Origin of the sequence: Auritidibacter sp. NML120636, from assembly GCF_003185945.1 — a bacterium.
Taxonomy (GTDB): Bacteria; Actinomycetota; Actinomycetes; order Actinomycetales; family Micrococcaceae; genus Auritidibacter; species Auritidibacter ignavus.
Genome location: NZ_QHLO01000014.1, coordinates 1 through 51,316 on the forward strand (window position 1 = coordinate 1; position 51,316 = coordinate 51,316).

General features: G+C 59.6%; 50 protein-coding genes. 18 read left to right on the top strand and 32 right to left on the bottom strand.

The features are described 5' to 3' along the window. Nucleotides 1-177 precede the first annotated feature (177 nt). The 4 genes from DCC25_RS10120 to DCC25_RS10135 form a co-directional block, all read right to left on the bottom strand. Complete coding sequence (locus DCC25_RS10120) at nucleotides 178-2,097, bottom strand: M13 family metallopeptidase (RefSeq protein ID WP_110101588.1); 1,920 nt, start codon at nucleotides 2,095-2,097, stop codon at nucleotides 178-180. After that, the gene (panC, locus tag DCC25_RS10125; RefSeq protein ID WP_110101589.1) at nucleotides 2,090-2,980 is read right to left on the bottom strand and encodes a pantoate--beta-alanine ligase; all 891 of its coding nucleotides are present in this window, start codon (nucleotides 2,978-2,980) and stop codon (nucleotides 2,090-2,092) included. Before panC ends, DCC25_RS10120 begins: the two co-directional genes overlap by 8 nt. Before the next feature lie 8 nt (nucleotides 2,981-2,988). Then, nucleotides 2,989-4,338 (bottom strand): MFS transporter, encoded by a 1,350-nt coding sequence (locus tag DCC25_RS10130; protein WP_233488073.1) that lies wholly within the window; start codon nucleotides 4,336-4,338, stop codon nucleotides 2,989-2,991. Between the two features lie 85 nt (nucleotides 4,339-4,423). Next, nucleotides 4,424-5,602 carry a PucR family transcriptional regulator gene (locus DCC25_RS10135; RefSeq protein ID WP_158524779.1) on the bottom strand — a complete coding sequence of 393 codons (1,179 nt, stop codon included), beginning with the start codon at nucleotides 5,600-5,602 and terminating at the stop codon, nucleotides 4,424-4,426. A gap of 106 nt (nucleotides 5,603-5,708) precedes the next feature. On the opposite strand from DCC25_RS10135, the gene DCC25_RS10140 reads away from it, so the two are divergent. After that, nucleotides 5,709-7,340: an amidohydrolase gene (locus tag DCC25_RS10140; protein ID WP_110101591.1), complete on the top strand. Its 1,632-nt coding sequence runs from the start codon at nucleotides 5,709-5,711 to the stop codon at nucleotides 7,338-7,340. Further along, complete coding sequence (locus DCC25_RS10145; protein ID WP_110101592.1) at nucleotides 7,337-8,581, top strand: M20 family metallo-hydrolase; 1,245 nt, start codon at nucleotides 7,337-7,339, stop codon at nucleotides 8,579-8,581. The genes DCC25_RS10140 and DCC25_RS10145 overlap by 4 nt, the downstream gene beginning before the upstream one ends. 197 nt (nucleotides 8,582-8,778) lie before the next feature. Here DCC25_RS10145 and DCC25_RS10150 read toward each other — a convergent pair whose 3' ends face one another. The 14 genes from DCC25_RS10150 to DCC25_RS10215 form a co-directional block, all read right to left on the bottom strand. Then, nucleotides 8,779-10,209, bottom strand: a complete 1,431-nt coding sequence (locus tag DCC25_RS10150) for an APC family permease (protein ID WP_110101593.1) — start codon at nucleotides 10,207-10,209, stop codon at nucleotides 8,779-8,781. Nucleotides 10,210-10,307: 98 nt separating this feature from the next. Beyond that, nucleotides 10,308-11,228, bottom strand: a complete 921-nt coding sequence (locus DCC25_RS10155; RefSeq protein WP_110101594.1) for a Rossmann-like and DUF2520 domain-containing protein — start codon at nucleotides 11,226-11,228, stop codon at nucleotides 10,308-10,310. Continuing rightward, nucleotides 11,225-12,784 (bottom strand): PH domain-containing protein, encoded by a 1,560-nt coding sequence (locus DCC25_RS10160; RefSeq protein WP_146206455.1) that lies wholly within the window; start codon nucleotides 12,782-12,784, stop codon nucleotides 11,225-11,227. Before DCC25_RS10160 ends, DCC25_RS10155 begins: the two co-directional genes overlap by 4 nt. 7 nt (nucleotides 12,785-12,791) lie before the next feature. Next, nucleotides 12,792-13,559: a PH domain-containing protein gene (locus DCC25_RS10165; RefSeq protein ID WP_110101596.1), complete on the bottom strand. Its 768-nt coding sequence runs from the start codon at nucleotides 13,557-13,559 to the stop codon at nucleotides 12,792-12,794. A gap of 63 nt (nucleotides 13,560-13,622) precedes the next feature. Next, nucleotides 13,623-14,129 carry a DUF3180 domain-containing protein gene (locus DCC25_RS10170; protein ID WP_110099268.1) on the bottom strand — a complete coding sequence of 169 codons (507 nt, stop codon included), beginning with the start codon at nucleotides 14,127-14,129 and terminating at the stop codon, nucleotides 13,623-13,625. Beyond that, entirely contained in the window at nucleotides 14,126-14,608 is a 483-nt protein-coding gene (gene folK / locus DCC25_RS10175) for a 2-amino-4-hydroxy-6-hydroxymethyldihydropteridine diphosphokinase (RefSeq protein WP_110101597.1), read from the bottom strand. The genes DCC25_RS10170 and folK overlap by 4 nt, the downstream gene beginning before the upstream one ends. After that, nucleotides 14,596-14,988 carry a dihydroneopterin aldolase gene (folB, locus tag DCC25_RS10180; protein ID WP_110099266.1) on the bottom strand — a complete coding sequence of 131 codons (393 nt, stop codon included), beginning with the start codon at nucleotides 14,986-14,988 and terminating at the stop codon, nucleotides 14,596-14,598. The genes folK and folB overlap by 13 nt, the downstream gene beginning before the upstream one ends. Then, on the bottom strand, nucleotides 14,985-15,893 hold the full coding sequence (gene folP, locus DCC25_RS10185; protein WP_110101598.1) for a dihydropteroate synthase: 909 nt from the start codon (nucleotides 15,891-15,893) through the stop codon (nucleotides 14,985-14,987). Before folP ends, folB begins: the two co-directional genes overlap by 4 nt. A 28-nt stretch (nucleotides 15,894-15,921) precedes the next feature. Further along, nucleotides 15,922-16,482 carry a GTP cyclohydrolase I FolE gene (gene folE / locus DCC25_RS10190; protein WP_110101599.1) on the bottom strand — a complete coding sequence of 187 codons (561 nt, stop codon included), beginning with the start codon at nucleotides 16,480-16,482 and terminating at the stop codon, nucleotides 15,922-15,924. Then, on the bottom strand, nucleotides 16,482-18,509 hold the full coding sequence (ftsH, locus tag DCC25_RS10195; RefSeq protein WP_199445917.1) for an ATP-dependent zinc metalloprotease FtsH: 2,028 nt from the start codon (nucleotides 18,507-18,509) through the stop codon (nucleotides 16,482-16,484). The genes folE and ftsH overlap by 1 nt, the downstream gene beginning before the upstream one ends. A gap of 130 nt (nucleotides 18,510-18,639) precedes the next feature. Next, nucleotides 18,640-19,191 (bottom strand): hypoxanthine phosphoribosyltransferase, encoded by a 552-nt coding sequence (gene hpt / locus DCC25_RS10200; RefSeq protein ID WP_110099263.1) that lies wholly within the window; start codon nucleotides 19,189-19,191, stop codon nucleotides 18,640-18,642. Between the two features lies 1 nt (nucleotide 19,192). Continuing rightward, nucleotides 19,193-20,284 (bottom strand): tRNA lysidine(34) synthetase TilS, encoded by a 1,092-nt coding sequence (tilS, locus tag DCC25_RS10205; protein WP_233488074.1) that lies wholly within the window; start codon nucleotides 20,282-20,284, stop codon nucleotides 19,193-19,195. Next, the gene (locus DCC25_RS10210) at nucleotides 20,281-21,258 is read right to left on the bottom strand and encodes a zinc-dependent metalloprotease (protein WP_158524780.1); all 978 of its coding nucleotides are present in this window, start codon (nucleotides 21,256-21,258) and stop codon (nucleotides 20,281-20,283) included. Before DCC25_RS10210 ends, tilS begins: the two co-directional genes overlap by 4 nt. A 37-nt stretch (nucleotides 21,259-21,295) precedes the next feature. Then, nucleotides 21,296-22,681, bottom strand: coding sequence for a D-alanyl-D-alanine carboxypeptidase/D-alanyl-D-alanine-endopeptidase (locus tag DCC25_RS10215; protein ID WP_110101601.1), 1,386 nt, complete (start codon nucleotides 22,679-22,681; stop codon nucleotides 21,296-21,298). A gap of 103 nt (nucleotides 22,682-22,784) precedes the next feature. On the opposite strand from DCC25_RS10215, the gene DCC25_RS10220 reads away from it, so the two are divergent. Both DCC25_RS10220 and DCC25_RS10225 read left to right on the top strand, forming a co-directional pair. Beyond that, nucleotides 22,785-23,264, top strand: coding sequence for an inorganic diphosphatase (locus tag DCC25_RS10220; RefSeq protein ID WP_110101602.1), 480 nt, complete (start codon nucleotides 22,785-22,787; stop codon nucleotides 23,262-23,264). Nucleotides 23,265-23,439: 175 nt separating this feature from the next. Continuing rightward, a complete protein-coding gene (locus DCC25_RS10225; RefSeq protein WP_110101603.1) occupies nucleotides 23,440-24,102 on the top strand; it encodes a hypothetical protein in 663 nt (220 codons plus the stop codon). Here DCC25_RS10225 and DCC25_RS10230 read toward each other — a convergent pair. Together DCC25_RS10230 and serS are read right to left on the bottom strand one after the other, a co-directional pair. Further along, nucleotides 24,099-24,899 carry an HAD family hydrolase gene (locus DCC25_RS10230; RefSeq protein WP_233242883.1) on the bottom strand — a complete coding sequence of 267 codons (801 nt, stop codon included), beginning with the start codon at nucleotides 24,897-24,899 and terminating at the stop codon, nucleotides 24,099-24,101. The two genes, DCC25_RS10225 and DCC25_RS10230, sit on opposite strands and share 4 nt — an antisense overlap. 77 nt (nucleotides 24,900-24,976) lie before the next feature. Next, complete coding sequence (gene serS / locus DCC25_RS10235; RefSeq protein ID WP_110099288.1) at nucleotides 24,977-26,260, bottom strand: serine--tRNA ligase; 1,284 nt, start codon at nucleotides 26,258-26,260, stop codon at nucleotides 24,977-24,979. Between the two features lie 65 nt (nucleotides 26,261-26,325). On the opposite strand from serS, the gene DCC25_RS10240 reads away from it, so the two are divergent. Continuing rightward, nucleotides 26,326-27,405 carry a diacylglycerol kinase family protein gene (locus DCC25_RS10240; protein ID WP_158278504.1) on the top strand — a complete coding sequence of 360 codons (1,080 nt, stop codon included), beginning with the start codon at nucleotides 26,326-26,328 and terminating at the stop codon, nucleotides 27,403-27,405. On the opposite strand, the gene pheA is transcribed toward DCC25_RS10240, so the two are convergent. Both pheA and DCC25_RS10250 read right to left on the bottom strand, forming a co-directional pair. Next, a complete protein-coding gene (gene pheA, locus DCC25_RS10245; RefSeq protein ID WP_110101605.1) occupies nucleotides 27,385-28,305 on the bottom strand; it encodes a prephenate dehydratase in 921 nt (306 codons plus the stop codon). The two genes, DCC25_RS10240 and pheA, sit on opposite strands and share 21 nt — an antisense overlap. Before the next feature lie 6 nt (nucleotides 28,306-28,311). Beyond that, nucleotides 28,312-28,638: a rhodanese-like domain-containing protein gene (locus DCC25_RS10250; RefSeq protein WP_110101606.1), complete on the bottom strand. Its 327-nt coding sequence runs from the start codon at nucleotides 28,636-28,638 to the stop codon at nucleotides 28,312-28,314. A 44-nt stretch (nucleotides 28,639-28,682) separates the two neighbouring features. Between DCC25_RS10250 and DCC25_RS10255 the strand changes: the two genes are divergently transcribed. Further along, nucleotides 28,683-30,065, top strand: coding sequence for an amidase (locus tag DCC25_RS10255; RefSeq protein ID WP_110101607.1), 1,383 nt, complete (start codon nucleotides 28,683-28,685; stop codon nucleotides 30,063-30,065). On the opposite strand, the gene DCC25_RS11250 is transcribed toward DCC25_RS10255, so the two are convergent. Further along, on the bottom strand, nucleotides 29,981-30,382 hold the full coding sequence (locus tag DCC25_RS11250; protein WP_146206456.1) for a hypothetical protein: 402 nt from the start codon (nucleotides 30,380-30,382) through the stop codon (nucleotides 29,981-29,983). The genes DCC25_RS10255 and DCC25_RS11250 overlap by 85 nt on opposite strands. Nucleotides 30,383-30,384: 2 nt before the next feature. Further along, nucleotides 30,385-31,779: an aldehyde dehydrogenase family protein gene (locus tag DCC25_RS10260; RefSeq protein WP_233488075.1), complete on the bottom strand. Its 1,395-nt coding sequence runs from the start codon at nucleotides 31,777-31,779 to the stop codon at nucleotides 30,385-30,387. Nucleotides 31,780-32,003: 224 nt separating this feature from the next. Between DCC25_RS10260 and DCC25_RS10265 the strand changes: the two genes are divergently transcribed. The 11 genes from DCC25_RS10265 to DCC25_RS10315 all read left to right on the top strand — a co-directional run bounded on the left by DCC25_RS10265 (nucleotide 32,004) and on the right by DCC25_RS10315 (nucleotide 42,839). Beyond that, nucleotides 32,004-33,239, top strand: a complete 1,236-nt coding sequence (locus DCC25_RS10265) for an ABC transporter substrate-binding protein (RefSeq protein ID WP_158524781.1) — start codon at nucleotides 32,004-32,006, stop codon at nucleotides 33,237-33,239. A 37-nt stretch (nucleotides 33,240-33,276) separates the two neighbouring features. Continuing rightward, a complete protein-coding gene (locus DCC25_RS10270; protein WP_110101610.1) occupies nucleotides 33,277-34,143 on the top strand; it encodes a branched-chain amino acid ABC transporter permease in 867 nt (288 codons plus the stop codon). Then, nucleotides 34,140-35,159 (top strand): branched-chain amino acid ABC transporter permease, encoded by a 1,020-nt coding sequence (locus DCC25_RS10275; protein ID WP_110101611.1) that lies wholly within the window; start codon nucleotides 34,140-34,142, stop codon nucleotides 35,157-35,159. The genes DCC25_RS10270 and DCC25_RS10275 overlap by 4 nt, the downstream gene beginning before the upstream one ends. Next, nucleotides 35,153-35,953, top strand: coding sequence for an ABC transporter ATP-binding protein (locus DCC25_RS10280; protein WP_110101612.1), 801 nt, complete (start codon nucleotides 35,153-35,155; stop codon nucleotides 35,951-35,953). The genes DCC25_RS10275 and DCC25_RS10280 overlap by 7 nt, the downstream gene beginning before the upstream one ends. A gap of 6 nt (nucleotides 35,954-35,959) precedes the next feature. Next, the gene (locus tag DCC25_RS10285) at nucleotides 35,960-36,667 is read left to right on the top strand and encodes an ABC transporter ATP-binding protein (protein WP_110101613.1); all 708 of its coding nucleotides are present in this window, start codon (nucleotides 35,960-35,962) and stop codon (nucleotides 36,665-36,667) included. Nucleotides 36,668-36,747: 80 nt separating this feature from the next. After that, complete coding sequence (locus tag DCC25_RS10290) at nucleotides 36,748-37,593, top strand: hypothetical protein (RefSeq protein ID WP_110101614.1); 846 nt, start codon at nucleotides 36,748-36,750, stop codon at nucleotides 37,591-37,593. A 105-nt stretch (nucleotides 37,594-37,698) separates the two neighbouring features. Next, complete coding sequence (locus DCC25_RS10295) at nucleotides 37,699-38,703, top strand: NADP-dependent oxidoreductase (protein ID WP_199223149.1); 1,005 nt, start codon at nucleotides 37,699-37,701, stop codon at nucleotides 38,701-38,703. A 24-nt stretch (nucleotides 38,704-38,727) separates the two neighbouring features. Continuing rightward, nucleotides 38,728-39,933 (top strand): acetyl-CoA C-acyltransferase, encoded by a 1,206-nt coding sequence (locus DCC25_RS10300; RefSeq protein WP_110099246.1) that lies wholly within the window; start codon nucleotides 38,728-38,730, stop codon nucleotides 39,931-39,933. Further along, a complete protein-coding gene (locus DCC25_RS10305) occupies nucleotides 39,930-40,748 on the top strand; it encodes an enoyl-CoA hydratase-related protein (protein WP_110099245.1) in 819 nt (272 codons plus the stop codon). The genes DCC25_RS10300 and DCC25_RS10305 overlap by 4 nt, the downstream gene beginning before the upstream one ends. Then, nucleotides 40,748-41,587, top strand: a complete 840-nt coding sequence (locus DCC25_RS10310) for an SDR family oxidoreductase (protein ID WP_110101615.1) — start codon at nucleotides 40,748-40,750, stop codon at nucleotides 41,585-41,587. The genes DCC25_RS10305 and DCC25_RS10310 overlap by 1 nt, the downstream gene beginning before the upstream one ends. A 22-nt stretch (nucleotides 41,588-41,609) precedes the next feature. Next, entirely contained in the window at nucleotides 41,610-42,839 is a 1,230-nt protein-coding gene (locus DCC25_RS10315) for an acyl-CoA dehydrogenase family protein (RefSeq protein WP_110099243.1), read from the top strand. Nucleotides 42,840-42,987: 148 nt separating this feature from the next. Here the strand turns inward: DCC25_RS10315 and DCC25_RS10320 are convergent, their stop codons facing one another. The 4 genes from DCC25_RS10320 to DCC25_RS10335 form a co-directional block, all read right to left on the bottom strand. Next, entirely contained in the window at nucleotides 42,988-43,617 is a 630-nt protein-coding gene (locus DCC25_RS10320; RefSeq protein ID WP_110099242.1) for a TetR/AcrR family transcriptional regulator, read from the bottom strand. 72 nt (nucleotides 43,618-43,689) lie between these two features. Further along, the gene (locus DCC25_RS10325; protein ID WP_110101616.1) at nucleotides 43,690-44,760 is read right to left on the bottom strand and encodes an acyl-CoA dehydrogenase family protein; all 1,071 of its coding nucleotides are present in this window, start codon (nucleotides 44,758-44,760) and stop codon (nucleotides 43,690-43,692) included. Further along, a complete protein-coding gene (locus DCC25_RS10330; protein WP_110101617.1) occupies nucleotides 44,757-45,932 on the bottom strand; it encodes an acyl-CoA dehydrogenase family protein in 1,176 nt (391 codons plus the stop codon). The genes DCC25_RS10325 and DCC25_RS10330 overlap by 4 nt, the downstream gene beginning before the upstream one ends. A 73-nt stretch (nucleotides 45,933-46,005) precedes the next feature. Next, nucleotides 46,006-47,556 carry a class I adenylate-forming enzyme family protein gene (locus DCC25_RS10335; protein ID WP_110101618.1) on the bottom strand — a complete coding sequence of 517 codons (1,551 nt, stop codon included), beginning with the start codon at nucleotides 47,554-47,556 and terminating at the stop codon, nucleotides 46,006-46,008. A gap of 168 nt (nucleotides 47,557-47,724) precedes the next feature. Here DCC25_RS10335 and DCC25_RS10340 point away from each other — a divergent pair, with 168 nt between their 5' ends. Beyond that, the gene (locus DCC25_RS10340; protein WP_110101619.1) at nucleotides 47,725-48,189 is read left to right on the top strand and encodes a MaoC family dehydratase; all 465 of its coding nucleotides are present in this window, start codon (nucleotides 47,725-47,727) and stop codon (nucleotides 48,187-48,189) included. Here the strand turns inward: DCC25_RS10340 and DCC25_RS10345 are convergent. From DCC25_RS10345 to DCC25_RS10360, 4 genes are read right to left on the bottom strand one after another with little or no spacing between them, the layout of a single operon-like run. Then, on the bottom strand, nucleotides 48,177-48,842 hold the full coding sequence (locus DCC25_RS10345) for an HAD family phosphatase (RefSeq protein WP_199445918.1): 666 nt from the start codon (nucleotides 48,840-48,842) through the stop codon (nucleotides 48,177-48,179). The genes DCC25_RS10340 and DCC25_RS10345 overlap by 13 nt on opposite strands. After that, nucleotides 48,835-49,596, bottom strand: a complete 762-nt coding sequence (gene fabG, locus DCC25_RS10350) for a 3-oxoacyl-ACP reductase FabG (protein ID WP_110101621.1) — start codon at nucleotides 49,594-49,596, stop codon at nucleotides 48,835-48,837. The genes DCC25_RS10345 and fabG overlap by 8 nt, the downstream gene beginning before the upstream one ends. 51 nt (nucleotides 49,597-49,647) lie before the next feature. Beyond that, on the bottom strand, nucleotides 49,648-50,169 hold the full coding sequence (locus DCC25_RS10355; RefSeq protein ID WP_110101622.1) for a thioesterase family protein: 522 nt from the start codon (nucleotides 50,167-50,169) through the stop codon (nucleotides 49,648-49,650). Next, the gene (locus DCC25_RS10360; protein WP_110101623.1) at nucleotides 50,166-51,128 is read right to left on the bottom strand and encodes an NADPH:quinone oxidoreductase family protein; all 963 of its coding nucleotides are present in this window, start codon (nucleotides 51,126-51,128) and stop codon (nucleotides 50,166-50,168) included. The genes DCC25_RS10355 and DCC25_RS10360 overlap by 4 nt, the downstream gene beginning before the upstream one ends. Nucleotides 51,129-51,316: the final 188 nt, after the last annotated feature.

Sequence of the window (51,316 nt, forward strand, 5' to 3'; positions counted from 1 at the left end):
CTTGGTGACTTCAATCCGAGCACTCATCGAGACAATGTCCTTATCCATGCGTTCACACTATGGCTTCGCGCTCACGATACGTGAGGCACGACCTGAGCTACGCGCTCAATATCAATAAGGTACGTCGGCGGGTTTCGAAGCTGAGCTGAAGAGATTAGGATTCACTCATCTAGAGCACTACCAGATGCTCACGCGCTGGTCCTCGTCCAGCCACATGTCATCCCCGGGTTGGGTTCCGAAGGCCCGGTGGAAACTGTCGAGGTTTTTCACCACCTGGTTGCACCGGAATTCATTGGGCGAGTGTGGGTCGGCGCTGATCCGGGTGATCATGGTTTCCCGTCGGGTCAGTTGCCGCCACACGGTGGCCCAGGCGATGAAGAATTCGCGATCGATCTCTTCGGTGGTCTCGCCCAGGTAGAGTTCCAGGGCCTGGTGGGCGATGCCCAGTCCACCCAGATCGCCAATGTTCTCGCCCAGGGTCAGCTCGCCGTTGACCTGGTAGTCGGGGGCTTCGGCCGGGTGGAGCTGATTGTACTGGTCGACCAGCTGTCCGGTGCGTTGTTGGAAGGCTTCCCGGTCGGTTTCGGTCCACCAGTCGTGCAGTGACCCGTCACCGGCGTAACGGGATCCCTGATCGTCAAATCCGTGGCCGATTTCGTGACCGATCACCGCACCAATGCCACCGAAGTTTTCGGCTGCCGAGGCCTGCGGGTCGAAAAACGGCGGTTGCAGGATGGCGGCGGGAAACACGATGGCGTTTTCCACCGGAGAGTAGTAGGCGTTGACCGTTTGCGGGGTCATGTGCCACTCCTCGGGGTCGGGTCCTTCCTCGATCTTGGCCAGGTCACGATCGAAGTGGAAGGCCGAGGCTGAACGCACCGAGCGCATCAGGTCGTCGTGGAAGACCTCCATGGCCGAGTAATCCTCCCACTTCACCGGGTAGCCGACCATCGGGTTGAACTGCTCAAGTTTTTCCAGAGCCCGCTGGCGAGTTTCGGAGCTCATCCAGTCCAGGGAGCTAATGGAGTTGCGGTAGGCCTTCAGCAGGGTGGCCACCAACTCGTCGATGGCTTCTTTATGACCGGCCGGGAAGTGTTTGGCCACATACAGCTGGGCGACATCTTCACCCACGGCACCGTTGACGAAGGAGACCGCACGCTTCCACCGGGCCTTGACCTCTTGGGTGCCGGCCAGCTTCCGGCCGTAGAAATCGAAGTCTTCATTCACCAGGTCGTCACTCAAATACGGCGCCGAAGAAGAGATGACTTGGAATTGGAGCCACAGTTTCCAGGTGTCCAGTGGCTCATCGTGGAGGAGCTGGTTGATGCCGGTGAGAAAGTCCGGTTGCCAGGCCACCACTTCGGAGAAGTCATCGGCACCCAGGGCGGCCAGATAGGTGTTGGCCAGTCCGAAAACCTCGGTCAGATCCTCCCGGGTGAGCAGGTTGTAACGTTTCACCGCATCGCGCACGGCCACCACATCCCAGTGGTAGCCGGCGATCTTTTTCTCCAGATCGACCACGGCCGCGGCTGCGTCGCCGGTTTGGAGGTTGTCTCCCCCGATTCCGGTCAGGGAGAACATCGCGGCAATGTGGTCCTGATAAGCCTGCAGGATCTCGGCGAATTTCTCATCGCGGTAATAGGACTCATCGGGAAGGCCGATCCCGCCCTGGATCAGGTGGAGCAACATCCGTCGCGGGTCCCCGGCGTCCTGCATCGACCCGGCCGCGATCAGCCCCGAGATGCCCTGGCGCTGCAGCTGGGCCGAGAGGGCCACAAACTCTTCGGGGGTGGAGACGTTTTCGATCTGGCCCAGTTCGCCGGCAATGGGTTCCAGCCCCCGGGCTTCAATGGCCTCGGTGTCCATAAAGGCCCGGTACAGCGCTGCGATGCGGGCGGTGGGTTGATCAGCGGGGAACCGGGTGGCACTGGTGTCCAGCTCGGCGTCTTTCAGGATCTCGTGCACGGCCTCTTCGGCCTCGTCGCGCAGTTCCATAAAGGCCCCGTAGGCACCCTGGTCGGCAGGGATCTCGTAGGTGTTCAGCCAATCACCGTTGACGTGGCGGTAGAGGTCTTGGCGGGCGGATATCTCAGTCACGGGGTCTCCTTTGCGGGGGTTCTAACATCATGTTGTCGATCAAGCGCACCGGTGGCACCCAGGCGGCCACCAGGGCCAGGGCCGGGGTGGCCAGGGGTGCGGAGAGGTCTTCGAGGGGTTGTAGCGTGGCCGGGTCAACGACCTCGAGGTAGTCGAGGGTGACCTGTTCCTCGGCAGCCACTAACTCACGAGCGCGGTCCAGATCCAGGCGGTGGCCGGCTTCGGCTTGCTCGCGCAGAAAATTCAGTCCCTGGGAGAGTCCGCGAGCACGTTCGCGACCTGATTCATCCAGGCGTTGGTTGCGCGAGGACAGCGCCAACCCGGAGGGCGCCCGCACCAGATCCACGGGCACGATCTCGACCGGGATATTCAGTTCCTCGGCCATCCGGGTGAGAATCGCTAGTTGTTGGGCGTCTTTGCGACCGAAATAGCTACGGAAGGCGGTGCCGGGCTCGGGGCGGAGGATATTCCACAGTTTGGTCACCACGGTGCAGACTCCGTCGAAGTGTCCCGGTCGGGAGGCACCTTCGAAAATCCGTCCCATCTCTCCGGCTGAGACGCTGACCATCGGTGGCAGGATCGGATACATCTCCTCCACCGACGGCGCAAACATCACATCGGCCCCGTAGCGGGTGACCAGCTCAGCGTCACCGGCTAGATCGCGGGGATAGTTCTGGTAGTCCTCATCCCGGTCAAACTGCAATGGGTTGACGAAATTCGAGACCACTACCAGCTCGTTCTCGGCCCGGGCGCGTTCGAGCAGGGCCCCGTGGCCATCGTGCAACGCGCCCATAGTGGGCACCAGACCCACCGAGGCCACGCCGGTGATGGCGGCGCGAGCCTGGTCAATAGTCTTCACAACAGTGACACTCACGCCTACCATGCTAGTGGTTAGTGCGACTCCCTCACGGTGACGTCGTCAGTCACACGCAGTTTCTCGCCCACAAAACCACCAATTGCCGTGATGAGGGAAACTACCGCAAGGATAATAATTGCGGGCATGCTACCTGGCTCTTCCTGCAGTGTGGTCATCCAGGAAGCAATGAACGGCAGGAATCCAGACAAAGCTCCGGCCAGGTTATATCCCAGAGCAACACCGGAATAACGGACATCGGCAGGGAACAGTTCGGCTAGCAACGATCCGGTGACTGCGTAGGTGATCGTCACCAAGCCGATGCCGATAGAGATAGCGACGGCGATTGCCCACATACTGCCCGTGTCGATCAAGATGAACAGCGGCCAGGCAGCGGCAGCCGTGAGCAAACCACCAATGAAGGTGACTCGACCCGGTCCCCATTTCTCGGCAACAGGACCAAAGATGAGCACTACGATGATCTGCACGACTGCAGCAACCAAAGTGGCATTGACGACGGATTGTCTCTCAACACCCAAGTTCGTAGTGGCGTACGAAATGACGTAGGTGTTGAGCACATAGAATCCGCCTACCCCGAGGAACGCGGCCATGATGGCGATGAGCAGTCGGCCCCACGCTTTCTGGAATACCGCAAAAGCAGAGGTCTTGGGTCGATCGTCCATGGCAGTGAGCTCTTCATAAACCGGCGACTCTTCAACCTTGAGGCGAATCCACAGTGCAATGGCCAGGAGTGGGAAGGCTGCCCAGAAGGCCAGCCTCCAACCCCACGAATCGACAGCCTCTGCGGGAAGCATCAAAATCAAAGCAAAGACACCCGAAGACAAGAGGGTACCTACCGGAGAGCCCAGTTGCACCATAGCGGCGTAGCGACCACGTTTTTCTGGTGGCGCATGTTCAATTGCGATAGTGGTAGCACCACCCCATTCACCACCCACGGCAAGGCCTTGGAACAGGCGCAAGATGACGAGCAAAGTCGGCGCCCAGAGCCCTGCTGTTTCGTAGGTAGGCAAGAAGCCAATAATTCCTGTGGCCACACCGATCAAAACGATCGAAAGAATCAGGGTCGGTCGACGACCGAAGCGGTCACCCAGGTAGCCGAAAACAAAGGCACCAATCGGACGCGCGGCAAAGCCCACGCCGAAAGTAGCCAACGAAGCCATAGCCCCCGCAGCGGGATTCAAATCTGTGAAAATCAGATGGTTAAAGACGATTGCAGCAGCTGTCCCGAAAAGGAAATAGTCATACCACTCCAGGGCTGTACCCGCGAAGGCAGCCCAGGCGATTTTGGAGACGTCTTTCGAATCCACCTGTAGTTCAGCATCATGTGGCTCAGGCTGAGACTGTTTATCGACCGGTGTATAAGACACGCTGGAACCTCCAGAAATAACAAAGTGTGTGGCCTACATCATGCGAAAGAAGTTCCACACACAACAATGGGAGCGTGCACTATTTCTAGCTATCCTCATTGTGCATTTGTCGCTTTAGGGCGTGAATCGAGGGCATGAGAATGTGGACTAACGCCGCATCTTGGGGCACCTTCACGTCCAAACCTGTGAGCTCACGAAAGAGATTGAGTCGATTAATCACAGTATTGCGGTGCTTTCCCGTTTCTTGAGCCGTGTCTTTGATGGATCCAGTAGCCATGAAAGAGGACACGGACTCCACCAAATGATCCAGTTCCGCAAGCCTGAGATCACCGAGCCCAGAGATATAGCGTTCGGGAAAGTCGGGCAAGACGGCAGACAAGTGTTGGGCAACAGCTTCGGGCCAGAGAAAGTGAGACGACACCATCGATGTCACTGAGGTCTGATGCGAAACCAAATGATGGAGCCCACGAATAACCGCCGGGACTTTACCAAGACCGACAATATTGCGGTGCCACGCACAAGGAATCTTGTGTATCGCGTCAAAGGTGGACCGACGGACTAGAGATCTCTGATATAACAGCACATAACAATCGCGATACATGTGACCGAAGATGGTACCCCGCGTCAGATCCTGGGTTACCGCGTGCTGTAGTTGCTGAGCTGAGTCAGGCGTAGAGATCACGAGATCAAAGACTTCTTCACGATCCACATCGAGACCAGCCGCAATAGCGTTCAGCATCTCTGAACTCAGCTGTTCGGCATTGAAGAGTCGGGATAGGTGGCGCTCCGTTGCAAAACGAGCATCCTGAGCAAGGTGAGCAGTCTCTTTCAGAAACTCAATCTGAACTGTAACTACGTAGTTTTCGACAGTCCTCAAGATCAACTCGGTGTGATCAACCAAAATTGCGTATTGAGGTTCCGGAATGATCTGTTTCAGACGTCGCCAAATGACCAAGAAATCTTGCCACACAGCTGCGATCAGAGCATCAATTTCAACACCTTGTTGAGCACGACGGACAGCAAGACGGGAGGGGGCGGATTGGTGGTGAACATCCAGAGGCTTATCCGCCAGGTTATTGAGTAACACGGTGAAAGTCTCATGAGCTGTGTGACGAAGATCTGCGACCGACACTTCTCCTGCTTCGTATATCGAGTTTCGTTGAAGGACCTCAAGAAAGTCGTCGACAAGATCGGGAATATGGTGGCTCAGCCGGTCGAGAGCAGCAAGCCAGGTCTCGTGGTCTCTAGAGTCATTATTGGGCACATGCATAATTCTAGGCAGTTTTTATTTCGCATTGACCTATTGCGAAGTGGATCACAGCGGAGTTCAATGGCCAACAATCACATACGCAAAGCACACGGGAGGAAAAGTGGTTCCAGATCTCATCTTGACTAACGCCACGATCTTGACGCAGGATCCGTCAAGACCTCGCGCCACTAGCGTCGGTATCTGGAACGGCCTCATCTGCGGACTGGATGATGAACTCGATTTCTCTGGCGCCGAGAAAATTGTTGATCTCCACGGCGCAACGATAACCCCGGGTTTCAACGACGCCCATGCACACAGCGTCTGGTTTGGCCAGACACTCATCGAAGTCGACCTGTCCGATGCTAAGTCTGAGTCCGATATTCTTCAGGCCATAAGTTCGAAAGCACAGTCTCTCCCCCAACACGAATGGGTGGTGTGCTCGAACTACAACCCCCTGGCGCTCACTACAGCCCCTCCCACGCTTGATGCGATGGATCAGGCGACTCAAGGTCGTCCTTTACTCATCAAACATGCCTCGGGCCACGCATACACAGTCAATGGCATAGCCCTTCAGCAAGCTGGAATCCCAGAGTACCCGGATCACCAGCCAGAGGGTGGCAAGATCGTCACCGATGAGAATGGTCGAGCTACTGGACTACTTGACGAGAACGCAATGCGCGCCGTTCAAGACCTTTTGCAACCCGAAGCGCTCAGCGAACTCGAAACGGCTCTCGAAGCTGCTTCTAGCCACTATGCTTCCGAAGGACTCACTTCCGTAACTGATGCAGGCATTGCAGGAGGGTGGATCGGCCACTCTCCTCGCGAATTCGCGGCTTATCAGCGCGTGAGAGATCGGGGACTACTTAAGCACCGCGCCCAGACGATGATCACCTTGGATGCCTTACATGAATTGCCCGGGCATACTCAGGATCCACAAGCTCTTGGCCTGGATGCCGGAATCAGAAGCGGAATTGGTGACAACGTACTTTCTATTGGCCCCGTCAAAGTTTTCACTGACGGATCGCTCTTGGGCGCTACCGCAGCAATGACTGAGGCATACGCACATTGCCAGCACAACCACGGATACTTACAGCAAGATCCCGCCGTCATGCGCGAAAAGGTATTACAAGCCGCGGCTGGTGGCTGGGCTCTAGCTCTCCATGCCATTGGCGACGCGGCCGTGGAATTCGCTATAGACACGATCAAGATGGCTCGTCAGCATGTTGGACCGGGGCCACTGCCCGACCGCATTGAACACGGCGGGGTGGCGAGTCCATCTCAAATAGGCGCGATGGCGAAGGCAGGGATAGCCTTGGTTCCCCAACCCTATTTCATTGCTGCCTTCGGCGACGGAATGATCAAGAATCTTGGTGCAGACCGGACTCACCGTTCCTATCCCGCGGCATCATTACTCCAATCAGGCATGGTCCTACCTGGAAGTTCTGACCGTCCGGTCACACATGGTGCTCCTCTGGCAGTGATGCAAGCTTTCGTCCAGCGTCTGACAGAGTCCGGTCAAAGCTACGCCCCCGATGAACGAATTAGCATCGAGCAAGCGCTCTACGCATACACCGCCGGATCCGCACAAGTGACTGGTCGGACTAATACGGGTGTCTTAGCGCCAGGAAAGCTCGCAGACCTTGTGGTTCTCGGTCAGAACCCCCTTAAGGTACCCACCTCAGAAATCAATAACATCGAGATCCGAGCCACCCTGATGGGCGGAACTCAAACCTTCGGTCAGGAGTTGTCATGAGCGAACAACGCGATTTTCTCCGGGATTTTCACACCATGTCATCCTTTGGCGCCACTGCGGGAGGCGGCGTGGATCGACAAGCCGGAACCAGTGAGGATCTCGAAACACGGTCGTGGTTGCGTCAAGTCTTCGCTGAAACGGGACTGACCGAAGTACAGGATCAGATCGGGAACCAATTCGGGGTCGCTGAGTTGATCCCGGGAGCGCCTTACCTACTGGTGGGATCACACCTGGACTCGCAGCCACTGGCCGGTCGGCTCGATGGCGCCTACGGTGTGCTTTGCGCAGTGCACGCAGTGCACAACACCTTGAACCGCCTACGTGCTGAAGGGAAAACCCCTGCAATGAACCTGGCGGTAGTGAACTGGTTCAACGAAGAGGGGTCCCGCTTCACGCCGTCGATGATGGGGTCTTCGGTGTATACCGGGAAGATGGACCTCAGCGATGCCCTGGCCACCAGCGACCGGAACCAGGTCACGGTCAGCGAGGCGCTACAAGACGAAAAGGTTCAACGTGTCGAGCAGGGCCCCGAGGCAGCAGCCTATGCAGAGATCCACATCGAACAGGGCCGCAACTTGGAGAACTCCGGCAACACTATCGGGCTGGTTCATGCGACCTGGGGTGCTAAGAAGTTCCAGGTAACCCTCACGGGCGAGCAGGGCCACACTGGATCTACCCTGATGGCAGACCGTCAGGATGCACTCTATGGGGCTGCGCTGATGATCACCGCAGCCCACGACGTGACGGAACAGTTCGACGAAGGACTGTTGCATTCTTCGGTAGCTCAGCTCAGCCTAGAACCGAATTCGCCGGTCACCTTAGCTCGTGAAGTGGTAATGAACCTCGACCTGCGCTCACCTGATAGCACCGTCCTGGAGCAGGCTCAGCACTATCTCGAAGAACAGCGCTCAACGATTGAACGGCGTGCCCGGGTCGAGATTGCCATGGAACTGACTCACTCCTGGGATCTCAACCCCTACCCGTCTCAGGGCGTTGAGCTAGCGCGTGAGGTTGCTGAAGGCCTTGAGCTATCACACCAAGAAGTCATGACCGTGGCCGGACACGACTCCACCAACATGAAGGATTCCGTGCCGACCGTGATGCTCTTCGTCCCCAGCATTGAGGGCATTTCGCACAACGAAAAGGAATCCACCACGGATGAGGACATGGTTGCCGGTGCGCAGATGCTTTCCGAAGTGGTGTATCAGATGGTCACCGGTTCGCTTGCATCCGACGCTTAAGTCCTAAACAAAGCCGATCATGGCGCCGAAACCCAGCGCCAGCGCCTCGACGTTGGTCAGGGTTTTGGCCAGTGACACCTCATCCTGCTGTGAGCTCATCCGTCCTCCAGAGTGTGTGTGATCCACTACACTCTAGGCGACGGTTCTGACTTTCGGGAAGTGTGACGCTGACTAGTTCCGGAGTCTAGTTCCGCAGTCTAGTTGCGAAGTGAGGCAAGCAGGCGCTCTTCGGCGTCGAGGCCGGGTTTGATCCCTCCGGGTACTCGGACGAAGAAGACGAGACCGATCACCCACCAGATACCGAAGATCAGCCACGGTTGCCAGTCCAGTGCCGAGGGCATGCCGGGCAAATAGACGGTGAACAGCGCGCCGGTGAGCACGATGGAGGTCCACCCAATGACTTCGCCTTTCCAGCCACGGCCGATGTTCAATGGCCGGTCCATGGTGGGTTCTTTACGGCGTAGGAGAACGAAAATCACCGAGACCAAGAAATAGGCGATGATGATTGAGGGCCCACCCGAGTCGACCAACCAGTTCAGCATGATTTCCCCGAAGAATGGCGCCAGGAGCGACAGTCCGCCAATAAAATACAATGCATTGGCGGGCGTCTGGTACTTCGGGTGCAACTTCCCAAACCACGCCGGCAGCATCCCGGTGCGCGATAGCGAGTACACCAAGCGTGAAGCACCCATCAGCAGCGAATTCCACGAGGTGAGGATACCGGCGATACCTCCGGCGATCAGAATATTGGCCAGGATTTGGGAATTGAACAGGGTGCCAAAGGCGTCAGCGACGGCGATGTCTGCAAGAACAAGATCGTTAACGTTCATGGCTGAGGAGGTGGTCAAGACCACCATGGCATACCACGCCGTCGCCATCAGCACGGAAATCACGACGAGCCAACCGATGCGCCGAGGAGGCACATTAACTTCTTCGGCGGTCTGCGGGATGACATCAAAGCCGATGAAAAGAAATGGCATCGCGATCAGAACTGCAAATATCCCTGCAATTCCAGGCGTAAATAGTGGTTCCATGTTTTCGGCAGATCCACGGGTGACCGACCCGAAGATCATCAGCACGCCCACGGCAACCAGAAAGATCACCGTGAAGTTCTGGGCGATAGAAGCCGGTTTAACTCCTCGCACGTTCAACCAGGTAATGATGATCGCAGCGACAACCCCTAGTAGCGCCCATGATAGATGTACTTTGTCACCGGCGACGTCCCACAGAGGAATCTGAGAGATCTCTGGGATTATATATGCGACGGTCCGGGGAAAGGCGACGGCTTCAAAGGCGACTACGGTCACATATCCTCCGGCAAGCGCCCAGGAAGCGATGAATGCTCCGCGTGGGCCCAAAGCACGTAACCCGTAGTTGTGGATCCCACCGGCTTTAGGCATTGCGCTGGTTAGTTCAGAGTAAACAAGACCTACCACAGCCATAATGGCGCCACCGATCAGCACTGCGATGATCGCGCCCATCGTGCCCGCTTGATCTAACCAACCGCCGGTCAGCACCACCCACCCGAAGCCGATCATGGCGCCGAAGCCCAGGGCTAACGCGTCGAGATTGGTCAGAGTTTTTGCCAGCGATACATCACCGGTTCGTTGCGAGCCCGATCCGGACATCATGCCTCTTTCAGATAAACACCCTCCATGCTAATAGTGACCTATATTACACAGTTGCTCGAATATGTGTGACCGTATTCATATATTGAACGTCCTAGCTACCCCAGGATCTGCTGCAGTGCGGTGAAGGTCTCGGTGCTGATGGCCCCACGGGCGTGGGCACGGCGGGCAGTGGCCAGCGACAGTGAACGGTAGCTGGTTAACACCTCAGCGAGCTCGGGGTGGGCTTCGGCGACGGCACTCAGGGCGTTCACGTGGTCGGCTACGGTGCCCACGTCACCGCGGGCGACCGGGCCGGTGAGCGCCTGATCGCCAGAGCTCAGCGCATTATCCAGAGTGGCGTTCATCAGTTGCCCCAGGACCGCCGAGGTGTCCTCGATACCGATGGATTCCAGGATCTGGGCGGCTTCGGCGGTGAGGGTCACCAAGTGGTTGGAGGCGTGGGAGAGCGCGGCGTGGTAGGTGGCCCGGTGCTGTTCAGGCACCACCACCGGGGTGCCACCGAGTTCGGTCACCAAGGCTTGGGCAATCGGCAGGGTAATGGGATCGGCGGTGATGCCGAAGGCCGTGCGGTGCAGTCGGGCCAGATCCAGGCTGAGTCCGGTGAAGGTCATCGCCGGGTGGATCGCCATCGGGATCGCGCCCTGGCTTCTGATCGGCTCGAGGACCGCTAAGCCGTGACGGCCGGAGGTGTGGACCATCAGGTGTCCGGTTTGCACGTGGCCGGCGGTGACCAGCCCGGCGACCAGCTCCCCTAGCACGTCGTCGGGGACGGCCAAGAGCACCATTTCGGAACGGCGCAGAATATCGGGAATATCGAGGATGGGAACCTCGGGCAACAGTGATTCGGCGCGGGTTCGGGAGGCGTCGGATACGGCGTGTACGCCGGTGATGGCATGGCCGAGGTCGCGCAGGGCTGCCCCGAGCACCGCACCGACTTTTCCGGCGCTGATCACCCCGATGCCGAGTCGGCCCGGTGCGCCCGCGCTGATCCCCGAGGCTGGCTCGTCGACGGTCACTGAGCGTTCTCCAGGGTTTTCTCGGCTTGGTCGGTGGCGTTGTCGAACCGTTGCAGTTCGGTGTCATCCATCCACCGGTCGCGGTCGGAGTAGCGTCGGGCGATGGCGGCCACGGATTCTTCGAAGTGGGCCAATTGCACCCCGACGGCCAGGTCCATATGCTTCAGGCCGACATCCACCGGCCCGGAGGCGGTCGGGAAGGAAACGGAGACCAGCGAGCACCACCGGGCGCGGATGCCCTGAGCCAGCGAGATGGACTGGATGCGGTCGTGCGGTAGCAGCGTGAGCGCGCGGTTGAATCGCCCAGAGCGTAGCAACAGCAACGACGGTGTCAGCGCAAAACCGTGCCGACGGAACTGGAAGGGCATCAGCCACCAGGATCGGCGGGGCGCGTTGATGAAACCGCCACGGTTGCCCTTGGAGTCTTTCAAGCCCGCGATCACGACCTGGTCCATTCGATCAACACCGGGGTCCGGGGCCAGGATGGACAGTACCCGGAACACATCGTCCAGACTGCCGACCGGTAGCACTGTGGATTTGACCGAATCACCCGCGGCTAAACCGTAGCCGGCGGTATTGATTTTCAGCTCGTACCAGCCAAAGATGCGCCACAGTAGAGGTTGCCGGATCCCGACGGCCTGCACACGCCCGGGAGGCACGGTCTGGTTGACGGTCTGGACCAGACCGTAGGTGATTTTCAGGCCGTTGACACCGCGCCACACCGTGTAACCGTAGTAGGTGATGGCCGGAGCGATGCCACCGACCGCGGCGAGAAACACGGACAGTGGCAGCAGACTGATCCCGATGACGGTAATGATCCCCAAGATCGCGGGGTCGGTACCGAAGATCACCAGCGCGACAATCATGGCGAGCGCATAGAGGACCACGACCGCGAGGGGGAAGACCAGCGATGCCATGAGCGACGATCCGAAGAGCCTAACGGTGCTGATCCGTAGCATCGGTACCAGATGTTCGTCGTCCAGCATCGGTGCCACCGGTTGACCGGGGTCTGCTGGTTGTCCGCTAGAGGGCTGTGCGGAAGGACTCGAGCCATGCTGGGCGCCAGAGGCTTTGCGCAGAATTTCAGAACGGAGTTGAGTGGCCTCGTCGTTCTTAATGAATTGCAGGGTCAGAGCCGTGGCATCACCATCGGCAGCTTCCACGGTCAGCTCGGCCAGCCCGAAAATCCGTGCCAACAATGGTCGACGAATTTCGACAGCCTGAATCCGGTCCAGCCGCATCCGCCGGCGGGAGACAAAAAGCCATCCCTTGACTCGTTCTACCGCGTCATCGGTAATCCGAAACTTGTGGAACCGCCAGGACAGGTAGGGGAAGATGATCAAGGCGGCGATCGCCAGCACGATGATCCCCAAGATGATGAACACACCACCCTCCATGTCGCCAACCTCCTGCAAGAACGTCAACACCTGCAAGCCGAGATTGACGATGATGAAGAAGAAAACCACCAGGATAATCGATCCGGCCGAGGCGATCGGTGTCAACGGGTGCATGCGACGCCATGGTGGCTCGGCCCCCGAATGGTGCTGCTGCGACATGGTCACCTCACAATCCAGCCAGGCGGGCCTGGCCACGGGCGGTGAGTTCTTCGCGCAGTCGTTCTGCTTCCTCCAGGGGAACCCCCTCAAGGACGGAGCTCGAGGCCGCGGTGGTCAGGGTCAGGTCGCAAATGTTGAAGTGGCGTTGCAGTGGTCCACTGTTGATGTCCACGTACTGCAGGCGACCGTAGGGGACCGCCATCACCCGACGAATCCATAGTCCGCGCTTGGTCACCAAATCGTCCTCACGTTCGGCGTAGCCAATGGCCCGCACCTGACGTGGGATCAGGAAAAACTTGACGATATAGCAGATCAGCACCCCGGCGGGAAGGACCCAGAACAGTGCGAACCAAGACCCGACGTCCTCGAATTCAGCGAGGACAAAGGTCGCCACCACCGCCATGGTCCCGGTAATCGCCAACCAGGCCAGCAGGGAAAAGATCGAGTGGATGTAGCGAACCGTGATCAGCTTGGATGAGACGGGAGTGAAGTCCACCCCGAAATCGAGTTTTTTCTGCCCGGATCGGTCAGCCCGGTCGGGGTCCGAGAATCTCGGTGGTGGGGATTGGGCGAGAACGTGAGCCACCGAGGATTTGGGCGCTTGGGCTACCGGCTGTTTTCGCGCAGGCGCGGGCTGCTGGCGCTGATCGTCGGGCGGGGGCGACGACTGGCCCCCAGGCCGGGGTGGGTACTGTTGGTAGTGTTCGGGCGAGGATGGCGGTGGCGTTTTCGGCCGTTGCGGTGGACGGGGCGGATACTGCTGACGATCAGCCATACTGGTCCGTTCTTTCCGTTCGGTTCTTGTCCGGTGGGTGCTTGCGGTCTAAGGGGGACAACATCAGGGCAGGTTACGACCGGCTTGAGGTAACCCGGGCGACCTCGGCGGAGGATCGGACCGGTCATCCGATTCATCATCGGGCGGAATCTTACACCATTGCTCGACGACGAGGCCGATCACCGTCACCGCTGCACCGGTGACCACCATCATCATGGCATCTACCGTGGTTTGAGAGCCAATACCGGCCGCGGGGATCCGATCGATGAGAATCCCGATGTGCCATCCAGCGATCACCATTCCGGTGTAGGCGGTGGCTTGGGCGAGCACAACAGTTCGGGCCGCTGCCAGCGGATTCATCCGGGCCGCCGGGGGTTTCTTCCGATCGCGCAACACGCGGATCCCGAGCACCATCAATAACGCCGCCACAGCGGTCAGGGTGATCACCGCGGCAATACCCAGCACCGGCACCGGTAGTCGGTAGGCGGTGGTGAGCAGAGTGCCGATCCAGCCGATCGCGGCAGCGATGACCAGGGTCAGCACCAATAGGCCGGGCCGGGTGGTCTTCATAGACGGTGCACCTCATCGGCATCGGTAGCAGCTTGGATCAGCTCGGTGATCGGTGTGCCATCCAGCGTGGCGTCGGGGTCGATCCAGCTCCAGGGCACCAGCACGAACCCGCGTTCGTGCGCGCGCGGGTGCGGTAACGTCAGCTGAGGATCAGCGCGGTGTTGCTGATCGTAATCGATGACGTCAACGTCCAGGGTCCGCGGGCCCCAACGCACCTCGCGCCGGCGATGGGCGCGCGCTTCCAGATCGTGGCCAAAGGCCAATAACTCCTCGGCACTCAGTGTGGTGGTGATGATGAGGGTTTGGTTGAGAAAGTCGGGTTGTTCCACCGGTCCGACCGGTGTGGTGCGCGCCAGTGGCGAGGCCTGCACCGTCAAGATCTGGGGATGGCCTTTTAGAGCCACGACGGCCTCAGCTAGCTGTCGACGTGGATCGTGGAGGTTAGCCCCCAGCGAGAGCACCGCGGTTACTGGTTCCATGCCCGTCCACGCTCGATAGTGACGCTCACATCGGCAAAATCCGCCGGCACTGGAGCTTGCGGCTTGTGCACCGTGATCTTGACGTGTTCCACCAGTGGCTGTTCTTCCAGCAAGGTGCTGGCGATCTGCACACCGAGCGTTTCGATCAGGTCATAGGCCTGTCCGGAGATCAGTCGCTGGATCGTGGTGGCCACCTCGGCGTAGTCCACCGTGTAGTTGACCTCGTCGTAGGTGGCGGCCACCGACACATCCAGACTCAGCTCGGCGTCGACGATGAAAACCTGTCCGGCCTGTTTTTCAGAGTCCAAAACCCCGTGAAAACCGCGGCCACGCACCCCGGTGAGGGTGATCAGATCGTCGTGGTGTTTGTCTTCGCTCATCGAGCATCCGCCCAGGCGGTGGCGACCTTCACGGCGTCCAGATTAGTGGGCACATCGTGGACCCGCACCGCCCAGATCTTGCGCTGGGCGACCAAGGCCGTCACGGCGGCGGTGGCAATATCGCGCTCATCCACCGGACGTGGTTCGCCGTGGCGGTTAGCCAGTACAGTGCCCAAGAACCGTTTGCGGGAGGCGCCAACCAACACCGGATAACCCAGTTGCTCTATGGCCTCCAGCTGGCCCAAGAGCTCCCAGTTGTGCGCGCCCAGCTTGGCGAAGCCTAAGCCCGGATCGACGATCAGCTGGTCGCGACAGACCCCGGCGTTGGTGAAGGCCTCGATGATCTGGCCCAACTCGGCCACGACCTCGGCAGTCAGGTCCTCATACTTTGCTGCATCGTCCATGGTGGTGGCATCCCCACGGTTGTGGGTGAGGATGTACTTGGCCCCGGTTTCGGCGATCAGGTGTGGCATCTCGGGATCGAAGTTCAGTCCGGAGACGTCGTTGATGATGATCTCGCCGTAGTCCATGGCCGCCCGCGCGGTGGCGGCGTGGCGAGTATCGACCGAGACCAGCACGCCGGCCTTGATCAGTGCCTCCACAACCGGCAGAATGCGCTGCTGTTCCTCCTCGGCGGAGACCTCTTGGCGCCCCGGCGCGGTGGATTCGCCACCGACGTCAACCAGGTCGGCACCGGCGTAGTGCATGCGCAACCCGTGATCGATCGCCGACTCCACGGAGAAGTGTTCGCCCCCATCGGAGAAGGAATTATCGGTCACGTTCAGAATTCCCATGACCAGGGTGCGGGAGGTGTCCAACTCGGAGAACGTGGCGCGGTGAACCTTGCGCACCACGCTGAGCGGTCCGGTGGAAGGCCCGGTTCCGGGCACGGCTGCCATACTCATGTTCGTCCTTTCAACGGTCTGCCGGTGGTTACTTTCGCAAGATCAAGCTCATGGCTTCGGAGCGAGTGGAAGCATCGCGCAATTGTCCGCGCACTGCTGAGGTGACGGTCATGGCTCCGGGGGATTTTACGCCCCGCATCGACATGCACAAATGCTCTGCTTCTACTACCACAATAGCCCCGCGCGGGTGCAGATGAGTCATCAGCGCTTCAACCAGCTGATCGGTCAGGCGTTCTTGGACCTGTGGGCGCCGGGCGTAAACATTGACCAGCCGGGCCAGCTTGGACAAACCGGTCACTTTGCCCGACTCCGAGGGGATATAACCGATATGGGCCTGACCGTGGAAGGGCAACAGGTGGTGTTCACAGGTGGAGTAGAAGGCGATGTCCTTGACCAGCACCATCTCGTCGTGGACCAGGTCGAAGGTCTTTTCCAGCACCTCGCCAGGTTCTTGGCCCAGTCCTCCGAAAATTTCGGCGTAGCTACGTGCCACGCGCGCCGGGGTTTCCCGTAGCCCGTCGCGGTCGGGATCTTCGCCGATAGCTTCCAGGATCTCACGCACGGCGGCTTCAATGCGTGGCAGGTCCATTAGCACCCCTGCGGACTCTCGCCGGGGCTGTCATTCGGCAATCCGTCGCCAGGTTGGACCAGCGGGTTGAGGGTATCGGAGTGCCGTTCCGGATCCTCACCGGCTTGTTGAGCGGCCTTCTTTTCGGCCTCAGTCTGGACCGGTGGAATATCGGAGACCGGACGATCTTCATTGAACAGCCACAGCGGACGCGGGTCGCGTTTGCGCACCGGTGCGAAGATTTCGTCCAACTCGGCTCGGTTCAGGGTCTCCCGGCTGAGCAACTGGGACGCTAACTCATCGAGCACGTCCCGGTTTTCGGTCAGAATCCAGTGGGCCTCGGCGTGTGCATTGTCTAATAGGCCACGGACCTCCTCATCAACCACCGAGGCCAGCTCATCGGAGTAATTGCGGTTGGGCTCTTGTTGGGCGTAGGCATCCTGGTTGGCCGAGCCCAGCTTCACAGTCCCGATCTTGGCCGACATGCCGTAGTCGGTGACCATTTTACGCGCGGTTTCGGTGGCCTTCTCAATGTCATTGGAGGCACCGGTGGAGGGGTCGTGGAAAATAATCTCTTCGGCCACCCGTCCACCCATGGCATAGGCCAGCTGGTCGAGTAGCTCGTTGCGGGTGACCGAGTACTTATCTTCTTCCGGGATCACCATGGTGTAGCCCAGCGCTTTTCCGCGCGGAAGGATGGTGACCTTGGTGACCGGGGCTGAGTTGCGCAATCCGGCCGCCACCAGCGCGTGCCCGCCCTCGTGGTAAGCGGTGACTTTGCGCTCGTGTTCTTTCATCAACCGGGTGCGTCGTTGCGGACCGGCCATCACGCGATCGACGGCCTCATCCAACGCGCGGTTGTCGATCAACTGCGCGTTAGAGCGGGCGGTGAGTAGCGCGGCCTCATTGAGCACATTGGCCAGATCCGCACCCGAGAAACCCGGGGTTTTCTGAGCCAGGGTCTTCAAGTCCACGTCGTCGGTCATCGGCTTGCCTTGGGCGTGGACGGTCAGGATCTTCAGCCGGCCTTCCAGATCGGGGGCCTCGATGGGAATCTGACGGTCGAAACGACCCGGACGCAACAACGCCTGGTCCAAGACGTCAGGACGGTTGGTCGCAGCGATCAGGATGACGTTGGTGTTGGCGTCGAAACCGTCCATTTCCACCAGTAGCTGATTCAGGGTCTGTTCGCGTTCGTCATTACCGCCACCGATACCGGCGCCACGGTGACGACCCACCGCATCGATCTCGTCGATAAAGACAATCGCCGGGGCGTGATTCTTGGCCTGCTCGAACAGATCGCGCACGCGGGAGGCACCGACACCGACGAACATTTCCACGAAGTCGGAACCCGAAATCGAGTAGAACGGCGCTTCGGCCTCGCCGGCCACGGCCTTGGCAACCAGGGTTTTACCGGTCCCGGGAGGACCGTAGAGGAGTACACCCTTCGGAATCTTGGCACCCACCGCCTGGAACTTCGCTGGCTCGGTGAGGAATTCTTTGATCTCGTACAGCTCGTCGACTGCCTCGTCGATACCGGCGACGTCTTTGAAGGTCACCTGTGGCATGTCCTTGTCGACCATCTTGGCCTTGGACTTACCGAACTGCATGATCTTGCCGCCACCACCCTGCATGCGGGAGAGAATGAACCAGAACAACAGGGCAATAATGATGAACGGGATCAAGAAGCCCAACATGGACAGGAACCAGTTATTTTGCACCGGTTCGTCGGTGTAGTCCTCCACGTTGGACTCGGCAATGGTGTCCATGACCGTTTCAGCGCGGTCGGTGGAGTAAAAGAAGTAGACGTCAGTGCCGACGTCCTGACCTTCGTGCTCGTAGTTGTCACGCAGGGTCAGATCCACGCGGTGGTCGTTATCGGAGACTTTGGCTTGCTCTGCTTTATCGTCTTTGAGTAGCTGCACACCTTCGGAGGTATCCAGCTGGGTTTGGGATCCAGAGGTCAGCACTGGAACCACGATTAACAGCATCAGCACAGCGAGCACGATCCAAATGATCGGGCCCTTGAAAATCTTTTTGACGTTCACTCAGTCTCCTTACCCCCGCGCGCAGAACGCGTACTCGCCCTAGCATATCGGCAACGTCAACTTGGGGTGGAGTTTGGTTGACACGCTTTCGCAACAAGTGGACAGCGACGCCAGCGGAAGGACAGTCCCCTTAGGAGTACACGTGCGGAGCCAGGGTAGCCACCAGCTCGAGGTTGCGGTATTTCTCCGCGTAATCGAGCCCGTAGCCGACGACGAATTCATTGGGGATATCGGCGCCGACGTATTTCACGTCGATGTCGACCTTCAATGCATCCGGCTTGCGCAACAACGTGCAGATCTCCACCGACGCCGGGCCACGAGATTCCAGATTGGTGCGCAACCACGACAAGGTCAGCCCCGAGTCGATGATGTCTTCCACGATCAGCACGTGCCGACCCATCAGGTCGGTTTCCAGGTCCTTCAGGATTCGGACCACACCGGAAGATTTGGTGCCCGACCCATAGGAAGACACCGCCATGAAGTCCAGGGTGACGTGGGAGGTCATGGCTCGAGACAGATCGGCCATCACCATAATCGCGCCCTTAAGTACGCCGACCATCAGCACGTCTTTATCGTGATAGTCCTCGTCGATCTGGGCTGCCAACCGCGCCACGGTGTCGCGCAATTGCTGTTTGTCCAGTAAGACGTGCAGGAGGTCATCCTCGATGTCTTCTACTTTCATCTCAACTCCGTGACGAGGGGACAGTGAACAGTTCTAGTGTGTCATATTCGCCGGGGTTTTGGCCTCGGTTCCGGCGCGCGGCTACCCCGCCTGCCAGCTGAATAGGCCCGGCCGAGGAACCTGCACGCGCCCGGGCTAGCTCCATCACCGCCAGCGTGCGCTCTCGAGACGGCCGTGTGCCGCCCAGTTCGGTGACCGCCCTGCCGATGACCCGGTGCCCCAGCGCGGCGGGGAGATCTCGGACGGCCTGCAGGTCAAAGCGGATGGTTGCCTTGTGTCTCTGGGCCAGCATTCGGTAGCGCCGGTGTGCCTCAGCGTCTAAATACTCGGCGTCTTCGGCAGCAATGGCTGCGGTGGCCAGGAGCCCGGAGCGCACCGTGGGACCCAACTGTTCCAGCCCGGGTAGCACCTGGTGGCGGATCCGGGCACGCAGGATCCGCGGATCGGTGTTCATCGGATCCTGCCACGGCTCGATTCCTGCCCAGTGACAGATCTGTTCGGTCTCAGCCCGGGAAATCCCTAAGAAAGGGCGCACCACATGCAACGGGTGGTGTAACTCACCATAGGTGGTGGTTTCGGCGATACCGGCCAGCGAGCGCGGACCGGACCCGCGCACCAGGCCCAACAGGACTTGTTCGGCCTGATCATCGGCGGTGTGTCCCAGTGCCACGGCCTGGGCCCCGGTGGTGTGAGCACCCTGGGCAAAGGCTTCCAGACGCCCCACCCGAGCGGTGGCTTCCAGTCCCCCGGTTCCGGTTTCCGGCAAATCAAGGGCACGGGTGATCACTGGCTCGAGCCCGAGTTTGGTCGCGATCGTCGCCACCGCGGCAGCGACCTCGGCAGTACCCGACTGAAGCTGATGGTCGAGGCTGATCACCCCAAACCGTCGGGTGTGGTCTGCTCTGGTCTGGCACAGCGTCGCGACGACGAGTAAGGCCATGGAGTCGGCCCCACCCGAAACTCCCAGCAGCGTCAGTGACTGGGGACGGGTGAGTCGTTGCAATTGCGCCAGCCCTCGATGCAACGGTTCTGGCCACCGGCGGGCGGGCGGAAACGCGCCGGTCAACTGCGGCCGGGTCTGCCAGTGGTTCACAGGGCCTCAGTGCGGGCGATCCAGGCCGTAGCGTCGTGCAGTTCCGCCTCGGTGGGCATGTAGCGGGCGTCGGTGAATACGCGGTTGAATCCATCCATCCCGATCTGCGCGACCACCGCCTGCACGAATTGTTGACCGTTTCGATATTGCGCGGCTTTCGCGTCCATGCCAATGAGTTTGCGGAACAGGGCACCCAACGGACCACCGGGCGGTTTGCGGTCGTTGAACCGACGCCGAATGGTGTGTTTGGTGGGGACCAGACTGGTCGAGACGGCATCCATGACCACATTGGCGTGGCCTTCCAACAGCGACATCACACCGTTGACCGTCGACATCTGCGCTTTGATGGCATCTCGGCCACTCAGGGCCTGATCGGGGTCAGTCATCATCACCAGCAATGAGGTGACGGCCTGTTGTAAGTACTCAGCCAGCCAGGGTGCTGCGGCAAATTGCACGCGGTGGGTTTGTTCATGCAGGCACACCCAGAGGCGGAAGTCCACCGGATCGAGGTCGAGCTCGCCTCGGATCATCGCGGTATTCGGGGCCACCAACGCCAACCGACCTCCCCCGGCCGGGCCGGGGACGAAGGGGTCATACTGACCCAGAATCCGGGTGGAGAGATAACCCAGCACGGTGCCGAGCTGCACCGAGGCGGTGGCCCGCGAGGCACCGGCAAAGATTCGGGAGGTGTAGAGCGGATTGCGAGCTTGGACGGCTTCGAACCCGGGACGGGTCATCTCCACCAGCCCGGTTGCCGTGGAGCGGGCCCAGCCGGGGCGGTCCAACACCAGCACCTGCGAGTCATCCAGACCGCGCGCCACGTCCAACCCGGTGAGCTGTTGCACGGTCTCCACCGAAGTCGTGGCGGCCGCATGTAACCCGGCGACTTCGGCCCGGGCTTGCCGGGGTGAGAGGCGCACTCCGGGCCGGGCAGTGGCGCGCGCGGTGGTCGCCGCCAGGTCTACGTCGATCATCTCCATACGACCATCACAGCACACTCAGCTGAAAGAATCAGCAACCACAACTGGTCAGCGCGGTGGTCAGCTGGTCCAGGTCGCTCCGGGCATCCAGGATGCCTCCCCCGCCGATGTCTTGCGGCGAGATCAGCACAAAGTACACTGGCCGGCCATCTTGCGTGGTCGTGATTCCCGACAGGGTCACCGAGGCCGCTAGCGTCCCGGTTTTGGCCCGCACGGTGCCTGCGGTGGGCCCCTCGTCCATGCGGGTGGCCAACGTCCCGTCGGATCCGGCCACGGGCAGCCCCTCATCAATCGGGCTCAGTTCCGGGGTAGTCAGGATCGTCTCGACGATCTCCACCAAATCCGAGGCGGTGGTGAGATTATGTGACGACAGCCCGGAGGCATCAGCGATGGTGGTGTTGCTCAGACCGTGTTCGTCGACGGTCTCGGTGATCATCTGTTGGACACCGGTCACGTTGGGTTCAAAACCGCTGGCCATGGCAGCTTGCCGGGCCAAGACTTCCATGATTTGGTTATCGGATTCTTCGATGCCGTAGGCGAGTTGCTCGGCTACGGTGGCCGACTCCGCGCTGGCCAGTTCCTCACCGTCCACGGTCTCGGTGGTTACCGATTGATCGGCCAGGGTGACGGTGAGATCGGAGTCTTCTGGCAGCGCCTCATCGAGGTGTTGCTGGAAGGTGCTGGCCACAAAGCCGGCCGGATCGTGAACGCGATCGGTCCCGGAGGACTTGTGGGCCCGGGCACCGAAGGTGGCAATTGGGGTGACCTGGGAGATATTGCCCGAGGTCACCATGCCCTCTTCTTCCCAATCCGGGTGAAGCTCTTGATAGTCGGCCACCTCGACGGCTACCGTGTACTCCCCAGTGGCTTCTCGTTCGTCCAGAGCAGCCAAGGTGTCCTCGGCGAGGGTTTTCAACCCGGCTCGTCCCGCAACGGCCCGGTCATCCGAGTCCTCCACTCCCATCAGCGCGTCACCGCCGGCGTGGATGGTCAACTGATGATCCGTAACGCTCACGGTGGTGGTGAAACGGTGTGCGGGGTCCAGGTGATCCAAAATGGCCACACCGCTGATGAGTTTCAGGGACGAGGCCGGCGTTCGGATGTCATCGGCGTGCCGGCTGTAGAGCTCGTCGCCGGTGTAGCCATCCACCACCATCATGGCGATGTCTGCTGAGCCGGTGCCGCCCAGCTGGGATTCCAAGGCCTGCGGGTCGATGGCTGAGGTCTCCTCGACCTGTTGGAGATAGTCGGTGAAGGCTACCTCGGCGTGGTCCATCGTCTTTTGCGCGATGGTCAGTTTCGGAGCGCTCAATGCCGGGGTGGGAGTGATCAGGAGCCCGGAGGCCACCGCAACCGTCGTCAGGAAAGCCAACGGGACCAGCGCGAAACCGCCCAACGCGAAAGATAATTTGGACATGCACGCTCCCCCGTTTTCTGTGGGCAGTAAAGTTTGATAAGCAGGAGATGAACCCGATTCCGGGTCATTGGACCTCTAGTAGTTTATAGGAGAACTCAGCGCCATGAACCACGATGTGACCGTCGAAATCCCCTCCGGTTCCCGGGTGAAATACGAGATCGATCATCAGACCGGTCGAATCCATTTGGACCGGTTGCTGTTCACCTCGATGCAGTACCCGACTCATTACGGCTATTTTGAAAACACCCTGGGCGAGGACGGCGATCCGCTGGACGCGTTGATCTATCTGCCCGATGTGGACCTGGTTCCCGGCGTGGTGGTCGAAGCCCGGCCGATCGGTATGTTCTCGATGACCGATGACGGCGGCGGCGACGATAAACTGTTGTGCGTCGTCGATGATCCACGCTTCGAGCACATTCAGGACATCCAAGACGTCAGTGACTGGCTGAAGTCAGAGATCGAGCACTTCTTCACCCACTACAAAGACCTGGAGCCAGGCAAGTGGGTCAAGGCTGATGGCTGGAAGGGCCGTGACGAAGCAGAGGCAGAATTGAAGGCCTCCATCGAGCGCTACCACGGTTAATCACCTCACGCCGAACGGTTCTTCCGACACAGCTTAAGAAGCCTCCCCGTCAGAAAAAAATGTTTATACTCTGGAGTTACCACTTATTGATGGTTTTCCAGAAGGATTTACCTCAATAAAGGTTCCAGCATTTATTTTTTGAACTTCCGGCTCTTAAAACAAGAACGGACCACACATGTACGTTGTATCGATCGCCGACCGACCGCGAGGCTCCGCCTCCTCGCACCTGGATTTGTTGGCTGAACGTGTGCGAAATCACACGCCCGCAGATCAGCCCGACATGATCGTGATACAGCGAGACTCCGAACGCTTAACCACACTGTTGACCGATACCGACGCTGTGATTGACACGGCCTTGCACGCATTGCGCCTGGGTCAGCTCAGCGTCGGCATCGGGATTGGTCGTCTCGATTCCTCCGATCAAGAACACCTCGCCGGGCCAGGCCTGGATGCCTCCCGGCAGGCACTACTGGCGGCAGCCAAGCAGGGCCAGATCGCCCCGGTGCGAGTCCACGTCGCCCAGCCCAGCCTGAATTTCGACTCAGCTCGGTTTGCCGAGCATGCCCAGTCGGTCTTACAACTATTGGGGCACACCATTTCCCGGCGCTCCGTGGCCGAATGGGCCGTGATTGACATGATGACCCCGGGAATGCGAGGCCAGCAACGCGATGTTGCCGAGGCTCTGGGCATCACGGTGCAGGCTGTCTCGCAGGCGATTAAGCGCTCACTGTTTAAGAGTGAACACCAGGTGCGGGCAGCCATCGCCGCTCACCTAGAGGCTAGCTACGATCACCTCTACGATCACCACGCGCTGGCCGAGCACGGTCACCGGGTTTAGAGTAACGATTCCAAAACCAGCGCCAGCCCGTCGTCATTGACGTGTTCGGTGACTTCATTCGCGATCCGTTTGACCCGCTCGGGTGCCTGCCCCATGGCCACGCCGCGCTGCGCCCAGGCCAGCATCTCGGTGTCGTTGTACCCATCTCCGACAGCCACCGTCTGATCTTGGTCGATACCCAGCTTCTCCCGGAGCGCTTCCAGACCGGAGGCTTTGGAGATGCCGGCGGCTGCCACATCCAACCAGGCGTTATAGCCCACCGAGTAGGCCACCGAGGTCAAGCCGATGGACTCGACAGCTTCACCAAATTCTTCGACCGAGGAGTCCTGAGAAAACACGACGAGACGCACCGCGGTGGCCTCACACAGTTCTTGGAAGCTGACGCCTCGGGCGCGGACACCAAAACTAAAGTCTTGGAACCGCTCAGTGGACAGAAACGCACCGGATTCGGTTTCGATCGCGAATTTGGCCGAGGGGATCCGGCGCTTGACTTGTCCCAAGACCGGGGCAGGGTCGAAGGTCTGCCGGTCAATAACCTGGTAGCCACGGTCAAACTCGGAGCCTAGTTGAAGGGTGACCCCACCGTTGGAGCACACCGAAAATCCGTCCGTGAGTCCAATGTTTTCAATAACCGGCAGAGTCGCGCCAAGAGATCGTCCCGTTGCAATCATCACGTAATGTCCGCGTGCGATCACCGCCTGCGCGGCCTCGCGGACTCGAGGAGACATATGCCCGTCGTGGTCGACCAACGTTCCATCAACATCCAGGCATACCATCTTCGCATCGGATTCGATCATGGATCCAGCTAACCATACCTTTCAAACTGCGGGTAAACAGCTGGAAACCAGCCCCGCCCGAGGGTTCAGGGCGCGGATTAGTCCGCAGCCAGCACCGGCAGTACGTCCAGGCCCAAATAGGGGCGCAAGGCTTCGGGAACCGTCACTGAGCCGTCAGCGTTCTGGTGGTTTTCCAGGATGGCGACCAGCCAGCGCGTGGTAGCCAGGGTGCCATTAAGGGTGGCTGCTGTCTGCGTACCGGCCTTGTTGCCCTCATCGTCAAACAACCGGTGCCGAACATTGAGTCGCCGGGCCTGATAGGTCGTGCAATTCGAGGTCGAAGTCAGCTCGCGGTAGGTCCCTTGCGTAGGGACCCAGGCTTCACAGTCGAATTTGCGGGCCGCCGAAGTGCCCAGATCGCCGGCAGCGGTATCGATGATGCGGTAGGGTACCTGGATTTTAGCCATCATCTCACGTTCCCAGTCCAGCAGGCGCTGGTGTTCCTCAGCGGCCTGGTCCGGGGTGGTGTAAACGAACATTTCCAGTTTGTTGAACTGGTGAACCCGGATAATACCGCGGGTGTCCTTACCGGCGGCCCCAGCTTCGCGACGGTAGCAGGTCGACCATCCGGCGAAACGACGTGGCCCTGCGGACAGATCCAGAATCTCATCCCCGTAGTATCCGGCCAGCGACACTTCGGAGGTACCCACCAGGTAAAGGTCGTCGCGCTCCAACCGGTAAATCTCATCGTCGTGTTCAACGTCGAAACCGGTACCGTTCATGGTCTCGGGACGCACCAGAGTGGGAGTAATAATCGGGGTGAATCCGGCCTGAATCGCCTGGTCCAGTCCCATCTGCATCAGCGCAATTTCCAACCGGGCACCCACGCCAGTCAAGAAGTAGAACCGGGACCCCGAGACCTTGGCTCCCCGTTCCATATCGATCGCACCAATCAGCTCACCGATCTGCAAGTGATCTTTCGGCTCGAAGTCGAACTCGCGCGGGGTACCGACGGTCTCGAGGACCGCGAAGTTTTCTTCACCGCCGGAGGGGATACCCTCGCTAATCAGATTCGGGAAGACCGTGACGAGCCGGTTGAGCTGTTCGTCAGCGTCATTGGCGGCAGCTTCGGCCTGCTTGACCTGGGCTGCTAGTGATTTGACCTCATCGAGTAGGCGTTGCTTTTCCTCCCCGTGAGCGCCGGCGACTTTTTTACCGAACGCTTTTTGCTCAGCCCGCAACGACTCGAACCGTTGCAGAGCGTCTCGACGGTTTTGATCGGCAGCCAGGATGTCATCCACCAGGGATTGCTGGTCACCGCGAGCGCGCTGCGACGCTTTGTACAGATCGGGGTTCTCGGTGAGGTGTTTGACGTCAATCACGCTCACCAGGCTACCGTATTCTCGACGATGACCATGAGCCCTGCTCACCCCGTAGTATGGGCTTTATGCGACCAGCTCAGATCATCACCAGCATTGCCCTGGGCGTTGGGGCCATCGCACCGTTGGGGTGGGCCCTGAAATTGCGCAAGGATCTCCATGAGCGTGAGGAACACATCACCGCCCTCATGAATCAATTGCAACGGGTGTACGAGCTACCGGAGGTCTCCACGGCGCTGCAAGTGCCCGGCCATATCGGAGTGGTGATGAATCCTCATAAGGAGGAGCTGGTCGAGGTGCTGGCAGCCGTACGTCATGCCGCCTACCTGTTAGGTGTGGAATCGGTCGAGCATTACCCCACCCAAGAAGACGACCCGGGCGTCCAGGCCAGCCGGGACGCCCTGAACGACGGCGCGTCCCTGGTCATCGCGGCCGGCGGTGACGGGACGGTGCGAGCGGTGGCCGAGGCGCTCGTGGACACTGAGGCCGATCTGGGCATTATCCCCGTGGGCACCGGAAACTTGCTGGCCCGGAATCTCGATCTGCCCTATAACGACATCGAACGGTGCGTCGGCCTGGCGTTGCAAGGCACCACTCGCGCGATCGACACGATCGACCTGACCGTGGAACGCACCGACGAATCGGTGCTGACCTCCACCTTCGTGGTGATCGCCGGGGCCGGCATCGACGCTGAGATCATGTCCGATACCCGTGACGGCATCAAACAGGCCGCCGGCTGGCTGGCCTATGGAGAGGCCGGGATGCGTAAGCTACCGGGCAAACGCAAACCCATCTGGGTCTCGATTGATGATCAACCCGCCCGTCGATCCAAGGTTCGCTCGGTGATGATTGCCAACTGTGGCATGCTCCAAGGTGGCATCCGCATGGTGCCGCACGCCAGTATCTACGACGGGTTACTCGACGTGATGTTGCTGGCCCCGCGCAACCTATGGGACTGGGCCCGGGTGGCGCTGAACGCGATCTCCAAAAATCACGCGCCCTTGCGCGCCGTGGACACCATGCAGGGTCAAAAATGTGTGATCGAGTTGGCCGAGCCCATGATTTCCCAACAGGACGGCGACGCCACCGGCACCGCGCGCCGGATCACCGCCACGGTCAATCCCGGCTCATTGCGCGTCCGGTGCTAACAGCTGACGCACCCAGGCCTGACCTCGTTGATACGCCTCACCGCTGAAGTGCTCATCGATCTGGTAGTGGCGCCGATCCGCCCGCGGATATGATCCCAAGAACGTGATCTGCGGAAACATCCGGTACAGCGCAGCCAAACTGGCCCCCACGCGCTGATCGGCCAGGTGCCCCTCCAGGTCGATCGAGAAAAAGTACTGGCCCAACCCGGCCCCGGTGGGGCGGGACTCGATCCGGGAGAGGTTGATCCCGCGGGCGGAAAACTGTTCCAGAATCTGCATCAACGCACCCGGACGATCTTGTGGCAGTGGCACCACCAGGGTGGTTTTATCCGATCCGGTGGGCTTTCCCGGGCTACCCGGGCCGGAGACCACCACGAATCGAGTGACCGCTCCCGGGGTGTCCTCAATGGCCGAGGCCAACACGTGCAGTCCTAGTTCCTGCGCCAAATGCGGGGCACACACCCCGGCCTGTCCGGGGTGTAGCGCCCGAGCTCCGGCAGCGGTGGACCCGGCCGGCACAAATTCCGCGTGCGGGATGGTCTCCTCGGCCCAGCCCCGCACCTGCGCCCAGGCGTGGGAGTGGGTGGTGACCTCCTGAATTGCTGACAGCTCGCGGGCGTCAGGGCTAACCAGTACGAAGGTGATCGGCACCAACACTTCACGGTAGATCTGCAAGGAACCGGCCGCGATCGAGTCCAGGGTCGCGCTGACCCCGCCCTCCACGGAGTTTTCGATCGGGACGACCGCGGCATCAACCTCGCCGCGGCGCACCATACTCAGGGCACTCATCACCGAACCGGCCGCCACGGCCTGATCGTCGTCGGTGATCACTTGCCGCAACGCGGCCTCGGTAAAAGTGCCTTCCGGCCCCAGGAAGGCATAACGCTGTGCTGCGGTCATCGCTGGTTATTTCACCTGCGGTTCGGCGTCGCCATCAGCTTCCATCGGCTTACCGGCTTCGAACCACGCGCCGTTACCCCCAGCGACATTGAAGGCCGTGTACCCCTGAGACTCCAGGTATTCGGCCGCCTTCGCCGACCGGCCCCCGGTCCGGCAGATCACGTAATAATCCTCGTCGGGATCCAACTCCTCCAAACGGACGGGTAGATCACCCAGCGGTACGTGGATCGCACCGACCGGTCGCCCCACCTGGAATTCATAGTCCTCGCGCACGTCCAGGATGGTGGCATCATCGGGAACATCGTTGACACTAACAGTTTCGAAAAGACTCATGATCCTAGCCTACTGAGACGGCGGGATTCGTTACAGTAAGAGTCATGAACCATCTTTCCGCCGTGGAACTTCGCGATCAGTTGAGCGCATCAGCCGTCAGCGCCACCGAGGTGACCAAGTACTACCTGGAACAGATTCGCTCCCGCCCCGAACTGGGCGCGTTGAGCCACGTGAATGAAGACCTAGCCCGTGAACGTGCGGCCGCCCTCGACGAGCTACCGGTCGATCACCGCGCCGCCCTGCACGGGATCCCAACTGCCTTCAAGGACCTGGTGCGCGTGGCCGGAATGCCCACCCGGTTTGGCTCCCGGGTCTTTGCCGATGCCGTGCCCGAACCCAGCAATGACCCCTCAGCGGAGCTACTGACCGAAGCTGGCACCGTGCAAGTGGGCAAAACCACCGTCCCGGAGTTCGGGCTCTCGACGTATTCGGAGAACCTGATCGATCCCCCGGCGCGTAACCCTCGCGATATGGAAACCACCCCGACCGGATCCTCTGGCGGGGCCGCCGCTGCGGTGGCTGCCGGACTGTTGCCCCTGGCCCCCGGGACCGACGGCGGTGGTTCGATCCGCATCCCGGCCGCGGCCACCGGACTGGTCGGCCTGAAGCCCGGCCGTGGCACACTCAGCTGCGATGATCAGCGCGAGACGATTACCAATCTCAGTGTCACCGGCCCGCTGGCACGTACCGCCGCCGATGCGGCACTACTGATGGATGCGTTCATGGATCCCACCTCCGTAGCACCGGGCCGGTACTTGCACGCCGTCCAGCAGGGTGCTGAAGGCCTAGCCCCGATGACGATCGGCGTGACGACCGCCTCCCCCTTCCACCCCGATCTGCAGATCTCCTTGGCCCGAGGCGCGGTCGAGGCCCTGACCCAAGCGGCCAGCATGCTCACCCAAGATGAGCACCTGGTCACCGAGCTGGATCTGATTTACTTTCCGGGCTACCACGAGAACTTCCAGATTGTGTGGACCTCCGGGCTACACCGGGCGCCGATGCCCACCACCGAAGGCCTGGACGATTTGGCCGAGTACTTCTTGACCAGTACCGCCAACCTCAGCGCCGACCAGATTGCCGAGGCCGAAGGCAACCTGACCCAGTGGGCCCAGGACACCCGGGCTGAACTAGGACAAACCGATATTGTGCTCACCCCGGTGTTGGCCTTCCAGCCACCGAAAATTGGCGCTTTCCGCGAGCTGGACCCGCAGGCCAACTACGACTATCAGTGCCGGTTTACGCCCTATACCTCGATGATCAACGTCATGGGGCTACCGGCCATCTCTATTCCGGTCACTGACCAGTGGTCCGTCCAGGCCATTGGCCGGCCCGGAACCGAAGCTCAGCTTTTGGCCCTGGCTGCCAGGATGGAGGTGCTCAACCCGAGCAACGCCACCAAGAATAAGCAACCCGACGAGGAACGTTGATCACCCCGGTGGGCTGAGGACCGATCGGCATCCGTCTCCGTCTCCGAGCCCTGTGTCGGGGTATTGGCAATCACCGGATAATCCCCGGCCAGGGTTTCCTGCGGTGAACCATCACCCCACGGACCGGCCAGTGGTTGCTCCGCGTACGGGTTATCACCGAACGGGCTGGGCGTTTCCGCTATCTCGTCGTGAGCCTCACCCCGCCTCGGCAGGCCCCGTTCGGCGGGCTGAGCAGGATCATCGAGCCATTCGTTCGGCTCGGCGTCATGATCCTCCGGCTCTTCCGGCTGCTGGGAGGGGTACCACGACTTCGCCATGACTACAGCACCCGCTTGGTGAACTGTTTCTTCGCCCACCCGTAAGGCGGGTAGACCGCCTTGAGGGTATCGAGCTGATCGGTCTTGGACACCTCGGCCCGAAAATGGGTGAAGGTATCGAAACCGTATTTGCCGTGATAATTACCGATCCCCGAAGGACCCACACCGCCAAAAGGCAACCCCGGCACCGAGATCTGCAACAACGGTGCATCAAAACCCATCGACCCAGCAACCACCCGCTCTTCAAATTCCCGACGCACCCGAGCCCGGTCGGTGAACAGATAGGCCGCCAACGGATGCGGACGCTCACCAATGAATGCCATAGCCTCATCGATATCCTTCACCGTCACAATGGGCAGAATCGGACCGAAGATCTCCTCGGCCATCACCGCGGTGTCCGGTGCAACGCGAGAGATCACCGTCGGCGCCAGATAACGCTCCTCGATCGCATATCCACCCCCGGTAATCAGTTCCGCTCCCGCATCGAGAGTCTGCTGTAACATCTCAACCAATCGCTGAGTGTGTTCTGCAGAGATCAGACGACCATAATCCAACGAACTTTCCGGGCTGGACTCATAAAACTCATCAATGACCTTGGGCAACTCTGCTTCGAGCTTGTCTCGCATCTGATCACCCACAGCCAGCACATAGTCCGGAGCCACACAGGTTTGGCCGGCATTGACGAACTTCCCCCAAGCCAGCCGTTTAGCAATGGTCGCCACCGGACCGTCGGAGACCACCGCCGGAGATTTACCACCCAGCTCCAGAGTCACCGGAGTTAGCTGTTGAGCGGCCGCCTCGTAGACGATCCGTCCCACGCGCTCACCACCGGTATAAAAAATATGATCCCATTTCTCTGCCAACAGTGCCTGCACCACCTCGGCGCCACCCTGCACAACCGCCACCGCGGAAGGATCCAAGTATTCGGGAATCAACCGGGCCAGCACGTCCGCGGTCGCCGGGGCCTTTTCGGAGGGCTTGAGCACCGCCGTGTTACCGGCCGAGACCGCGGCCACCAGGGGTGCCAACACGAGCTGGACGGGGTAGTTCCAGGGACCAATAATCAGCACCTGTCCCTTGGGCCGCGGTCGAATCGTGCCGGTGGCCGGTTGATACGCCAGCGGCATCCGCACCGATTCTGGCTCCATCCAATCACTGACGTGCAGAATTGCGTAGTCGACCTCATTTTTGATCACCGAAATCTCGGTCACCGTGGATTCAAAGGGCGCTTTGCCCAGATCGTGATACAGGGCTTCTTGCAGCTCCTGAGTGTGGTCGCGCACCAACGCTTTGATGCCTTTGAGCTGATCCAACCGGAACCGTCGACTATAGGCACGGCGAGAAGCAGTCACCTCTCGCAGCTGACCCACCAGGGCCTGAACTTCCGAAACCTTCATGGCGCCCATCCTATCCATTAACCCTGTGAGATGAGCGGAATCGGTGGAGAAATCGTTGGGTCACAACCGGTCACGACACATCGTCATGATTGTGATTGACATCACAGGAACGCCCTGGGTACGATCTTCTTTAACTTGACATCAAGTTCATGTTTATGACGTCATTCACGCCCGGCGTGACGGACGTCGGCCTCCATCCACTCTCACGAACAGGGTTATCAGCGATGTCACTCTTCACGAATTCACAAAAGCGTCTTTCTCCTCGTCGATTCAGCACCAAACTGAAATTCTTTGGTTTCACCGCGGCGACCGCAATTGCCTTGACCGCATGTGGCGGAGAAGGCGATGGCTCAGAGACCATCGTCATCGGTTACTCAGGCCCACTGTCCGGCGGTGCGGCGCTCTATGGTGAAAATGTTCAAGCCGGTCTTGAAATGGCTGTTGAGGAACTCAACGAACAAGGTGTCGAAATTGACGGCACCGAATACAGCGTTGAACTGCGCTCTCTGGACGACGAATATTCGCCGGCCACCGCAGCAACCAACGCTCAGCGTCTGGTGGAGCAAGACGGCGCGCCTGTCGTGGTCATTCCGCACGCTGGTGGCATTAACGCCGCCCAGGAGATCAACACCAGCCGGTCCGAGTTTTTGCTCGCTGCCTACAGCTCCGATCCACGGATCACTCAGCAGGACAACGAGCTCACCATGATGATCCCGGTTCCGTTCACGGCCTACGCAGAGCCTTTCACCAAACACTTCATGGATGACGGAGCCGAAACCCTTGGCCTGCTTGCTACCGCCAGTGAATATGGCCAGCAGTGGACCGACATGATCACCGAAACATGGGACGAAAATGGCGGTGAGGTGCTCAGCAACAACAACTTTGACTACGGTTCGGTGACAGACTTCTCCACCAACGTGTCCCAAGCGATTGCTCAGGATCCGGATGTCCTGCTGGTCGGTGGACCGTCTCAGCCCACCGCGCTGGTGATTGAAGAAGCCCGTGAACAGGGTTATGAGGGCGGATTCCTGGTCATGGACCAAGCGAAGATTGAAGAAATGGAAACGTTCACCGACCCGGAGAATTTGCACAATCTACTCGCCGTCAACCCAACCCGTGAATATGACGAGCCCGGTACGGATGCTCTCGTCGACAAGTTTGCCGAGAGGGTCAACGACGAGCGGCCGATCAATGCCGAAGTCGCCCTGAACTACCAGGCTCTGGGCATCATCGTCACCGCCATGGAAGTCTCCGGTAGCACCGACGATCCGACCGCCATCCGGGAAGCGATCCCCGAAGCCCTTGACCAGGTTGACGATGCGTTCCGCGTTCAGGAATTCCCGTCCGATGTCACCCCTGAAGGAATGTCAGTGGCAGGTACTGGCCACGGCATCTACATCAACGAGGACGGCGACTACGAAAACTTTGAACTGGACTGGTCTGTTTACGACAACCAATAAACCGGCGCCCAGACCATCCCATTGAGCAGGAGCTTACATGGAACTTCTCGTCCAACAGCTATTCAACGGGCTAGCAACCGGTGGCGCCTATTGTTTGGCAGCAATCGGCCTCACGCTCGTCTTCGGTGTCTTGAAGATACCTAACCTGGCCCACGGATCCCTCTACATGTTGGGGGCGTACCTGACCTTCTTCTTCATGACCTCGGTCGGTGTGCACTATGTGCTAGCCATTATTTGCGCAGCAATCGTGATGGGACTCGTCGGCGTGGTCCTGGAGCGCATTGTCTTCCACCCACTCAGAGACTCCCCACATACCCATCACATGATCGCTGCCGCCGGCGCGATGTTCTTCTTCACCGCGCTGGTTCAGCAGGTATGGGGCAACGATTTCCACCGGGTGGATTCCCCACTCACGGGACGCCTGACCATTCTCGAGGCTCAAGTGACCTGGCAACGTATCGTGGTCGTCCTCGTCGCAGTAGTCGTCATGATTATTCTGACCTGGTTCATCAAGAAAACCGCCGCGGGCCAATCGATTGAAGCCATCGAGCAAGACCGTATCGGCGCCTCTCTGGTGGGGATCAACCCCAACAGAGTGTCGATGATGACCTTCGCACTGGCCGGTGTGCTGGTCGCCATCGCCGGTGGCCTCATGGCCCCGGTCAGCTCGATCTCCCCCTTCATGGGAGAAACCATTATGGTCAAGGTCTTCGCCATCATTATTCTCGGTGGCCTCGGATCCATCCCTGGCGCCATCATCGGAGGCTTCGGCCTCGGCGTGGCCGAAGCCTTATCCACCACCTACATTTCCGCAGCTGCCGGTGAAGTCATCGCCTTCGTGCTCCTGGTGGTTGTCCTGGCTGTGAAACCCACTGGTCTCTTCGCGCATAAGGGGGCACGATGAAACTGACACTACAAGGAATAGGCATGATCGCCGTGGCGGTCGCATTACTCTTCGCGCCCCTGGCACTCACCGAGAACCAATACCTTCTCCGCGTACTCACTCAGGCGCTGTGTTATGCCACCGCCGTCTACGGTCTCAACATCATCTTGGGTTATACCGGGCAGTTGTCTCTGGCCCAGGCAGGTTTCTTCGGGATCGGCGTGTACACGGTGGCTCTACTGACCGCCGAGCACGATTGGCCCTTCTGGGGTGCATTCTTTGTCGGAATGATCCTCACTACCGTTGTTGGATTTATCGCCGGGCTCTTCGCGTTGCGTACCCGTGAGGCGTATTTCGCGGTCTTTACGATGGCACTCGGGTTGATCATTTACATGGTCCTGTCCCGCTGGACCAGCGTCACCGGCGGCTACGACGGCGTCCGCGGGATCAAGTTCCCAGAGAATATTGGGCCCATCGATTTCTCTGAACCGACCGTGTTCTACTTCTTAATGGTACTCGTCGTGGCATTCTGCATTTACCTGACCTATACGCTGAAAACCTCGAATGTCGGCCGCACGCTCTTGGCTATCCGCACCTCTGAAGATCTGGCCAGCTCCATCGGCATCAACGTTGGGCTCAATAAGCAACTGGCATTCACCGCCTCAGCCGGCCTGGCCGGCACCGCGGGCGGTCTGTTCGCCAGTGCTCAGGGCTTTATCGAGCCCGAGGTAGCCCATATCGACCTAACCTTCGAACTCTTGATGTTCCTGCTCGTGGGTGGCATGGCCACCGTGATGGGGCCGTTGATCGGCACATTGCTCGTCATGGCGCTGTTCGAGCTCTTCCAGGACTTCCAGTCCTACCGTTTCCTCTTCCTCGGCCCGATCATCATCGCGCTGATCATCTTCATGCCACAAGGACTCATCGGCAAGCTCAATGAACTCATCGCGCGTCGCCGACGGCGCAAGACCACCGCAGCGCCCCAACAATCACAGACGACACAACACACGGAGAAGGAGAGTGTCTCCTCATGCTGATCGAAGTACGTGGCCTAACAAAAACCTTCGGAGGGATCCACGCTGTTGAGGGCGTCGATTTCGAAATCCACGAGGGCGAGATCACCGCGATCATCGGACCGAACGGGGCCGGGAAGTCCACCGTCTTCAATCTGCTGTGTGGGTTTCACAAGCCCAGTGGTGGGCAGGTGATGTTCCGGGGAAAGGATATTACCGGCAACAAACCCCATGTGACCTCCAAGGCTGGCATCGCCCGCACATTCCAGACCACGAAACTCTTCGAGCACAACACCATCGTTGAGAATGTGTTGGCGGGATGCGCTGCCCAAACCTCCTCCACATTATTGGGTGCCGTGCTGAGGACACCGCGATTTCGGCGTGAAGAGCGGGAAAGTATGGACAAAACTCTCGAGCTTCTCGACTTCGTGTCCATTTCCGATTACAAGGATGAGATCGCTGGGAATGCTCCGCAAGAAGTTCAAAAGCGAGCAGCCGTCGCGCTGGCTTTAGCGACAAATCCGTCGCTTCTGCTTCTTGACGAGCCTGCCGCCGGCATCACTGAAGAAGAAACCACACGATTCGGTCAGCTGATTCGCAAAATCTCCTCCAGTGGTATCACGGTGGCGCTTGTTGAGCACAAAATGTCGTTGATTATGAGTCTGGCCGACCGAATTCTCGTCTTAGAACGAGGTCGCAGAATTGCCTGGGGTACGCCCGATGACGTGCGCAATGACCCTCAAGTCATCGCAGCCTATCTCGGGACAGATTCGTCGGATATCTCAACCACCGTAAACACACCAAGCACCGAGGGCTAAAACATCATGCTAGAAATCAACAACATTCATGTCGCCTATGATTCGGTCGATGTCTTACACGATGTGAGCCTGAGAGCGGAGCAAGGGCAACTCACCCTGGTCCTAGGAGCGAACGGGTCGGGAAAATCCACCTTGTTCCGGACGATCTCGGGGCTAATCCGCCCCCACACCGGTAGCATCGAATTTCTTGGCGGTTCCATTGTCTCGCTGAGTTCGAATCGTATTGTGCGTACCGGGATCGCTCAATCGCCGGAGGGTCGGCATCTGTTCCCGATGCTGTCGGTAATGAAGAACCTTAGTCTGGGCAATTATGTGTTGCGCAGCAAGAAGGCCGAGTACGACGAGCTCCTCGACCGGGTATTCCAGCTCTTTCCCATCCTGAAGGAAAAGAGGAACCAAACGGCCGGTTCTCTCTCCGGTGGTCAGCAACAGATGGTCGCCATTGGCCGGGCTTTGATGTCCAACCCCAAGTTGCTCATTTTGGACGAGCCCTCCATTGGTTTGGCGCCACTGGTCACTGAGCAAGTCTTCGAGGCGGTGACGGAGATTAACAAGTCCGGGACAGGGGTGCTTCTGGCCGAACAGAACGCCCGATTGGCCTTGAAGATTGCTACCTATGGGTATGTTCTTGCCGAAGGTCGCGTCGTACTGTCAGGTCCTGCCCACGATCTGCGCGACGACCCGGAGGTTCAGAAGGCGTACTTGGGCCTGTGAACCACCCGTGCCCTCACTAACCGTGACCCCGGCACGGTATAAACTGATGAACTATGGCAAAACGATCAAGAGTAGTGGTCATGATCTTCGCGGTCGCACTATTTTTGGTTGGCATTTTCGTGGCCTACCAGTTCATCCGGGGACTCATTCAACCTCTAGATACCCTGCGTGATCCCTTCCCCGATCAACGCCCCAACCCGGCCCCGATCGAAGAAGGAACCCCAGGGCCGATCAATATTTTATTCGTTGCCTCAGCCTCCCGCGACGATACCTCCGAGGCTCTGGAGGAGAACTTGGAGGACCGGGCGCAATCGCTGTTCGTCGTCCACCTGACGAATTCTCGTCGTTATGCCCAAGCGGTGGCTTTCCCACCCCAGCTCAAGGTTCCCGACCAGCCCTTCACCCTTGGTGAAGCCATGGGTGCCACCCGTGAAGTCTCAACGCTGGTGGCATCCATCGAAACTCTTGTGGACGTTCCCATGGACCACGTCGTGTTGCTCGACCTGAACGCCCTGGCACCTCTGGCCGAAATCACCGGCGGATTTCCCGACCCTGACAGCGAGGACGCCGTGCTTGAACCCAAACAGGTCGGCACTTTAATAGACGACAGCATCACCGAGCACGGCATGTCCCCGACACAGACCGAAACGGTGATGACAGGAATGCTCCAGGCCCTGTCCGAATCAGAGGTGCGACGCAATCCCGGAGTCGCCAAAGACGTAGTAGAGCTTATGCAGGAGAACATGGTGGCCGATAACGGCCTGGACTCCTCCGAGCTGCGCACGCTGATGCGTTCCACCTCTGCCTTGGGAAACATCACCTGGTGCCCTTTGGCCACCGGCGATGGGGGTCGGCAGGCCAATGCGCAGAAACTGGTGGAATTACGCGAACGCTTCCGCAACGACACCCTGGCTGAGTGCTCTTAAAACCGCCTCGGAGGTTCCATACTCCGTCCCAGCCCATAGTTGAATCCGACCTCAAGTTCAGGCTAATCTGTGAGATGTAGACCACAACAGAACGGATTCTTAGCTATGTCGATCACCGCGACGTCAGTCTATTTAGCACAGCGCCCCGAGGGGTTGCCTGATGAGTCGACCTGGGAGATTCGCCAGCACGAACTCCCCACCGAGCTCAACGAGTCAGAAATTCTGGTCAAGGTCAATTACCTCTCCTTGGATCCAGCGATGCGTGGCTGGCTGAACGATGTGCGTTCCTATGTTCCCCCCGTACAGATCGGGGAGATCATGCGCGCGTTGGGCACCGGTGAAGTTCTCGAGTCCAATAACCCCAACTTCTCCCCCGGCGATCGTGTCCAGGGTCTGTTCGGCGTCACCGACTACGCTATCTCCGATGGCCGTGGCGTAACAGGCATTGACCTGGATGTGGCCGCTGAACCCACCTGGTTGGGTGCTCTCGGCATGCCGGGAATGACCGGGTACTTTGGTCTGCTCGATGTCGGAGAACTACAGGATGGCGACACCGTGCTGATCTCAGCAGCAGCCGGCGCCGTCGGCTCGGTGGCCGGCCAATTGGCCAAAGCGCGCGGGTGTCGGGTGATCGGTATTGCCGGTGGCGAGGAGAAATGCGCCTGGTTGACAGAAATCGGGTTCGACGAAGCCATCAACTACAAGAACGAAAAAGTTCTGTCCCGACTCAGGGAGGTCGCTCCCGATGGCATCAACGTGTTCTTCGATAATGTCGGCGGCACGATCCTGGATGCTGGTCTCGCCAATCTCGCCCGCGGTGCCCGCGTGGTGATCTGTGGTGCCATCTCCACGTATAACGACCCCACTCTCGCCCCGGGACCCAGCCGGTACATGTCGCTGCTGGTCTTCCGTGCACGTATGCAGGGCTTCGTGGTCTTTGACTACCGTGATCGCTACCCCGAGGCGGTCGAAGCGATTGCGGCCCACATCTCCAATGGTTCCCTGGTTGCCCGCGAAACCGTCGTCGGCGGTGGCGTACGGGGCTTCCCCGAAGCTTTGTTGGGCCTATTCCAGGGCGTCAACACCGGAAAACTCGTTCTCGAAATCTAATTCTGCGCAGAAAGGCAACACATCATGACAGAAGCGGTTATTGTTTCCACCGCCAGGACTCCAATTGGTCGAGCCTATAAGGGTGCATTCAACGACACCCAGGGCCAGGAACTAGCCGGCCACGCGATCGCGGAGGCGGTCAAGCGTGCCGGCATTTCACCCGAAGAGATTGACGATGTCGTCTTCGGTTGCGCGCTCCAGCAAGGCTCCACCGGCAACAACATCGCCCGCCAGGCTGCTCTGCGCGCCGGCCTGCCGAACACGGTAGCCGGCATGAGCGTGGACCGGCAGTGCGCCTCCGGCCTGATGGCCATTGCCACCGCAGCCAAGGAAATCATCGTCGATGGGTTCGACGTGGCCGTCGGTGGTGGCGTGGAGTCCATCTCATTGGTCCAGAACCAGCAGATGAATACCTACCGTGCCGAGGACCCGTGGCTGGTCGACAACGTGCCCGATACGTACATGCCCATGCTACACACTGCGGAGGTGGTGGCTGAACGCTACGGCGTAACCCGTGCCCAGCAGGATGAGTACGCACTGAGTTCCCAGGAGCGCACCGCCGCCGCCCAGGCGGCCGGTCGCCTCGATGACGAAATCGTGCCGCTACCCTCGACCAAATTGGTCCTCAATAAAGAGACCGGCGAAACCTCTACCGAAGAGGTTGAGCTTACCAAGGATGAGGGTAACCGTCCGTCCACCACCCTCGAGACCCTGCAGGGTCTGAATCCGGTGCTACCCGATGGCACTGTCACCCAGCACTCCACCATTACCGCCGGTAACGCCTCGCAACTGTCCGACGGCGCGTCCGCCTCGGTACTGGTCAGCGATAAGGTCGCTAAAGAACGTGGCCTGACTCCCTTGGGCACCTACCGTGGCATCGCCGTGGCCGGTTGCAAGCCTGATGAAATGGGTATTGGCCCGGTCTTCGCGATCCCGAAGTTGCTCAAACAGCACAACCTGGATCTCAACGACATTGGCCTGTGGGAACTGAACGAAGCCTTCGCTTCTCAGGCCGTGTACTGTCGGGACAAGCTGGGCATCGACCCCGAGAAATACAACGTCAACGGTGGCGGTATCTCTATTGGTCACCCCTACGGCATGACGGGGGCTCGTCTGGTCGGTCACGCTCTGTTGGAAGGTCGCCGTCGCGGTGTGCAGTACGTCGTGGTGACCATGTGTATCGGTGGTGGCATGGGTGCTGCTGGACTGTTCGAGGTGAACAACGCATGAGTCAAGAAGTACTGACCGACATTCGCGACGGAGTCGGCATCATCACCCTGAACCGACCGGAACGTCGCAACGCCCTGAACCACGCTATGCTCACGGGGCTGGCCGATGCCCTGGAGGCCTTCGCAACCGACGATAGCGTCGGCGCGGTGGTGCTGACGGGCGCCGGTGGTGCCTTCTGCTCCGGTGGCGATGTGCAAGGTTTCGCTGAGCAGGGTGGTGAAGGTGGTGGAGCCACCGAGATCGACGACGAGGCAGCTCAAGCCCAGTTGGAAGCCCAGCGCACCACCACCGGCCGGATCTACTCGTTCCCGAAACCGGTCGTGGCCAGCCTGCCCGGTGCCTTTGCCGGGGCCGGTGCTGGTCTCGCGTTGGCCGCCGATCTGCGAATCGGTAGCGAAAAGACGGTGTTTGCCACCGCGTTCGCCAACGTGGGACTCGGTGGCGACTTCGGTGTGGCGTGGTTGCTCAACCAGCTGGTGGGTCCAGCCAAGGCTCGCGAGTACCTTTTCCTGTCTCCGAAGTTGCGTGGTCAACAGTGCTATGAGGCAGGTCTGATCAACCAGATCGTAGCTCACGAGGTCATCGATGAGTCTGCGATCGCCATCGCCTCGCAACTGGCCTCCAGCTCATCGCCGGCACTGCATGCGATCAAGCAGAACCTGCTGGATGCTCCCACCGTGTCCTTGGATGAAGCCATGCAGGCTGAGGTCTACCGGCACAAAGCCACCGGCCTGACCGCAGAGCACCAACGCGCGGTAGAAGCTTTCGTCACTAAGCAAGCACCGGAATTCAGCACGGGCTGGGTGATGGACTAATGACCACCCCGTTCACCGATCAGGTGGCGATCGTCACCGGCGCGGGTGGCGGCATTGGAGCCGCCCTTGCTCAGGCGTTGTTGGAGGCCGGCGCCCGGGTGTTGCTCACCGATCTAGACCAAACCAAGCTCGATGCTCAAGCCGAGGCACTGGCAACTACCTACCACGACCGTTTTGTCACGGTCGCCGGCAACGCCGCCTCACTGGAGGACATTCGAGGCTTCCGTCGTACCGCACACGAAACCTTCGAGGTCGAAGCCATCGACCTTTATGTTGCCAACGCCGGCATCGCCGGCGCTGCTGGCCTGGAAGTCAGCGACGAGGACTGGAATAAGGCCATCGAGATCAATGTGATGGCCCACGTCCGGGCAGCGCAGGTCTTCGTCCCCGACTGGATCGAGCGTGGGAGCGGTCATTTCCTCTCCACTGCCTCGGCGGCCGGTCTGCTGACTCAGATCGGTTCGGCCGTGTATGCGGTCACCAAGCACGCAGCGGTGTCATTTGCGGAGTGGCTGTCGATCACCTACGGACATCAGGGGATCGACGTCTCCTGCCTCTGTCCGCTGGGGGTCAATACCGACCTGCTGATGGACTTGGCCTCCGCCGATGATGCCTCCCGGGCTGCTCACCAATCGGTGACCGCCAGCGCCGAAGTGCTCAGCCCCGAGCAGGTTGCCGAGCATACCCTGGTTGCCCTCGAGCGCAAGGACTTCTTGATCCTGCCGCACGAACAGCTCAAGACCTATATCTCACGCAAAAACAGCGACTACCCACGCTGGATGGAAGGGATGCGCCGGTACCAGGACACCCTCCTTGCAGAAACCACATCAGACTCATAACACCCCACAACAGGAGAACGTCATGGATTTCAGTTTCTCAGATCGTTGTCAGGATTACCGGCAACGACTCCTCGACTTTATGGACGAACACATCTACCCAGCCGAGCCGGTCTTCGAACAACAGATGCACGAATCCGGGGATGACAACTTCCACCCACCGATCATGGAAGAGCTCAAGGCCGAAGCCAAATCCCGCGGTCTGTGGAACCTGTTCCACCCCCACGCCAATGAAGAGTGGGGTAGCCCGGGCCTGTCGAACCTCGACTACGCTCCCCTGGCCGAGATCATGGGCCGTAGCCCGGGCTTGGCTCCCGAGGCCACCAACTGCAATGCTCCCGATACCGGAAACATGGAAGTTCTGGAGCTGTTCGGAACTGAGGAGCACCGCGAGCGCTGGCTCAAACCGCTGCTGGCTGGCGAGATCGCTTCAGCCTTCTGCATGACCGAGCCCGAGGTGGCCAGCTCCGATGCCACTAATATCCAGCTGCGGATGGAACGCAACGGTGATCACTACATCCTCAACGGCCGTAAGTGGTTCGCATCCAACGCCCTGCACCCGCTATGTCGTGTGCTGATCGTGATGGGTAAGACCGACCCTGAGGCTGATACGCACCGCCAACAGTCGATGATGGTTGTCCCCATCGACGCACCGGGTGTCACCGTAGTCCGCGGCCTGCCGGTCTTCGGCTACATGGATCGTGAGGGTCACGCAGAAGTGACCTTCGAAAACGTCAAGGTTCCCGTAACCGACCTGCTGGCCGGAGAAGGCGACGGCTTCAAGATCAGCCAGGCCCGCTTGGGCCCGGGACGCATCCATCACTGTATGCGCACCATCGGTGCCGCCGAGCGTGCCCTAGATCTGATGATCACTCGTGCCCAGAGTCGCGAAACCTTCGGTCAGCCACTTTCCGAGCGGGCCAACATCCAGGACTGGATTGCCGAGTCTCGCATTGAGATCGAAATGAACCGGTTGCTGGTGCTTAAGGCCGCCTGGCTGATGGACACCGTGGGTAACCGTGAGGCGCGCACCGAGATTGCCGCGATCAAGGTGGCCGCCCCGAACATGGCCTTGAAGGTCATCGACCGGGCGATTCAGGTCCATGGTGGTGGCGGTGTCACCAATGACTTCCCGCTGGCCGAGTTCTGGGCTGCTCAGCGCACCCTGCGGTTGGCCGATGGCCCTGATGAGGTCCACAAGCGCACCATTGCTCGCATGGAACTCAAGCGTCTACGCGACACCGTAGCGAAATAATAGCCTGCAGGCAGTCGAGGCCAGAATCAGATCCCGCACCGTGCTGGGATTCTGCTTCTGGCCTCTTGGTTTAACGACATGGGTGCCCTCGATCAGCGCAGACACCAGGGCACCAGAAAAAAGAACGATTCAGAGAGAAAAGAAAAACTTAGTCCTGATCGATGCTGGCGTGATCGATGCTGAGCGCGCCACACCACATGCGAGTGGTGGTCGCCACCAGCTCATCGATGGTGTAGTTCGTAGCGTTCAGAGCAAAGTTGAAGTATGCCAGGCGGGAGACCATCCCAGACAACGCACGAGAGGCAAGAATGGGATCTAGGTTGGCATCAGCAAGTCCGCGTCGCTGTAACTCTTCGATCGAATGGGCATTGCGTTCAATAAAACGCATGCCCCGCTCGTAGCGAAGCTTCATAAAATTCGGATCAACCTGGGCAACTTCTTCCATTAGTCCCATAAGCTTTGCGTTGGACTGGTAAGACTCGAAATAATGGCGGTTGCTGGCTTCAATAACCTCGGCCGGATCGGCACCTTCGGTATCTCCCACCGAGAGGTGCAACATCTCGTTCTTGGCCGTTTCCATCAGAGCCTCGAAGATTTCTTCTTTCGAGGTGAAATACGTATAAAAAGTCCCGGTCGAACAACCGGCTTCGACGGTGATATCGGTCAGCCGTGCATCCAAATAGCCGTCACGTTCGAACACCACCCGCGCTGCCCGCAACAGCGCTGCCCGAGTCTTTTCACCGCGTGCAGTACGTGGCTTTAACGTTGACTCTGGCATCGGTGGCTCCTTGGACTGGGGATGGTGTTCGAACGATGTAGACTTGTGCGACTCTACAACAGGTGCGGCACGCTACAGAGTGATATCGACCAACGGCGCGAGGTCTTCGCGGTGGGTACCGGGGGTGCCCAAGCCCAGCTGGTCGGCTTTAGCCCGCTTCAAAAGCAGGTGAATCGGGAACTCCCAGGTCATCCCATTACCACCGTGGAGCTGGACGGCTTCCTCAGCAGCCTTGACCGCCACGTCCGCGTTATAGGATGCCGCCACCGCGGTCGCGATGGGCAGATCCTGATCGGCATCGTTCAGCACTCCGGCTGCGTAGCGAGCCGCGGCCTGTGCGGAGGTCACCTGCAGATACAGATCGGCCAGCCGGTGCTTGATGGCCTGGAAGGAACCGATCGGGCGAGCGAACTGGATACGGGTCTTCACGTATTCGACCGTGGTGGTCAAGCACTGATAGGCCACACCGTACTGTTCACTGGCCAGTAGCGCCGTGGCACTGCGCAATCCGAAGTCCACCGCCGCCACGGCCTGGTCGCCACTGGCCAGCACGGTACCTTCTCCAAGACCAGACACGGTCGCCAGGGGCCGGGACATATCCAGGCTGGTCACCGGTTCAACGGTGGCCTGCTCAGCTTCGATGAGGTGCAGGTTGACACCATCGGCCGAAGCCAAGGGCACCAACAGCAAATCCGCACCCCAGGCACCGGCTACCGGGGTAACCGAGCTACCCGCCTCAACGGCAGACCAGTGTCGAGCACGAGCGCTGAACGGTAGCACCAAGGCAGCGGTCTTTTCGCCGCTGGCCAGCTGTTCCAACGCGTCACCAGCCTCGAGGTGGTTCAACACCTGGGTGGCCAACACCGAGGAGGTCAAAAACGGCACCGGTGCCACAGCACCACCGAGTTCTTCCAGCACGGTGGCCGCTTCACGCGGTCCGCCACCAAATCCGCCGTGGTCCTCGCTGATCAACAGGCCGGCCAAGCCAATCTCACCGGCCAGAGCGTCCCACAGTGCAGTGTGCCAGGGCTGGGGGTTGTCGTAGAGATCGGCGACATCAGCCGAGCTCAAGTGTCGCGACAGTGCATCTTTGACCGCATCGCGCAGGTCGGTTTCATCTTCGGTATACAGCAAATTGGTCATCGTGGCACATCCTTGAAGGGAATTCCTTTATCGGGGCGAGCTTCTTGGGGCAGACCGAGTACGCGCTCAGCTACCACATTGCGCATGATTTCTGAGGAACCGCCTTCGATCGAGTTCCCCTTGGCACGCAGGTAGCGGAATCCGGCATCGCGACCCAAGAAATCTGCCTTCGTGGGACGACGCAGCTCCCAATCCTCATAGACCAGGCCTGCATCCGGATCGAGCTCGAGGGCCACACCGGTGACCGCCTGAGCCTGAGTGGCAAAGGCCAACTTCAGCGCCGAAGATTCTGGTCCGGGCTGACCAACTTCCAGTTGTTGGCGCACTCGCTCACCCACCAGCCGGGTGACTTCGGTTTCCACCCACCAGTGCAAAATCTCTTGTTGTGCAGCGGGGGTCCGTAGTTGCGGGTTCTCCCGCCATTGACGAGCCAACAGCCCAATCTGACCGGCTTCACGATCGGCCCCAGCACCAATGGCAACACGCTCATTATTCAGCGTGGCATTGGCGACCCGCCAGCCTTCGCCGGTCTCACCAACACGGTCTGCATCAGGAATCTTCACATCCTGCAGGAAGACCTCGTTGAACTCGGCTTCACCGGTGATCTGGCGTAAGGGGCGGACCTCGACTCCCGGGTCTGACATATCAACCAGGAAGTAGGTCATGCCGGCGTGCTTGGGTACCTCAATGTCAGTTCGGGCTACCAGAATCGCCCGCTGAGCCTGGTGGGCCACCGAGGTCCAGACCTTCTGACCGTTGACCGTCCAGGTATCTCCATCCAACACCGCGCGGGTAGACACCGCGGCCAAGTCAGAGCCGGCACCGGGCTCGGAGAAGAGCTGGCACCAGATTTCTTCGCTGGTGTAGAGCGGGCGCAGGTACTTGTTCTGCTGCTCTTCGGTACCCTTAGCGATCAGGGTCGGAGCGACCATACCCAGACCAATGCCGTTACCGTTGGTATCTGGGCCAGGTGCGCCGGCTTCTGCCAGGCGAGCATTGACGAAGTCGTTGTACTCGCGCGGTAGGCCCAGGCCACCGTGTCCCTCAGGGAAATGCACCCAGGCGAGACCGGCATCAAAGCGGGCTCCGAGGAATTCTTGAACATTGGAGGTATCGTGTTCGGCCAGGAGGCGATCTATCCTCTCGGATAGCAGCTGGACGGGATCAGTCACGAGACACTCTCCCTTCTTTCTCTATGTTGTGTGTATCCGTTGGGGGGCTATATTGCGGTCATCTAGAGATGGTCTAGGACCGTTGCGGGGCGCTGGAGACTCGCACGCCCTGGTCACGGAGCTCATCCCGGTCGATGGCGCGTTTCAGGATTTTGCCGGTCGCCCCCTTGGGCAGCGACTCCACGAAATGATAGATCCGCGGAATCTTGTAGTGCGCCAAATACTCGCCCAGCCATTCCTTCAATGCGGGCGCATCGGGGGTCGCATCGGGGCGCAAGGTAATCACCGCGGCAATTTCTTCACCCAGATGCTCGTCGGGCACCCCGGCTACGGCGACTTCCACCACATCCGGATGGGTGTAGAGCACTTCTTCAACCTCGCGCGGGTAGACGTTGTAGCCACCCCGAATGATCAAATCCTTTTTCCGGTCCACAATGAAGACATAGCCATCTTCATCAATCCGTCCCAGGTCACCGGTGCGGAACCAGCGACCGGTGAAGGTCGCGGCGGTCGCATCAGGACGGCCCCAGTATTCTTTCATCACAACCGGGCCATCGAGCGCGATCTCACCGATCTCATTCACGCCCAGCTCTTGGCCATTATCGTCCAAGATGGTGACGTCGACGCCTTCCACCGGCAGACCGATACTGCCTTCTTTGCGGGTCGCATGGGGCCGGTTTCCGATGCCGTACCCGGTGGTTTCGGTCAGACCGTAGCCTTCAATAACATCTCCGCCGAAGGCTTGATAGAACTTCTTAGCCACCTGGATGGGCAGAGCAGCTCCACCGGAGGTCACCTTCTGCATGTTCGAAAAGTCCTCGGGGCGGTAGGGATTCGGTACGTGCAACATCGCGTTCCACATGGTCGGCACCCCGGATGCTGAAGTGAGTTGGTGCTTGACCATCATCTCCATCATCCCGTGCGGGGTGAACGGGCGAAGTAGCGATAAGCTTGCCCCGCCATGAAAGACGGTGTGCATCACCGCTACTTGTGCAAACACATGGAACATCGGCAACCCCGTGCCCAGACTGTCCGAGGAGCCCAACTCGTTGGTGGTTGCGGCCATGCGACCGCAGGCCATGATGTTGTTGTGCGTCAGCACCGCACCTTTCGGACGTCCGGTGGTCCCGGAGGTGTACAGAATAGCCATCGGGGTTCCATCGGCGAGATCGGCGGGATCAGCCAGGGAGTCGGCGACCAGATCGTCAAAAACCCCAGGCTCCAGGAGCCAGGTGGAGACATCTGTGGCCTCGGCAGCTTTCTCGAGTTGTTCGAAACCTTTGCCGTCTTCCTTCCACCCCAAGGCCAGCACAGGTTCTGAGTCCTCGATGAAGTACTGCAGTTCGCGAGCGGTGCAGGCTGCGTTGACGGTCACCGCGATAGCGCCCAGCGCAGCCAAGGCGTGATAGGCCAGCACGAACTCCGCTGAGGTGGGTACCACGAAAAGAACCCGATCCCCCGGTTGGATGCCACGGCGCTGAAATTCGGGGATCACACCGCTGATGTTGCGAGCGAGCCGGTCATACGACCAGATACGTTCGGCCTCATCGACCCCTTCACGCAAGGCGTTGGCTTCAGGTTGTTGCTGGGCGTGATTCCAGATGATGTCTACCAAATTGGTCATGGCGGTCCTTCTCCACATTAAGATGTGATCTACCTCTCACCTAGCTTATATCGAACTTGAGATCAGATTCAAGACAACTGCGCAAGAGAAAAATGATCCATTGAATCCGAGTTCAGGTTCACTTAACATGAAGGTGATATAGCTCACCTACGAGAAGGAGATATCACGATGGTAGAAGTCACCACCGTCAGCTCGATCGCCGAACTGAAAGAACTCCAGGGCAAGGAACTGGGCCCTACGGAGTGGTACACGGTTGATCAGGATAAAGTCAACGCTTTCGCCGATGCCACCGAAGATCATCAGTGGATCCACATCGATGTCGAACGAGCCAAGGCCAGCCCGTTGGGTGGCACCATTGTTCACGGGCTGTTCACGCTGTCGCTGGGCCCGTATTTCTCTGAGCAGCTGATTCAGCTGGAGGGCTTTACCCACACCTTGAACTACGGATATAACAAGGTCCGTTTCCCCCATCCCCTACCGGTGGGGACCCGAATTCGCGTGACCTCGACAATTTCTTCAGTGGAAGAAGTCGGCGAGGGTTCAGCCCAGGTCACCACCGTGCAGGTGTATGAGGCCGAAGGTATTGAAAAGCCGGTTTGTGTTGCCGAGGCCCTGGGACGTTACACAGAGTAATTACTCAGTAAGTCGCTCAGCTGAGCGCGAGTGCTGGCGGCATCGGTGTGGCGGATGGCTCCCATCCCCAACCGGGCCGCTGCATCGAGATTATGCTGAAGATCGTCAATCATCACCGTCTGCTCAGGAGCTACCTCGAGCTTCTGGCAGGCGGTGAGGTATGCCACGCGTGAGGGCTTGCGTGCACCAATGACTCCGGAGATGGTGACCGCATCGAACATGGACTCCAGTTCAAAGCCAGCATAGGTATTGTCGCCAAACGAGTTCGACAGCAAGCCGGTAGGGATACCGGCTTGACGAATTTCTGCCACGAGATCGATGGTCTCCCGGTCCGGGTGGAGGTAAGACTGTATCTCCTCAATGGTCCCGCGATCAGGCACCTGCAGTCCGTGCTCCGCCAGTTCCTCGTGGTAGCCCTGTTCGAATTCGGCCGCGGAGATGCGACCTTCTTCGTGGGCACCGAGCAACTTGGCAGAGGCGGATCCTTTGGTACCCAGGATCTTCAACGGCAGGTCACGGTTACCGTACTTGTCTCCGAACGCTTGGAATCCTGCCAGCAACGAGGTGGTCAGCACTCCGCCGAAGTCAAACATCACGGCAGAGTACTGACCAGAGCTGGCACCATCAGATGGTGTCGGCCGCTGATTAGTCAAAGGGACCGCCACCTGCATAAATAACCTGACCGTTCACGTAGCCAGCGCCTTCGGAAATCAGGAAGGAGGCCAGGTGGGCAACGTCGTCGGGCTTACCGCTGCGGGCAACCGGGATCTGCGCAACGGTTTTTTCAATAAATTCGTCGAAGCTGATACCAATGCGTTCGGCCGTGGCAGCGGTCATATCCGATTCGATAAAACCGGGGGCAATTGCATTGGTGGTGACACCGAATTTACCCAGCTCGATCGCCAGGGTCTTGGTAAAGCCCTGCAGACCAGCCTTGGCAGCGGAGTAGTTGGCCTGACCACGACTGCCTAAGGCTGAAACACTGGAGAGATTCACGATACGACCGAAGCCAGCCTCCGTCATATGCTTCTGGGTTTCGCGCGACATCAGGAACGTACCGCGCAAGTGCACACCCATCACGGCATCCCAGTCGTCCACGGTCATCTTGAACAGCAGGTTGTCGCGGATGATGCCGGCGTTGTTGACCAGCACGGTCGGGGCGCCGAGCTCATCGGCAACCTTGGCAACAGCGGCCTTGACCGAGTCTTCATCGGAGACATCAGCGCCGACGGCCAGGGCCTGGCCACCGGCGGAGGTGATGGCATCGACGGTCTTCTGGGACTGCTCTTCGGCCAGATCCAGCACCGCAACTTTCAGGCCATCAGAGGCCAGACGCTGGGCAATGGCTGCACCGATGCCGCGACCGGCACCGGTAACGATGGCAACGCGTGGTTCAGTAGTGGACATGGGGTACTCCTTCAAATCGAGTTGGAATCGAGGAAAACCAGGGGTCGGGGGCTAACGGAGCTTCAGGCTACCGGAATCCGGTGCCAGCCAGCTGAGCTGACGATCGTGGGCCAGTCGCTGGTCGAGTTTGTCACCGAGCTCGTCATTCCAGGCGGTCGACCGCCGCGTGGACATATCGACGTGAATATCGGCGAATTCGGCCATCGAGGCCACCTCGCCGGTGGTGAGATTCGCAGCAATGGCCACACCGCGCAAGAGTTTCGCGTTGCGGTCCACTAGGCGCACATAGCCACCGAGTTTGGCACCGATCTGGATTTCATGGGCGAAGGTCACGTGCTGTTCCAGCGTAAAGGTGCTGCGTCCATGGGTCTGGATGTAGTCGGGGGTGATGCCCATGGACATCAGACCGTAGTGCAGGGTGTGCATCAAGAACTCGTAGTGCCCCAAGACGTTGACGTGATCGTTGTAGTCACGCCACCGTTCGGGGGCGGTCACAGAATAAACCTGCTCGAGCTCTCCCAGCTCATCGAGAGTGGGAATGTAGATGCGCTGGGAGGATGCCTCGGTGCTCATGCGCGCAGGACCACCTTTCCGGTCGCGGTGCGCGTTTCCAGAACTTGTAGGGCTTTGCTGGCCTCAGCGAGATCAAAGACCGGGCCGAGCGGTGGCACCAGACGACCGGCGGCCAGGTGCTCTTCCATATCGGCGAACTGCTCGGCAATAAAGCCGGGCTTGTTCAGCCCAAAGGCACCCCAGCCGACACCGACCACCGAAATATTGTTCAGCAGCAGGCGGTTGACCTTGACCTCGGGGATGGAACCGGCGGTAAAGCCGATAACCAATAGTCGACCCTCCGGCTTCAGGGCGCGCAACGAGTCGGTGAAGCGGTCACCTCCAACCGGGTCCACCACAATGTCCACGGAAGACCGGCCGAGTTCCTCGAGGAAATTCTCGGAGTTCACCACACGGTCGGCGCCGGCCGCGCGGGCGATCTCGGCCTTCTCTTCGGTGGAGGTCACGCCAATCACCTCGCGAGCGCCGAAAGCTTTGGCGATCTGAATCGCGGAGGTACCGATACCGCCGGCGGCACCGTGAACGAGGACGGTGTCCTCGGAGCTCATCGCCCCGCGACGGCGGAGCGCGAACTGGCAGGTGCAGTAGTTGAACAAAAAGGCTGCCCCCTGCTCAAAGCTGATGTTGTCCGGGAGTTTGAAGGTCAGGTCAGCCCGGGCGGTGACTTTCTCGGCGAACCCACCGAGCAAGCACAGCGCTGCCACGCGGTCTCCGGGAACCAGTCCGGTGGACTCGGGGGCGTCGAGGACTTCGCCGGAGACTTCGGCTCCGGGGATGAACGGCAAATCAGGCTTCATCTGGTACTGCCCGCGCGTTTGAAGCAGTTCTGGAAAGGCCACCCCGGCGGCCTTGACCTGGATCAGTACTTCCTTATCGGGGTCAGTGACAACGGGGTCATCGACCTCGTTAAATTCGATGGCTTCGGGTCCTTCTAGTTGTGTGATCTGTATCGCACGCATACACCAAACATAGATGAACTTGAGTCCAGATTCAATAATGGGGTGTATCAAAGAATGTGGACGGGCGTAGTGCCTCATGTCAAACTGAGCGCGAAGGGTAAGTCGTGCCTCACAGATCGTGAGCGCGAGAGGTCGCGTGGCTGCAGTGTCGTGCCTCAGCTAGTTTGAGCGCGAAAACTTGGGTTAGC

Excerpts from the sequence above, each read along its gene's own strand:
- panC (WP_110101589.1), bottom strand. The coding sequence starts at position 2,980 with ATGGTAGGCGTGAGTGTCACTGTTGTGAAGACTATTGACCAGGCTCGC.
- DCC25_RS10145 (WP_110101592.1), top strand. The coding sequence starts at position 7,337 with ATGAGCGAACAACGCGATTTTCTCCGGGATTTTCACACCATGTCATCC.
- DCC25_RS10150 (WP_110101593.1), bottom strand. The coding sequence starts at position 10,209 with ATGTCCGGATCGGGCTCGCAACGAACCGGTGATGTATCGCTGGCAAAA.
- DCC25_RS10160 (WP_146206455.1), bottom strand. The coding sequence starts at position 12,784 with ATGTCGCAGCAGCACCATTCGGGGGCCGAGCCACCATGGCGTCGCATG.
- DCC25_RS10165 (WP_110101596.1), bottom strand. The coding sequence starts at position 13,559 with ATGGCTGATCGTCAGCAGTATCCGCCCCGTCCACCGCAACGGCCGAAA.
- DCC25_RS10170 (WP_110099268.1), bottom strand. The coding sequence starts at position 14,129 with ATGAAGACCACCCGGCCCGGCCTATTGGTGCTGACCCTGGTCATCGCT.
- folK (WP_110101597.1), bottom strand. The coding sequence starts at position 14,608 with ATGGAACCAGTAACCGCGGTGCTCTCGCTGGGGGCTAACCTCCACGAT.
- folB (WP_110099266.1), bottom strand. The coding sequence starts at position 14,988 with ATGAGCGAAGACAAACACCACGACGATCTGATCACCCTCACCGGGGTG.
- folP (WP_110101598.1), bottom strand. The coding sequence starts at position 15,893 with ATGAGTATGGCAGCCGTGCCCGGAACCGGGCCTTCCACCGGACCGCTC.
- folE (WP_110101599.1), bottom strand. The coding sequence starts at position 16,482 with ATGGACCTGCCACGCATTGAAGCCGCCGTGCGTGAGATCCTGGAAGCT.
- hpt (WP_110099263.1), bottom strand. The coding sequence starts at position 19,191 with ATGAAAGTAGAAGACATCGAGGATGACCTCCTGCACGTCTTACTGGAC.
- DCC25_RS10210 (WP_158524780.1), bottom strand. The coding sequence starts at position 21,258 with ATGATCGACGTAGACCTGGCGGCGACCACCGCGCGCGCCACTGCCCGG.
- DCC25_RS10215 (WP_110101601.1), bottom strand. The coding sequence starts at position 22,681 with ATGTCCAAATTATCTTTCGCGTTGGGCGGTTTCGCGCTGGTCCCGTTG.
- DCC25_RS10220 (WP_110101602.1), top strand. The coding sequence starts at position 22,785 with ATGAACCACGATGTGACCGTCGAAATCCCCTCCGGTTCCCGGGTGAAA.
- DCC25_RS10225 (WP_110101603.1), top strand. The coding sequence starts at position 23,440 with ATGTACGTTGTATCGATCGCCGACCGACCGCGAGGCTCCGCCTCCTCG.
- DCC25_RS10230 (WP_233242883.1), bottom strand. The coding sequence starts at position 24,899 with ATGATCGAATCCGATGCGAAGATGGTATGCCTGGATGTTGATGGAACG.
- DCC25_RS10240 (WP_158278504.1), top strand. The coding sequence starts at position 26,326 with ATGCGACCAGCTCAGATCATCACCAGCATTGCCCTGGGCGTTGGGGCC.
- pheA (WP_110101605.1), bottom strand. The coding sequence starts at position 28,305 with ATGACCGCAGCACAGCGTTATGCCTTCCTGGGGCCGGAAGGCACTTTT.
- DCC25_RS10250 (WP_110101606.1), bottom strand. The coding sequence starts at position 28,638 with ATGAGTCTTTTCGAAACTGTTAGTGTCAACGATGTTCCCGATGATGCC.
- DCC25_RS10255 (WP_110101607.1), top strand. The coding sequence starts at position 28,683 with ATGAACCATCTTTCCGCCGTGGAACTTCGCGATCAGTTGAGCGCATCA.
- DCC25_RS11250 (WP_146206456.1), bottom strand. The coding sequence starts at position 30,382 with ATGGCGAAGTCGTGGTACCCCTCCCAGCAGCCGGAAGAGCCGGAGGAT.
- DCC25_RS10260 (WP_233488075.1), bottom strand. The coding sequence starts at position 31,779 with ATGAAGGTTTCGGAAGTTCAGGCCCTGGTGGGTCAGCTGCGAGAGGTG.
- DCC25_RS10265 (WP_158524781.1), top strand. The coding sequence starts at position 32,004 with ATGTCACTCTTCACGAATTCACAAAAGCGTCTTTCTCCTCGTCGATTC.
- DCC25_RS10270 (WP_110101610.1), top strand. The coding sequence starts at position 33,277 with ATGGAACTTCTCGTCCAACAGCTATTCAACGGGCTAGCAACCGGTGGC.
- DCC25_RS10275 (WP_110101611.1), top strand. The coding sequence starts at position 34,140 with ATGAAACTGACACTACAAGGAATAGGCATGATCGCCGTGGCGGTCGCA.
- DCC25_RS10280 (WP_110101612.1), top strand. The coding sequence starts at position 35,153 with ATGCTGATCGAAGTACGTGGCCTAACAAAAACCTTCGGAGGGATCCAC.
- DCC25_RS10285 (WP_110101613.1), top strand. The coding sequence starts at position 35,960 with ATGCTAGAAATCAACAACATTCATGTCGCCTATGATTCGGTCGATGTC.
- DCC25_RS10290 (WP_110101614.1), top strand. The coding sequence starts at position 36,748 with ATGATCTTCGCGGTCGCACTATTTTTGGTTGGCATTTTCGTGGCCTAC.
- DCC25_RS10295 (WP_199223149.1), top strand. The coding sequence starts at position 37,699 with ATGTCGATCACCGCGACGTCAGTCTATTTAGCACAGCGCCCCGAGGGG.
- DCC25_RS10300 (WP_110099246.1), top strand. The coding sequence starts at position 38,728 with ATGACAGAAGCGGTTATTGTTTCCACCGCCAGGACTCCAATTGGTCGA.
- DCC25_RS10305 (WP_110099245.1), top strand. The coding sequence starts at position 39,930 with ATGAGTCAAGAAGTACTGACCGACATTCGCGACGGAGTCGGCATCATC.
- DCC25_RS10310 (WP_110101615.1), top strand. The coding sequence starts at position 40,748 with ATGACCACCCCGTTCACCGATCAGGTGGCGATCGTCACCGGCGCGGGT.
- DCC25_RS10315 (WP_110099243.1), top strand. The coding sequence starts at position 41,610 with ATGGATTTCAGTTTCTCAGATCGTTGTCAGGATTACCGGCAACGACTC.
- DCC25_RS10320 (WP_110099242.1), bottom strand. The coding sequence starts at position 43,617 with ATGCCAGAGTCAACGTTAAAGCCACGTACTGCACGCGGTGAAAAGACT.
- DCC25_RS10325 (WP_110101616.1), bottom strand. The coding sequence starts at position 44,760 with ATGACCAATTTGCTGTATACCGAAGATGAAACCGACCTGCGCGATGCG.
- DCC25_RS10335 (WP_110101618.1), bottom strand. The coding sequence starts at position 47,556 with ATGACCAATTTGGTAGACATCATCTGGAATCACGCCCAGCAACAACCT.
- DCC25_RS10340 (WP_110101619.1), top strand. The coding sequence starts at position 47,725 with ATGGTAGAAGTCACCACCGTCAGCTCGATCGCCGAACTGAAAGAACTC.
- fabG (WP_110101621.1), bottom strand. The coding sequence starts at position 49,596 with ATGTCCACTACTGAACCACGCGTTGCCATCGTTACCGGTGCCGGTCGC.
- DCC25_RS10355 (WP_110101622.1), bottom strand. The coding sequence starts at position 50,169 with ATGAGCACCGAGGCATCCTCCCAGCGCATCTACATTCCCACTCTCGAT.
- DCC25_RS10360 (WP_110101623.1), bottom strand. The coding sequence starts at position 51,128 with ATGCGTGCGATACAGATCACACAACTAGAAGGACCCGAAGCCATCGAA.